General features: G+C 62.2%; 55 protein-coding genes and 1 tRNA gene (1 of these 56 running past the window's edge). 16 read left to right on the plus strand and 40 right to left on the minus strand.

Features of this window, described 5'->3' with window-relative positions:
- Positions 1-216 precede the first annotated feature (216 nt).
- The gene (locus GWP04_01070; protein ID NIA24139.1) at positions 217-792 is read right to left on the minus strand and encodes a dephospho-CoA kinase; all 576 of its coding nucleotides are present in this window, start codon (positions 790-792) and stop codon (positions 217-219) included.
- A gap of 24 nt (positions 793-816) precedes the next feature.
- Between GWP04_01070 and GWP04_01075 the strand changes: the two genes are divergently transcribed.
- From GWP04_01075 to GWP04_01090, 4 genes are all read left to right on the plus strand, one after another.
- Positions 817-2,319, plus strand: coding sequence for a hypothetical protein (locus GWP04_01075; GenBank protein NIA24140.1), 1,503 nt, complete (start codon positions 817-819; stop codon positions 2,317-2,319).
- Positions 2,316-2,948 carry a response regulator gene (locus GWP04_01080; GenBank protein NIA24141.1) on the plus strand — a complete coding sequence of 211 codons (633 nt, stop codon included), beginning with the start codon at positions 2,316-2,318 and terminating at the stop codon, positions 2,946-2,948. The genes GWP04_01075 and GWP04_01080 overlap by 4 nt, the downstream gene beginning before the upstream one ends.
- 85 nt (positions 2,949-3,033) lie before the next feature.
- Entirely contained in the window at positions 3,034-3,222 is a 189-nt protein-coding gene (locus GWP04_01085) for a Flp family type IVb pilin (GenBank protein ID NIA24142.1), read from the plus strand.
- A gap of 154 nt (positions 3,223-3,376) precedes the next feature.
- Complete coding sequence (locus GWP04_01090) at positions 3,377-3,529, plus strand: hypothetical protein (GenBank protein NIA24143.1); 153 nt, start codon at positions 3,377-3,379, stop codon at positions 3,527-3,529.
- Between the two features lie 50 nt (positions 3,530-3,579).
- On the opposite strand, the gene GWP04_01095 is transcribed toward GWP04_01090, so the two are convergent.
- The 9 genes from GWP04_01095 to GWP04_01135 all read right to left on the minus strand — a co-directional run bounded on the left by GWP04_01095 (position 3,580) and on the right by GWP04_01135 (position 16,089).
- The gene (locus tag GWP04_01095; GenBank protein NIA24144.1) at positions 3,580-4,941 is read right to left on the minus strand and encodes a hypothetical protein; all 1,362 of its coding nucleotides are present in this window, start codon (positions 4,939-4,941) and stop codon (positions 3,580-3,582) included.
- Positions 4,942-4,949: 8 nt separating this feature from the next.
- Entirely contained in the window at positions 4,950-5,867 is a 918-nt protein-coding gene (locus tag GWP04_01100; GenBank protein ID NIA24145.1) for a type II secretion system F family protein, read from the minus strand.
- Entirely contained in the window at positions 5,868-7,808 is a 1,941-nt protein-coding gene (locus GWP04_01105; protein NIA24146.1) for a VWA domain-containing protein, read from the minus strand.
- Complete coding sequence (locus GWP04_01110; GenBank protein ID NIA24147.1) at positions 7,805-9,175, minus strand: CpaF family protein; 1,371 nt, start codon at positions 9,173-9,175, stop codon at positions 7,805-7,807. The genes GWP04_01105 and GWP04_01110 overlap by 4 nt, the downstream gene beginning before the upstream one ends.
- Positions 9,176-9,234: 59 nt before the next feature.
- Positions 9,235-10,440, minus strand: coding sequence for an AAA family ATPase (locus GWP04_01115; protein NIA24148.1), 1,206 nt, complete (start codon positions 10,438-10,440; stop codon positions 9,235-9,237).
- Positions 10,427-11,296: a Flp pilus assembly protein CpaB gene (gene cpaB, locus GWP04_01120; GenBank protein ID NIA24149.1), complete on the minus strand. Its 870-nt coding sequence runs from the start codon at positions 11,294-11,296 to the stop codon at positions 10,427-10,429. Before cpaB ends, GWP04_01115 begins: the two co-directional genes overlap by 14 nt.
- Before the next feature lie 198 nt (positions 11,297-11,494).
- A complete protein-coding gene (rpsA, locus tag GWP04_01125) occupies positions 11,495-13,105 on the minus strand; it encodes a 30S ribosomal protein S1 (protein NIA24150.1) in 1,611 nt (536 codons plus the stop codon).
- A 96-nt stretch (positions 13,106-13,201) separates the two neighbouring features.
- A complete protein-coding gene (gene polA, locus GWP04_01130) occupies positions 13,202-15,808 on the minus strand; it encodes a DNA polymerase I (GenBank protein ID NIA24151.1) in 2,607 nt (868 codons plus the stop codon).
- On the minus strand, positions 15,808-16,089 hold the full coding sequence (locus GWP04_01135; GenBank protein ID NIA24152.1) for a hypothetical protein: 282 nt from the start codon (positions 16,087-16,089) through the stop codon (positions 15,808-15,810). Before GWP04_01135 ends, polA begins: the two co-directional genes overlap by 1 nt.
- 29 nt (positions 16,090-16,118) lie before the next feature.
- On the opposite strand from GWP04_01135, the gene GWP04_01140 reads away from it, so the two are divergent.
- Positions 16,119-16,202: transfer RNA gene (locus GWP04_01140), tRNA-Leu, on the plus strand.
- Positions 16,203-16,371: 169 nt separating this feature from the next.
- On the opposite strand, the gene GWP04_01145 is transcribed toward GWP04_01140, so the two are convergent.
- From GWP04_01145 to GWP04_01165, 5 genes are all read right to left on the minus strand, one after another.
- A complete protein-coding gene (locus tag GWP04_01145) occupies positions 16,372-17,511 on the minus strand; it encodes a DUF2029 domain-containing protein (GenBank protein ID NIA24153.1) in 1,140 nt (379 codons plus the stop codon).
- A 70-nt stretch (positions 17,512-17,581) separates the two neighbouring features.
- Positions 17,582-19,015 (minus strand): HAMP domain-containing protein, encoded by a 1,434-nt coding sequence (locus GWP04_01150; protein NIA24154.1) that lies wholly within the window; start codon positions 19,013-19,015, stop codon positions 17,582-17,584.
- A gap of 43 nt (positions 19,016-19,058) precedes the next feature.
- Positions 19,059-19,733 (minus strand): response regulator, encoded by a 675-nt coding sequence (locus GWP04_01155; GenBank protein NIA24155.1) that lies wholly within the window; start codon positions 19,731-19,733, stop codon positions 19,059-19,061.
- Between the two features lie 288 nt (positions 19,734-20,021).
- On the minus strand, positions 20,022-20,219 hold the full coding sequence (locus tag GWP04_01160; GenBank protein ID NIA24156.1) for a hypothetical protein: 198 nt from the start codon (positions 20,217-20,219) through the stop codon (positions 20,022-20,024).
- Between the two features lie 47 nt (positions 20,220-20,266).
- Complete coding sequence (locus GWP04_01165) at positions 20,267-21,019, minus strand: cytochrome c biogenesis protein CcdA (GenBank protein ID NIA24157.1); 753 nt, start codon at positions 21,017-21,019, stop codon at positions 20,267-20,269.
- Positions 21,020-21,473: 454 nt separating this feature from the next.
- On the opposite strand from GWP04_01165, the gene GWP04_01170 reads away from it, so the two are divergent.
- Complete coding sequence (locus GWP04_01170; protein ID NIA24158.1) at positions 21,474-21,800, plus strand: tRNA-binding protein; 327 nt, start codon at positions 21,474-21,476, stop codon at positions 21,798-21,800.
- Entirely contained in the window at positions 21,797-23,011 is a 1,215-nt protein-coding gene (locus GWP04_01175; GenBank protein ID NIA24159.1) for an MFS transporter, read from the plus strand. Before GWP04_01170 ends, GWP04_01175 begins: the two co-directional genes overlap by 4 nt.
- 102 nt (positions 23,012-23,113) lie before the next feature.
- Here GWP04_01175 and nth read toward each other — a convergent pair whose 3' ends face one another.
- Positions 23,114-23,761, minus strand: coding sequence for an endonuclease III (gene nth / locus GWP04_01180; GenBank protein ID NIA24160.1), 648 nt, complete (start codon positions 23,759-23,761; stop codon positions 23,114-23,116).
- A gap of 444 nt (positions 23,762-24,205) precedes the next feature.
- Between nth and GWP04_01185 the strand changes: the two genes are divergently transcribed.
- Both GWP04_01185 and GWP04_01190 read left to right on the plus strand, forming a co-directional pair.
- Entirely contained in the window at positions 24,206-24,553 is a 348-nt protein-coding gene (locus GWP04_01185; GenBank protein NIA24161.1) for a hypothetical protein, read from the plus strand.
- Positions 24,554-24,560: 7 nt separating this feature from the next.
- Entirely contained in the window at positions 24,561-25,442 is an 882-nt protein-coding gene (locus GWP04_01190; protein ID NIA24162.1) for an EamA family transporter, read from the plus strand.
- Here GWP04_01190 and GWP04_01195 read toward each other — a convergent pair.
- On the minus strand, positions 25,426-25,662 hold the full coding sequence (locus tag GWP04_01195; protein ID NIA24163.1) for a hypothetical protein: 237 nt from the start codon (positions 25,660-25,662) through the stop codon (positions 25,426-25,428). The genes GWP04_01190 and GWP04_01195 overlap by 17 nt on opposite strands.
- On the opposite strand from GWP04_01195, the gene GWP04_01200 reads away from it, so the two are divergent.
- On the plus strand, positions 25,656-27,380 hold the full coding sequence (locus GWP04_01200) for a thymidylate synthase (GenBank protein NIA24164.1): 1,725 nt from the start codon (positions 25,656-25,658) through the stop codon (positions 27,378-27,380). The genes GWP04_01195 and GWP04_01200 overlap by 7 nt on opposite strands.
- Before the next feature lie 106 nt (positions 27,381-27,486).
- Here the strand turns inward: GWP04_01200 and GWP04_01205 are convergent, their stop codons facing one another.
- A complete protein-coding gene (locus GWP04_01205) occupies positions 27,487-27,702 on the minus strand; it encodes a hypothetical protein (GenBank protein NIA24165.1) in 216 nt (71 codons plus the stop codon).
- A gap of 245 nt (positions 27,703-27,947) precedes the next feature.
- Here GWP04_01205 and GWP04_01210 point away from each other — a divergent pair, with 245 nt between their 5' ends.
- Positions 27,948-28,805 (plus strand): hypothetical protein, encoded by an 858-nt coding sequence (locus GWP04_01210; protein NIA24166.1) that lies wholly within the window; start codon positions 27,948-27,950, stop codon positions 28,803-28,805.
- Positions 28,802-29,824 (plus strand): AAA family ATPase, encoded by a 1,023-nt coding sequence (locus tag GWP04_01215; protein ID NIA24167.1) that lies wholly within the window; start codon positions 28,802-28,804, stop codon positions 29,822-29,824. Before GWP04_01210 ends, GWP04_01215 begins: the two co-directional genes overlap by 4 nt.
- A 35-nt stretch (positions 29,825-29,859) precedes the next feature.
- Here the strand turns inward: GWP04_01215 and dnaE are convergent, their stop codons facing one another.
- Positions 29,860-33,363, minus strand: a complete 3,504-nt coding sequence (gene dnaE, locus GWP04_01220; protein NIA24168.1) for a DNA polymerase III subunit alpha — start codon at positions 33,361-33,363, stop codon at positions 29,860-29,862.
- A 111-nt stretch (positions 33,364-33,474) separates the two neighbouring features.
- On the opposite strand from dnaE, the gene GWP04_01225 reads away from it, so the two are divergent.
- From GWP04_01225 to GWP04_01235, 3 genes are read left to right on the plus strand one after another with little or no spacing between them, the layout of a single operon-like run.
- Positions 33,475-34,377, plus strand: coding sequence for a DUF2090 domain-containing protein (locus tag GWP04_01225; protein ID NIA24169.1), 903 nt, complete (start codon positions 33,475-33,477; stop codon positions 34,375-34,377).
- Positions 34,374-35,522, plus strand: a complete 1,149-nt coding sequence (locus GWP04_01230) for a phosphofructokinase (GenBank protein NIA24170.1) — start codon at positions 34,374-34,376, stop codon at positions 35,520-35,522. Before GWP04_01225 ends, GWP04_01230 begins: the two co-directional genes overlap by 4 nt.
- A complete protein-coding gene (locus tag GWP04_01235) occupies positions 35,522-36,547 on the plus strand; it encodes an ATP-dependent 6-phosphofructokinase (protein ID NIA24171.1) in 1,026 nt (341 codons plus the stop codon). The genes GWP04_01230 and GWP04_01235 overlap by 1 nt, the downstream gene beginning before the upstream one ends.
- On the opposite strand, the gene GWP04_01240 is transcribed toward GWP04_01235, so the two are convergent.
- The 4 genes from GWP04_01240 to GWP04_01255 form a co-directional block, all read right to left on the minus strand.
- Positions 36,529-37,458 carry an RluA family pseudouridine synthase gene (locus tag GWP04_01240; GenBank protein NIA24172.1) on the minus strand — a complete coding sequence of 310 codons (930 nt, stop codon included), beginning with the start codon at positions 37,456-37,458 and terminating at the stop codon, positions 36,529-36,531. The genes GWP04_01235 and GWP04_01240 overlap by 19 nt on opposite strands.
- Before the next feature lie 45 nt (positions 37,459-37,503).
- Entirely contained in the window at positions 37,504-37,986 is a 483-nt protein-coding gene (lspA, locus tag GWP04_01245) for a signal peptidase II (GenBank protein ID NIA24173.1), read from the minus strand.
- The gene (locus GWP04_01250; protein ID NIA24174.1) at positions 37,959-38,330 is read right to left on the minus strand and encodes a hypothetical protein; all 372 of its coding nucleotides are present in this window, start codon (positions 38,328-38,330) and stop codon (positions 37,959-37,961) included. Before GWP04_01250 ends, lspA begins: the two co-directional genes overlap by 28 nt.
- Positions 38,331-38,581: 251 nt before the next feature.
- On the minus strand, positions 38,582-38,872 hold the full coding sequence (locus GWP04_01255) for a hypothetical protein (protein NIA24175.1): 291 nt from the start codon (positions 38,870-38,872) through the stop codon (positions 38,582-38,584).
- Positions 38,873-38,984: 112 nt separating this feature from the next.
- Between GWP04_01255 and GWP04_01260 the strand changes: the two genes are divergently transcribed.
- Positions 38,985-42,158 carry an isoleucine--tRNA ligase gene (locus GWP04_01260; protein NIA24176.1) on the plus strand — a complete coding sequence of 1,058 codons (3,174 nt, stop codon included), beginning with the start codon at positions 38,985-38,987 and terminating at the stop codon, positions 42,156-42,158.
- Between the two features lie 41 nt (positions 42,159-42,199).
- On the opposite strand, the gene GWP04_01265 is transcribed toward GWP04_01260, so the two are convergent.
- The 17 genes from GWP04_01265 to rsmH form a co-directional block, all read right to left on the minus strand.
- Positions 42,200-42,871: a DivIVA domain-containing protein gene (locus tag GWP04_01265; protein NIA24177.1), complete on the minus strand. Its 672-nt coding sequence runs from the start codon at positions 42,869-42,871 to the stop codon at positions 42,200-42,202.
- A gap of 39 nt (positions 42,872-42,910) precedes the next feature.
- Positions 42,911-43,162 carry a YggT family protein gene (locus tag GWP04_01270; GenBank protein NIA24178.1) on the minus strand — a complete coding sequence of 84 codons (252 nt, stop codon included), beginning with the start codon at positions 43,160-43,162 and terminating at the stop codon, positions 42,911-42,913.
- Positions 43,163-43,663 carry a cell division protein SepF gene (sepF, locus tag GWP04_01275; protein ID NIA24179.1) on the minus strand — a complete coding sequence of 167 codons (501 nt, stop codon included), beginning with the start codon at positions 43,661-43,663 and terminating at the stop codon, positions 43,163-43,165.
- Positions 43,660-44,337 (minus strand): YggS family pyridoxal phosphate-dependent enzyme, encoded by a 678-nt coding sequence (locus GWP04_01280; protein NIA24180.1) that lies wholly within the window; start codon positions 44,335-44,337, stop codon positions 43,660-43,662. Before GWP04_01280 ends, sepF begins: the two co-directional genes overlap by 4 nt.
- Entirely contained in the window at positions 44,325-44,936 is a 612-nt protein-coding gene (locus tag GWP04_01285; GenBank protein NIA24181.1) for a laccase domain-containing protein, read from the minus strand. Before GWP04_01285 ends, GWP04_01280 begins: the two co-directional genes overlap by 13 nt.
- Entirely contained in the window at positions 44,933-45,973 is a 1,041-nt protein-coding gene (gene ftsZ, locus GWP04_01290) for a cell division protein FtsZ (GenBank protein ID NIA24182.1), read from the minus strand. The genes GWP04_01285 and ftsZ overlap by 4 nt, the downstream gene beginning before the upstream one ends.
- A 75-nt stretch (positions 45,974-46,048) precedes the next feature.
- Positions 46,049-46,798, minus strand: a complete 750-nt coding sequence (locus GWP04_01295; protein NIA24183.1) for an FtsQ-type POTRA domain-containing protein — start codon at positions 46,796-46,798, stop codon at positions 46,049-46,051.
- On the minus strand, positions 46,795-47,697 hold the full coding sequence (gene murB / locus GWP04_01300) for a UDP-N-acetylmuramate dehydrogenase (protein ID NIA24184.1): 903 nt from the start codon (positions 47,695-47,697) through the stop codon (positions 46,795-46,797). The genes GWP04_01295 and murB overlap by 4 nt, the downstream gene beginning before the upstream one ends.
- Positions 47,694-49,040: a UDP-N-acetylmuramate--L-alanine ligase gene (murC, locus tag GWP04_01305; protein ID NIA24185.1), complete on the minus strand. Its 1,347-nt coding sequence runs from the start codon at positions 49,038-49,040 to the stop codon at positions 47,694-47,696. Before murC ends, murB begins: the two co-directional genes overlap by 4 nt.
- Positions 49,033-50,103, minus strand: coding sequence for a hypothetical protein (locus GWP04_01310; GenBank protein NIA24186.1), 1,071 nt, complete (start codon positions 50,101-50,103; stop codon positions 49,033-49,035). The genes murC and GWP04_01310 overlap by 8 nt, the downstream gene beginning before the upstream one ends.
- Positions 50,100-51,263, minus strand: coding sequence for a putative lipid II flippase FtsW (gene ftsW, locus GWP04_01315; protein NIA24187.1), 1,164 nt, complete (start codon positions 51,261-51,263; stop codon positions 50,100-50,102). Before ftsW ends, GWP04_01310 begins: the two co-directional genes overlap by 4 nt.
- Positions 51,260-52,522: a UDP-N-acetylmuramoyl-L-alanine--D-glutamate ligase gene (gene murD, locus GWP04_01320; protein NIA24188.1), complete on the minus strand. Its 1,263-nt coding sequence runs from the start codon at positions 52,520-52,522 to the stop codon at positions 51,260-51,262. Before murD ends, ftsW begins: the two co-directional genes overlap by 4 nt.
- Positions 52,522-53,586, minus strand: coding sequence for a phospho-N-acetylmuramoyl-pentapeptide-transferase (locus tag GWP04_01325; GenBank protein NIA24189.1), 1,065 nt, complete (start codon positions 53,584-53,586; stop codon positions 52,522-52,524). Before GWP04_01325 ends, murD begins: the two co-directional genes overlap by 1 nt.
- Complete coding sequence (locus GWP04_01330; protein NIA24190.1) at positions 53,583-55,031, minus strand: UDP-N-acetylmuramoyl-L-alanyl-D-glutamate--2,6-diaminopimelate ligase; 1,449 nt, start codon at positions 55,029-55,031, stop codon at positions 53,583-53,585. Before GWP04_01330 ends, GWP04_01325 begins: the two co-directional genes overlap by 4 nt.
- Complete coding sequence (locus GWP04_01335; protein ID NIA24191.1) at positions 55,021-56,763, minus strand: stage V sporulation protein D; 1,743 nt, start codon at positions 56,761-56,763, stop codon at positions 55,021-55,023. Before GWP04_01335 ends, GWP04_01330 begins: the two co-directional genes overlap by 11 nt.
- A gap of 91 nt (positions 56,764-56,854) precedes the next feature.
- On the minus strand, positions 56,855-57,259 hold the full coding sequence (locus GWP04_01340) for a hypothetical protein (GenBank protein NIA24192.1): 405 nt from the start codon (positions 57,257-57,259) through the stop codon (positions 56,855-56,857).
- On the minus strand, positions 57,256-57,671 hold the 3' portion of the coding sequence (gene rsmH, locus GWP04_01345) for a 16S rRNA (cytosine(1402)-N(4))-methyltransferase RsmH (protein ID NIA24193.1). It continues 499 nt past the right edge of the window; 416 of the gene's 915 nt are visible here — the last part of the coding sequence; its start codon lies off the right edge, out of view; its stop codon occupies positions 57,256-57,258. Before rsmH ends, GWP04_01340 begins: the two co-directional genes overlap by 4 nt.

Here is a 57,671-nt window from a genome sequence, read left to right on the forward strand (position 1 = left end):
TCGACCGGCAACCTTTGCGGTGTTCTGCCGGCCAGGAACGCCGCTCGCTGCGTTCTCCGCCTCAACGCACCTGCAGGTGCGCCTTCGTTGTGCGGGTCTTGCGATCGATATCGGATCGACCCGACAACTCGACTCGAACGAAAAGGACGGGTCGATCCGTGTCGACGCGACGCCCCTGCCTCGGTATCGACACCCCGAACGTTACTGGCCAAGGTACTAGTCGCTGAGCCAGGCCCACAGGCGTTCGACCTCACGTTCGAGGTCTTCGAGATCACCACTGTTGTCGACGAGGAAATCGGCAGCCTCCCTCCACTGTCGACGCGATGGCTGTGCGTCCATTCTCCGGCGCGCATCCTCTGCGTCCATGCCCCGTACTTGGAGTCGATGCAGCCTGCGTTCCGTCGGTGCATCGACCACCACCCGTATCCAGCCATCGCCCAGGAAATCGGAGATCAACGGCACTTCAACGACGACGACACGACTACCGCATTCCTCGACGCTCCGGCGAATCCGGGCACGAATGGCGGGGTGAGTCAACGACTCGAGCTGCAGCAGTTTGATCGGATCGGCGAACACTTCGCCGGCGAGCAGACTTCGATCGATCGTACCGTCGACGAGTGTGTCCGGGAAGGCCGCAGCCACATGATCGAACACTTCACCTCCAGGTTCGAGCACCTCGTGTCCAACCTGATCTGCGTCGATGATGCAGCAACCACGTGCTTGAAGCAGCCTTCCGACCTCGCTCTTGCCGGATCCGATCCCTCCAGCCAGTAACACTTGCTTCCGATCCATCGAAGTCGACTGTAGCCTGAAGGCGTGCTCAGTCCGGATCGACGTGAACTCAGGCTTCGACGGGTATTCACCCTTCTCTCATGGCTGACCCTTGCGCTCGGTGTATTCCTCTCATTCTTCGACCAGGGAGCAACCACACCGGTGCTCGTGGCCGCAGTGCTCGGGGGTGCGTACGTCGTCGGCCTACAGACGATCCCGATATCGTTTCTGTCACGGCAGTGGCTACAAGACCTCGTGACGACCGTCGGCATCCTGTTGACCATGACTGCTTCGGCTCTCACCGGAGGTGGCACGAGCCCGTATCTCCTCCTCTCATTGATTCCCGTCCTCGTCGCCGCGACCCTTGGCGGACTGAGGCCGGGACTTGCAGCCTCCACACTCGGCATCGCCGCACTGACGATCGTCACCTTCGCTACCGACTCCTTCGACATCTCGACTGTCCTCGAATGGGTCGCCCTCATCCTCCTCGTCGCAATTACTTCCGCTCAGGCGAGACGCGTCCTCATGGAATCGAGAACACGGGAACTGCAGCTCACCAAAGCCTCGGCCGAAGCGACAGCTCGCGTCGAGAGGCTGACCCGTGCGAACTCCCTCCTCGCACGTTTCGTAGAGGAAGCCGATAGCAGGGAGCTCAACCCCGTCACGGTTGGAAACTCTGCCCTCGAGGAACTCGCGGACTCCATTTCCATGGAGGGAGGGCTCATTGCCCTCGCCGGGAACGACGGACCTGTCGTCGTAGCCCGTGCAGGCAACGAACCACCCGGGTCGACTCGCACAGTAATCCCTCTCTCGGTCGGTGAACATAGCGTCGGGTTCGCAGCGATCACATCGCAAGACGAACTGACAGAAGACGAGCGGACAGTCGTCCACGATCTCCTGCAACCCGTCGCACTCGCCTTCGGGAACGTCCTGCTCCTCCAAGACATCGCTCAGCGGGCGGTTCGCGAGGAACGCCAGCGCCTGGCCAGAGACTTGCATGACGAGATCGGACCGTCCCTCGCTTCGCTCGGACTCGCCGTGGATCTCGCCCTCCTTCGACACCCGGCAGATCCCGACCTTGCCCAGCACTTGCAGGCACTGCGTTCGTCGGTGACCGGCCTTGTCGAGGATGTCCGGTCAACGGTGGCGGACCTCCGCATGAGCCCCCAGCCAAGCATCGGTGAGGTCGTCCGGCGTATCGCCGGAGATCTACCCGAGAACTCTCCGGCGATCGACATACGGCTCGAAGAACGCAGGCCGCCACGACCATCACTCGCACCGGACATCGCCGCCATCGTCGTCGAAGCGCTTCGAAACGCCATCGCTCATTCAGGCGCCACTGCGATCATCGTCCATGGCATCTCCGATTTCGACGAAGGCCGCATTACCGTGTTCGACGATGGAACCGGATTCGATCGCGACGAGGTGCCGAATGAGAGATTCGGTCTCGTCGGAATGGAAGAACGAGCAGAGCGGATAGGAGCCTCCCTGAGCATCTTGACCAACAATCGGGGCACGACTGTCACGATCGCGTGGGGCCCTGAATGATCAACGTCGCCATTGCAGATGACCATCGACTCTTTGCAGATGGACTCGCCGAAGCTCTTGGAGGCCTCCCTGACATCAACGCGGTCGGAGTCGCATACGACGGCGCCCAGCTGATGGCCGTGCTCGACCAACAACCCGCCGATGTCGCCATCGTCGACCTGGAAATGCCGATCCTCGATGGAATCCAGGTTCTGGCCGCCCTCGGTTCGCGAGTACCCGCGATCGTCGTCACCATGCACGCCGACGCCCAACATCGCGCACGCGCCGTTGCGGCGGGAGCGGCAGCTTTCCTGTCGAAGTCCACACCCTTGCCGCAACTCGCCGCGGCGATCAGAGCCGTGGCGGCAGGTCACCGCTTCGCCCATGTCACCACTCTGCGTGACATTTTGGAGCCATTCGACAAACCAGTGCTCGATCCGGGAGCCATGCTGCTGACCAGCCGCGAGCGTGAGGTTCTTGCCCTTCTCGGCCGAGGCGTCACAGCAACCGAAGAGCTTGCAGATCGCCTGTTTATCTCGAAGAAAACAGTGAAGAACCACCTCGCTTCGATCTTCGAAAAGCTCGATGTCAGCGATCGTGCCCAGGCCGCGGTCGAAGCCATCCGCCTCGGTATCGCTCCTCGACGCTAACTCGAATAGGTCCACCGACCCATGGAGCTTTCACCACCCTGTGTGCTATCGTTCCTCTGCCAGCAGCCTCTAGGAGGGAATACCTATGTTGACACTGTGGATCGCATCCCAACACCACTGGACCACATTCAAGAACGATCGGGGAGCGAGCATGGTCGAATACGCGCTCCTGGTAGTGCTGATCGCTATCGTCGCCCTGGTCGCCGTCAAGTTTGCAGGGTCGCAGGTCTCCAAGACCTTCAGCGACATCGGAAGCGGACTCGGAAACGCCTAGACAGACTCCCAGGCTTACGGGCGGGTCCCTTGCGACCCGCCCTTTTGCATCTCGGACCCACACGGGTCGGGCGCTTTTGGGCCTCCCGACCCATGGAGCGGCATCACTCTCCGTGATACCGTCGCAGTACGTCAATTCGACGATGGAGCGAACCATGCGCTGGAACCCCCAAGAAGACCTAGGTGCCGGGCTCGTAGAGTGGGGACTCCTCGTCCTCCTCGTCGCCATAGTCGCACTGATCGCCGTGAAATACACGGGGGCACAGAACTCACAGATGTGGAGCGATATCGCCAGTTCGCTCTCCTAGACCCGCTCCTCGTCCCCCACCCGGTTTTGACCGACCAGCTTGCGCGCCCTTCAGGACCTCACCCAGAGTGCCCATGTGGAATCTTCATAACGGACGTTCCACCGGGCATCGTCAAGTGCACGGGCAATCCCTGAGTCGCGACGCACCAATGCCTGGTCAATTCCATGCCGTTCGAACACGTTCCTCCACACGGGATCTCCGTTGTTGGCATGCACGAACTCTCTCATGAATTCGGCTCCGTACAACTCGGCCCGGTCATCGATGAAGACTTCCCGCTCCGGCCAGTACGCATAGATCAGGAATCCGCCGGTTGTGTCGTCGCTCCACACTCGACCCTCGGTGAGATAGCGCGCCGCATGGATCGGGAATGCGGCCGAATCGATCCTCCACCGCACGCCGGCACATACTGCCAACGGTGCCATCAGAATGACGACCGCGATCAGAGCGTTCACGACAGCCTCCGGCCGACGAGGCAGAGGACGGGCAAGATCCGTTCGTGCCGATGGCATCCACACTATCCACGGTGCGAGAACGATTGCCGCAGGAAACAAGCTCCTCCCTGATGTCAGGCCGAAGAGAAGGAACGGCACAATGAGCCAGAGTCTCCTGGTCTCGACCGCTCCTTTCGCCGTGGCCACCAACAAGGCAGCGATCGCCAGGGCATAGGGAAGATACGGTACGGAAAGAATGTCCGGTACCGCCCATTCCGTAATGAGCCGAAGCGCGTCGCGATTTCGAACGAACGCCAACAGAATCTCCCACACCCCCACCCCATGGGCCGTAACGCTCACCGTGATCAATGAGGCGATCAACGTTCTCATGACTGGTTTTAGTGATCGGCGCGACGCAAACGCCTCCAGCCCCAGGTACCCGATGCCAAGTACCCAGGAACCATGCACGGAAGCCCACACCCAGAGAACCAGCGGCACCGCCCACGTGATGCCATGATCCACCATCACCACCAGCAAGGCCAGAAACAGAAACGACATGAGGACCGGCCTTGGAACCTGGAACGCCAGCCCCAGCCACGTGAACAACACCATCACGATGCCCGTAACGAGGAGATTCCCTGCGCGGCGATGCACTGACAATCCGATCAAGAGGAACGTCAGCGTGCCCACGACAACCAGCATCACCGGGACCCAGCCCAGCCCGTTCGTCCAGCGTTCCAGCAACCCGTAGCCGAGTTCGAGCAGCCATGACTGTGTCCTCCAGGGAGCACCCTGCAAGGTGAACGAAAACGGGTCGGTCCGCAGCACATGTCCCAGATCGAGTTGCAGGGTCCCGGCGCGAACATGCCACAGGAAGGAATTGTCTCGAATCGGCGAGGTCGCTCCAATGACGAGACCGACCCAAGGGATGAGCAGGATGAGGTGTCCGGGAGTCAGTCGTCTCCACCAGGGGACCGGCACCGAGGCCATTACAGTCCGGTGAACGTCTCGTAGATCGAGATCGCCGCAGGCCCGAGCAGCACGATGAATAGCGCCGGGAAGATACAGAACACGAGTGGAAATACCAGCTTCACGGGAGCGGCGAATGCCTTCTCTTGCGCACGCTGACGACGCTTGACCCGCATCTCGTCGGCCTGCACGCGGAGTACTTGGGCGATAGAGACACCGAACGCTTCGGCCTGCATCATGGCCAGAAGGAACGACCGCAGTTCATCGACGTCGGTACGGTCCGACAGGTGTCGCATCGCGTCCCTGCGACTCACACCGACACGCGTCTCCTGCAACATGCGGAAGAACTCTTCGGAAAGAGGACCGGGGACTGTCCCGACAACCCTTGCAAGAGCCGAATCGAAACCAAGACCGGCTTCGACACTGATCACCAGCAGGTCAAGCACGTCGGGGAGGGTCTTCTGCATGGCCTTGCGTCGCTCGTCGATCCTGCGGGTAAGCCGGACATCCGGACCGAAAAAGCCGAGGATTCCGAGGAGGATGAACGCAACCAGCGCCGTTTGGGCATCCATCCCCGGTCTCACCAGGAAGAACACCATGGCAGCGACTGTCACGGAGATGACCTTGACAACCGCCCACGCGTTGGCATCCAGATTGCCCGGGCTACCTGCGAGCACGATACGATGCTGTGTCTTCTCCATCCAGCCTACGGGAGTGAACCGAGCAAACCACTTGCCGAGCTTCATGAAGATGGGGGCTGCCACACGCTCTGCGAGTGACTTCTTGAGTGTCTCCTCTCGCATGAATTCCGCGGACCCATACGCGGCAAGCCGCTCGGTCGCTGCCTTGCGGGCCTTGATGATCCCGAAGCCGACCCAAGTGATCAGGCCGGAGATGGCCACGAACACCGAAACAACCGAGAAGAGTTTCCAGTCCATCTATACCTCGATGTCCACGATCTTCTTCAGCCAGTACACACCGATCCCCATGAGGACCATGCCTACCACGATCGCAATGATGCCCGGGACTCTCGTCAGAAGTGGATTCAGGTAGTCCCGGTTCGTGGCAAACAGAAATGCAAACAGGACGAATGGCAGAGCTCCCAACACAATTGCAGAGATCCTTCCTTCAGCGGTCAGTGCCTTGATCTCTCCTCGAAGCCGGTTGCGCTGTCGCATCGTATCCGCCACCGTCTGAAGCACCTCAGCGAGATTGCCACCTACTTCGCGCTGGATTTCGATCGCCATGACTGCCCAGCCGAAGTCCTCCGACTGCATCCGTTCCGCGATCCCCCGCATGCTGTCCACCACTCCAAGACCGAGTCTCGACTCGGCCATTGCTCTGCCGAATTCACGCGAAGTCGGTTCCTGAGCTTCACTCGCCACGGCCTCGACGGCTTGCAGCAGCGAATACCCGGCTCGAAGCGATGTTGAGAGCAGGATCAGTGTGTCGGGCAGTTGATTCTCGAAGATCCGCTTCTCGCGCCCGCCACCAAACTGGATCAGCGCCATGACGATCACGATCGCGAAGAGGAAGGCACCGCCACCCCAGGTCACACTCCGGCTATAGGCGCCGACAATTGCGCCAACCAGCAGACTCAAACCCAACGCTGCTGCGATTGCCTCACCTCCGCGCAGCGGGACATTCGCCTGTTCCAGAGCGGCGTTCACGCCGCTGAGAAGACCCCGTCGGCGTACTGCCTCTTCCGCGCTTCGTGAGAACACACCGAAGATCCGTCCGAGGACTCCCTTCTTGCGTTCCTCACCTCCCTCGGACGCGCCGTAGGAGCGCAGCCGGTTACGCAACGCCGAGGCGCTGTCCTCCTCTCGAGGTCCGGCAAGGATGAAGATGAAGAGGACAAGTCCGAGTCCGACCGCGCCCGGACCGATCCACGCGAGCGTTGAGAGGGGAAGAGGCGACTCGCCTGAAGGTGAGTACGGTGGCGGCTGGGTGAAAGCGACCGAGACCGTCGTCGTGGTTGTCGGAATGTGCTTGATGAAGCCCGGCACATCCACACTGGTCGACGCGGTGATCCCCTGATAGGCGACACCGATGGCCAGCGGACCCGCCTGATCCTGCGTTGCCGTGAATCGGACGACGACTTTGTTGTCGAGTTCGCGCTTGATCTGATCGTAGAGGCTCGTCAGTGCGGCTGGATCTGGCGTCGAGAGAAACAAGCCGCCTGAGGAATCGGCGATGGCCTGGATGTCCGTCGGATTGAACTCAGGTGACTCGAGAGCAACACCGAACACACGAACCGATTCGGTCGCGGCGATCGCGTCGTCGAGAGTGGCAACGCTGACAGTGTCGGCGCCGTCGGTCAACACGATCATGTTCGGCTCCAGCCGAGCGGCATCACCGGTGAACAGCGACGCCCCACGCACCACGGCGTCGTAAAAGGCGGTTTCTCCCCCGGCCTGGATCGACTGCACCCTGCCGGTCAGCGCCGTCTTGGAACTGGTAAACCCTGAGAGCACCTGCACGTCGTCTGCAAACACGAGCAGCGCGATGAAGTCCTGGTCCCGCTTCTGCTCGATGAACGACAACGCCGCCTGCTTGGCGGCGTCGATCGGCTCGCCTTGCATCGACCCGGATCCGTCGATCGCGAGGACGATCCCCACGGGGACTACGGACTCGCCGATCATTTCGACCTCGAGGTCTTGGACCGGTACTCCGTTCTCGGTGACCGACAGTTGGGCCGGGTTCAGTTGTGTCTGAAGATTCCGAAGCTCGACAACGGCCTGGACTCGCGGGTACCTGGTGATCGTGACGTCCGAAATCTCGATTGTCGAGCCGCCGGTCTGAGCGACCGCGGCCATCCCTCCCCCGAACAACAGAACGAAGGCAAGGAGACTTGGGAGCGCAACTCGTAGTCTCACCTGCCGTGCTGGCCTTCTCGCCGGGAGAACGGTTCGGGATCGAACAAGTCGCTCGGCAGTTTGATACCCATGTCCTGCAGGTGCCCGGAGAACGACGGTCGAATGCCTGTCGCTTTGAGACGTCCCAGGTAGCGTCCTTTCTCGTCGACGCCCATCCCGAAGTCGAACAGAAACAGATCCTGGAGGGTGATGATGTCACCCTCCATGCCTTCCACCTCGGTGATGTGGGTGATGCGCCGGGTTCCGTCTCTGAGACGTGCCTGGTGCACGATCAAGTTGACCGCCGAAGCAACCTGTTCCCGGATGGCTCGCACGGGAAGGTCGAAGCCGGCCATCAGCACCATGGTTTCGATACGGGACAGGGTGTCTCTCGGAGAGTTGGAGTGGATGGTCGTCAGCGACCCGTCATGGCCCGTGTTCATGGCCTGGAGCATGTCAAGGGCCTCTCCTCCGCGGGCCTCACCGACAACGATACGATCCGGACGCATACGCAGACAGTTGCGCACCAGGTCGCGAATCACGATCTGGCCCTTGCCTTCGAGGTTTGCCGGACGGGACTCGAGACTGAGCACGTGTTCCTGACGGAGTTGAAGTTCTGCTGCATCTTCGATGGTGACGATGCGTTCGTTCATCGGCAGGTACCCGGACAATACGTTGAGCGTTGTCGTCTTCCCGGAACCGGTACCGCCACTGATGATGATGTTGAGACGCCCCTTGACGCACGCCTCGATGAAACGAGCGACACGTTCGGTCATCGTTCCAAAGTTGATGAGGTCCGCTTCCGTGTACGGGTCGACGGCGAACTTCCGGATCGTCAGAAAAGGCCCACCGATCGCCAGAGGGTGGATAACTGCGTTGACGCGGGAACCATCGGGCAGCCTTGCGTCGACCAGCGGAGTAGCCTCGTCGATCCGGCGCCCGACGTCACCGACGATCTTGTCGATGATCCGCCGCAGGTGAACCTCGTCGACGAAGCGAACGTCGGTCTTTTCGAGCTTGCCGTGACGTTCGGTGAACACCTGGAATGGGCCGTTCACCATGATCTCGGTGACCTCCGGGTCGTTCAACAACGGGTCGATCGGACCGTACCCAAGGACATCGTTCGTGATCTCGTTGAGTAGCTGGGTCTTCTCGGCGCGGGAAAGCCCGACGCTGTCTTCCTGACCGAAGGCCCATTCGAGCATCTCGGTGACACGGAGCCTCAGTTCGGCGTCGCTCATCTGCCGGTCGTAGAGCGTGGGCCCCAATTCCTCGACGACCTTGAAGTGCAAGCGGCCTCGCAGTTCGCGGAACATCGACTCGCGCTTGGCGTCGTATCCCACATCTGAGATCTTCGCCGCTGCGACTCGTTCGGACAGTGATGCCATGATGCTCGCTTTCCCCTTTACCGGCGTCTCCGGGGTCCGCCGCCAAATCTATCAGTTCTCTAGGACATCCATCGGCGCTTTCCGGAACGACCTGAACCAGTCTTTTCAGGTCCTGTCACCAGCCTAAGTACCGTTTCGAAACCCTTGGCAACCTTCGAACGGGGAGCGGACTCCACTACGGGCCTACCTTCGTTGACCGAAGCTGGAACCATCCCATCCGAAGGGATCGCCGCAGAGATCTTCAGCTTCAGCGATTTCTCGATCTCCTTCTCATCCAGTCGCGCCCGAGCGTTGCTCCTGTTGAGCACGAGTTGGATCTTCGCGGACGGGAACTTGAGGAGACGGAGCGTCTCGAGGGCGAGTTTGGCATTCTTGACACTAGGGAGATCCATGTCAACGACGAAAAGCACCTGATCGGAACGTTCGAGCAGCGACAGCAGCAACTCGTCGAGCAGCGATGCCGTGTCGATGACGATGTAGTCGAACATCGGACGGAGACGGGCGATGATCTCGGTCATCGCGGCGGTCGAGACCTCGTCGGCGAACGCCGGTTCGAGCGGCGCTGCCAGCACCCTCAGGCCAGACGGGTGCACGGTGAGAATCGATTCGAGCAGCGACTCGTCCAAATGTTCCAATTCGTGCGAGGCATTCACGATGGTCAGTTTCGGTTCGAGTTGTAGAACAAGGCAGACGTCGCCGAACTGGAGATCCGCGTCAACGATGCAGACTCGCGAAGGGTCATGGGTCTTTGCCAGGAGCATGGTCAGGTTGGTCGCCGTGACGGTCTTGCCGCTCCCACCTTTCGCCGACATCACCGTGATAACGTGGGCTTCTCTGCGCGGCCCGCCGAAGGGTTCGGCCGCCAGGACCCCGGATTGACGGCGCCGCCCGAGGCGCTCGGCCTCTCCCATCGCTTCGGCCATCTTCACTGCGTCGAGAGGAGCTTCGATCACGTCCACAAAGCCGGCGCGCATTGCCGCCCTCAACACTGTCGCGGTTACCGTACCGGCCACCACGACCACGGCCAGGCCTGCGTCCTCCTCGACGAGGAAGCTCGCATCCCTAATGCCAACTTCGGTCGCGAAGGTCGGTCCGAGCACAACGAGATCGATGTTGCTGTCGGCGACCGCCCGCTGAGCATCCGCTATCGAGCCAACAGTCCCCACACCACCCTCGAACAGGCGCTTGGCATCGGTGAGGAAACCCTCATCGCCGTCGACAACGAGGATTCCCGTTCCGTCAAACGACCGCTTACCGTCCGACACTTGGCTCCTCGAACAACGTTTCCCTGGTGACACCTTCGGTCGGGACCGGTACGAAGTCCGCGGGGACCAACGTCAGCCAGACACTGCCATTCTCAAACGTGAACACGAGTCGCTCGGCCTCTTCGGGCGTGACTTCCAGCGTCAGCAAACCCCGGGCTTGGTCAGCCGCTTGCTCGCCCTCGCCGGCGACGGTCGTGACCGTCACGTTCTTGTCGATATCCTTCTCGGGTCGGATTTCATTCCCGACGGCGAGCACTGGCACTCCCTGCATGACGAAGCGCGTTATCAAACCGGCGTTCACCTGCTCCTCGATGGCTGCCAGTTCTTCAGAAGTGAGGGGGATACCAGAGTCGGCGCTCTGCTGCACGAAGTCTGAAATGGCCGACTGGAGTGTCACGATCACATTGATACGGTCACCCGGTTCGATGAAGCCGTTGAGGCCACGAACCGAGTCCACGGATATCGTGATGGCCTGTCTGCCTTCCGGAATCCGCTCGGCGAGCGGCTTGATCTCCGCCGTCAAAGCAACCCACTGGTCGGTGGTGAGGATCTGGTGACCGGAGATGGGGCCGGCCGCGACCCGCCCTGTCAACACCTGCCTCAGCTCCTCGTCGGAACCGATGGCGTTGTCGGGCATGAACTGCGTCTCTTCTCGATCCTGGACGGCACGCTCTTGCGACAGCACCAACGAACCCTCGGTTCCTTCGGCGATCAGATCGATCGAACGGTAGACCGTCCGGTACTCGAGCTTCGCCTCGGCTTCCTTCTGGACGTTGCTCATGAATTGCCACAGCGCAAACGCGGCAACAGCAGCGAGCAGCAAGGCCACGATCAACACCAAGGTACGTCTACCCATCGACTCTCCTTCGGTCCTTCCCCGGCTCGACGGAAGCGCCGGACACCACGATGCGATTCCCATTCCGGCGCGCACCGTCTAGGAGGCTACCGCCTTGCCCATGGTTTGCACGGCTTTGCCGTGCCCTCCCAACCAGCGCCACAAGATTGGCACAGTCTGGCCTGGTGTCAAGAGTTGGTTGTCCAGTCATCTGGCCAGTCAGCGCCTGCCGATCCCCCGCTCCTTGAGCTCCTGGAGGATCGCCTCGAGCGACGCGTCGACATCGAACGTGCGCTCACGCTCCCGTTGCTCGGGTCGCTCACGCTCGAACTCGCGGACCCTCGGTGTCGGCCTACTGCGTTCCGGTCGCGGTTCTTCCTTGCGTTCCTTCCACTCAGGCAGAGCCTGTTTGATCGACAGGCTGACCCGACGTCGTTCGGTGTCCATCTCGGTGACCTTTACCGACACCGCCTTGCCGATCGACAGTTCGAGTTCAGGCGACTCAACACGATGCATGGCGATCTCAGAGACGTGCACGAGACCTTCGACACCCTCGCCGACGGAGACAAAGGCACCGAAGGGGACGGTCTTGGTAACGACGCCATCTACGACGTCGCCCACCTCGTGCTCTCCGGAGAACTTCTCCCAGGGGTCATCTTGTGTCTGCTTCATCGAGAGCGAGATGCGCTCTCGACCGAGGTCTACCTCCAGCACCTTGACCGTCACCTCGTCACCGACCTTGACTACTTCGGAAGGATGATTGACGTGCTGATAGGACAGCTCCGAGACGTGAACGAGGCCGTCCATACCGCCCAAGTCGACGAACGCTCCGAAGTTGACAACCGACGAGACGACGCCGGTGCATGTCTCCCCGACCGCGAGATCGTCGAGGAACGCCTGGCGCTCTTCGGCCTGCTGCTCTTCGAGGAAGGCACGGCGGGACAAGACCACATTGTTCCGGTTGCGGTCCAGTTCGATCACCTTGGCCTCGATCTCCTGGCCGATGTACGGCTGGAGATCGCGCACCCGGCGCAGTTCGACCAGCGAGGCGGGCAGGAATCCACGAAGCCCGATGTCGACGATGAGTCCCCCCTTGACGACTTCGATGACCGGCCCGGCGACGATCCCACCTTCGGCGAAGATCCGCTGGATCTTGCCCCATGCGCGCTCATACTGTGCACGCTTCTTCGACAGGATCAGGCGTCCTTCGTCGTCCTCCTTGTCGAGGACGAGCGATTCGATCCGATCACCGATAGACACGATCTCGTTGGGATCGATGCCTCGGCGAATCGAGAGCTCGCGCAGCGGGATCAGTCCTTCGGACTTGTATCCCACATCCACGAGCACGCCGTCTTGATCGATACTCGCGACGGTGCCTTCCACGATGTCACCCTCGTCGAACTCGAGCACCGTCGCTTCGATGGCTGCCCCGAAGTCCAGATCGTCGGGGAGATCGCTGACGTCCTTGGCGACGATGGCAGGGCGCTCCGCAGGAATCACAAGTCTCTCCGGCTCTGCCTTGACCGGCACCTCAACCGGAGTCTCAACGGGCTCGGCTGCCGAGCTTTCCGTATCCGCTGGAGCCTCGACGGGCTCAGATGCCTCGGCTCCCCCCTCCGCCGGTGTTTCCGTCGTCTCGACGGTCGCAGGTTCGGCATCCGCCTCGGTTGCCGGTTCTTCGACGGCTGCCTCTTCAGGATCGGAGGGCGTCTCGACGATCTCGGTGGGGGGGTCGATCGGTTCGGATACGGTCTCCTCCGCCACTGGTGTGGCGGCGGCCTCGGTGATGGTCGGGTCCTGCGCGAACGCGGACTCGTGCTCGTTGGTCATGTGTGCTGTGTACTCCTCATGGAAAGGCTCCCCGGGGACTCCCGGAGGCGGCAGTAGGTTAGCACGGAATTCGGTCTCGTATCAGGTCCCGACGGGTCACATCTTGCATTCCGCCAGGTTGAACCCGGACGCGAGTTCGACTTTCAACGGAATCCGCAGCTGCGCGACGTCCTCCATGGTGCGCCGAAGGACGGTCGAAGCGCGTTCCCATTCGTCTGGCGGGGCTTCGACCACGAGTTCGTCATGGATCTGCAGCAAGAGGCGAGTCTGCGTTGGTCCGAGTGCCGCGTCGAGATCGATCATCGCTTTCTTGATGATGTCGGCCGCCGAACCCTGCACCGGTGCGTTCAACGCCATCCTCTCCCCCATCTGCCGAATGCGATAGTTATCGCTCGAAAGTTCGGGAAGATACCGGCGGCGCCCGAACATGGTCTCCGTGTAGCCCCGGTTCCTCGCTTCCGATACGACCGAAGCGAGGTAGGCCTTCACCTGCGGGAACTGCGCGAAGTAGGTGTCGATGTGCTCTGCCGCCTCTTCACGGGTGATCTCGAGACGCTCGGCAAGCCCGTAGGCCTCCATACCGTAGAGCAGACCGAAGTTGATGGCCTTGGCACGCCGTCGCATCTCACTTGTGACGCTGGAAGGGTCAACGCCGAACACACGGGCTGCCGTAGCAGTGTGAATGTCGGCGCTCTCACCTTCGAACGCCTCGACGAGCCCGGGATCCCCGCTGAGATGGGCCAGGACACGAAGTTCGATCTGTGAATAGTCCGCAACGATGAACTTCCAGCCCTGTTCGGGAACGAATGCACGCCGGATCATGCGGCCGGTCTCCGAACGCACCGGGATGTTCTGGAGGTTGGGCCGATCAGACGACAGGCGGCCGGTCGCTGCGCCCATCTGATTGAACCGGGTGTGAATGCGTCCATCCTCTTCGATCAACGGCAGATACCCGTCCACATAGGTGGACCGCAGCTTCTCCAGTTCCCGATAGCGGAGCAGAAACGCGACAACCGGATGCGCGTCCGCGAGCTTCTTGAGGACCGACTGGTCGGTCGACGGTGCACCTTTCGGTGTCTTCTTCAACACCGGGAGACCCAACTTGTCGAACAGCACTTCGCGAAGCTGTCCGGCCGAGTTGATATTGAACACAGTGCCGGCGGCGTCGTAGATATCGCTCTCGAGGCGTGCCAGGTCCGTCCTCAGGTCGGCACCGAGCTGCTCCAGGTACGTCCGATCCACCCCGATACCGGCCGCTTCCATCCGAGCGAGTACACCAACGAGCGGAAGCTCAAACACCTCGAGGAGTTCTCGCTCTCGTCGGGCCTCGAGCTGCGGGCCGAGTGCCTCAGCCACCCTCGCAACGGCGATGACCCGCCGGCCTGCGGCTTCGATGTCGGGCCCCCCACCGAAATCCAGGGTGCCTTGCTTCGCTGCATCAGGCGATTCGAGTTCAACTCCGAGAACCGTTTCGGCGATGTGTGCAAGCGAGTAGCTTCTCGACGCAGGGCTGATCAGGTATGCGGCAAGCGCACAGTCGAATGAAAGGCCTTCGAAGACGACTCCGCGTTCGAGTAGGGCCCTGATGAACGGTTTGGCGTTGTGCAGAATCTTCGGATGGTCCGGATCATGCAGCGCGGCGGCCATCGCTTCCAAGCGCTCAACGGGAATAAACACGGCCCCATCTGCGCCTTCTGCCACTGCCACCCCGGCGAGCGCATCTGCCTCCCACACCGGTTCGAGCACCAGGGGGGACGCGGCAATCACCTGGGATATCTCTTCGGGGTCGATCGTGGACCGAGTGTCGACATCCAGGATCTCGGGCGCAGGCTTGTCTTCATGCAACCCGGCAAGGCGTTCCCAGAGCACCTTGAACTCGAGACTTTCGAACAGCCGCTGCGCCCGGTCCTTGTCCCACACACGATCGGCGAGATCCTCAAGGTCGAAACTGATCGGTACTTCGCGCCGCAAACGCATCAGGCGCCGATTGAGGAATACCTGGTCCCGGTGTGCTGCGAGATTCTCCCGGAGCTTTGGCGTCAGCTCTGCAAGATGCTCATAGACGGTCTCGAGATTCCCGTGAGCTCTGATCAACCGAGCGGCCGTCTTCTCCCCCACTCCGGGCACGCCCGGCAGGTTGTCCGAAGGGTCCCCGCGAAGCGCCGCATAGTCGACGTAGGAGGAAGGGGGAATCCCGTAGCGAGCTTCCACCCATGCAGCATCTGCCATCACGATCTCGCTGATGCCGCGGCGTGTGTAGAGAACGGTCACGCGATCATCGATCAGCTGGAACGCGTCGCGATCTCCCGTGACCACGAGGACGCGCCAATCCGCTTCCTCGGCCCGAGCGGCGATCGTCGCGATGACGTCGTCTGCCTCGAATCCATCGGCCTCGACCTGAGGAAACCCGAGGCTGTCGACTACCTCCCTGATGAGAGGTAGCTGGCGGCGAAACGTATCGGGGGCCTTGGCGCGTTGCGCCTTGTACGGCTCGTAGGCCTCCTTGCGAAAGGTCGGCACCGGTGTGTCCCAGGCGACGGCGACCGCGTCCGGATGGTGATCGGAAAGCAGCTTGAGGAGCATCGAGGTGAACCCATACACCGAGTTGGTCGGCAGGCCGGACGACGTGGTCAGATCTTCTGGAAGCGCGTAGAAGGCCCGGTACGCCAGGCTGTGACCGTCGAGAAGCGCAAGTGTCCCCATCACAAGTCCTCGAGCCGGCTCAGGAGCTTCGTCCGCTCCTCCTCCAGGTCGCTGCGTTTGCGTTGCAGCTCGTAAAGTGCACGTTCGAATCGCGGCACGTCCCCTTCAGTCTCTCTTACGAACGCGCGATCATCCGCGTCGCCGACTGCGGCATCCCGCCGAGCGTCGTCTGCGATGTGCCTGTGATATTCGAGTTCGTCGAAGACGAGTCTCTCATCTCGGAGAAGGCGTTCGATCTCGTCGTTGATGCGAAAGATCTTGCGCTCGATACGTCGTGTCATGCCCGCACGTACCATACTGTGCGCGGCAAGCCGGGATGGCGGAACGGTAGACGCGGCGGACTCAAAATCCGTTGTCCGATAAGGACGTGTGGGTTCGAATCCCACTCCCGGTACGAGGTTCGAGCCGTCCGCCAACGCCGGTTGGAAGTCGTGACGATCCGATAAAACCCGCAGCGCGGTACCTTGATCTCGACGGCGGGTGTCCGCACCCTGAACTGGTCCTCTTGCCGAATCCCCCCACTCCCCGGCCGGGACCGTTCTCTCACCGACGGGCGCCCGCCGTCAGGTTTCGGCCCGACGCATGCCCAGAACGAATAGGGCCAGCAGGCCGTACACCGGGACGAACGACAACAGGACGGATGGCACTCGTCCGCTCAGAACGATCGGCGCCCAGAATCCGAGCGCAACGGTGAGGCCCAGAAGTGTCCATCGTCCATGGACCGTTCGCACATCGAGATGCTGCGCGATCAAGACCACACACGGCAACACGAGGACCAGATAATTGAGCCAGGACAGCGGACTGATCAGCAATGCCGCAGCGACGCCGCCCACCCACACCTGATCGACGGTCTCCGCTCTGCGCCAATACCACCAGATGAGTCCAACGGCGCCCAGGGCCGCCAGGACCCATCCGAACGGTTCGGCGACCACAGCCGTTCCGAAGGACAGCAGCGAGTAGTTTCCGTGTGCCCCGTACCACTGCTTCGAAGCGGGGAGCACATCACTGATGAAGGCAACGGTGTCGTCCCAGCCCAGGATCGCCACACCAAGGCCGGAAGCAACAACAGCGGTGATCACTGCGGACATCGCAGCCTTCGTGCGGCGCATGGCAAGCAGCCCGACGATCAGAAGGGCAGGGAAGAGCTTCAGCGCCACTGCCAACCCCCACCAGACGCCACCTTCGATATCACGACCCCGCCGCACGCCCCGCCACCCGAGGAAGAGAAGCAACAAGAGGATCGCTTCCATATGATTCCGAAGGAGAAGGAACCTTCCGGCCGAGGTGATCAGCATCGCGGCCCCCACGGCAACCGCGATGGTCCGCGACCAGCCAGCTTCCTTGGCGGTCGCGTAGCCCACTCCAGCGAGCAGCACCACAGACAACGCGGCGAACAGCCACCACGCCGTCGTGTAGGGCAACAGGGAGAGCGGAGCGAGGAGCACGACCGTCAAGGGCGGGTCCGCCGGATACGCGTCGTAGCCGTCCACGTCAAAGAGCACCCGTACGTTCTCGCCGATCGGTCCGTACACCGGTTCGCCCGACAAGAAGCGTTCGCCTCCGAAGTAGTAGTTGGGAAAGTCGGGAGCGCCGTGGGCTGCGTCAGGGAGTTGGGTCGTCGCGAAAACGGCAAATCCCACGACTGCCAGCACTGTGATCACCAACGCCACGGCTGTGGCCCACTTGGAGGGCACGTCGCTCACAATGGGATCCTTCGATCGACCATCAACCGGCAGCGCGCCCTCTCATGACTCGCCGGCGACGACTGAAGTCTCACTTCGGTAGTTCCACTCGGAACGTCGTCCCGGTGTCGCTCGAAGAGACAGTGACCGTTCCATGCATCGCCTCCACCAGGCGCTGAACGATCGACAACCCGAGACCGGAGCCCTCCGGGCGGACTCTCCGATACCGATGCGCCACGAAGAAACGGTCGAACACGCGAGGGAGGTCCTCGGCCTCGATGCCAGGGCCGGAATCGATGACCTCCAGGATGACACTGTGCTCCCTATTGGTGACCCGGAACGTCACGGTTCCCGCCTCTGGTGTGTACCGCAGCGCATTCTCGATGAGATTCCCGGAAATCTGTGCGAGTCGATCGGGGTCGATCTCGAACGAACCGGTCTCCTCCACGTCGATCAAGAGGCGCAAACCGGCGTCTGCCGCACGTTGTTGGAACGTCTCGGCGATCCCTCGGAGGTGGGCAGCCACGTCCACAGACTCCGGGCGCAACGTGAACTCCTTCGCGTCGAGGCGTGCGAGCATCATCAGATCGTCGATGAGTCGGCGAAGCCGACCGGTCTCGCTGGAAAGAACCCCACCGATACGGCTGATGGATGCCTCATCCATGCCACCCTCTTCGAGTGCTTCCGCGTAGCCACCGATCGTGGTGAGCGGCGTACGCAGGTCGTGACCCACACTCATCAGAAACTCGCGCTCTCCCGATTGGGTTGCCTCGAGACGGTCGGCCATTTCGTTGAACGCTCGGGCGATATCGGCGACTTCATCATCACCCGGCAGATCGACCCTGGCCGAGAAATCCCCATCGGCGAGGTCCCGAGCAGCCTCTGCCAGTTTCGCACCGCGTTTGCTCAACCGCCTGGCGAGCAGACGGGCTGCAATCGCTGAAAGGAGCACGGCAAGACCGAACGCAATCAGCATCACACGAAAGAAGCTCTTTCCATTGATCAGCGCCGCGCGCTGGAACACGACAATGACAAGCCGTGTGGAGTCCATTGGGTGAGCGACCGCCAGCACCGCGTCCCCCTCACCGGGAATCCGCCTTCGAACGACACTGTCGCTTCCGTTCTCCAACGTCGCGGTGTTGAAGCGCAACGCTTCACCGATCGTCGGATTCAGGAGAAGATGCAGACGACCCTGAACGTCGATCCACCCGAGGTCGACCAGCCGCCCGCCGGTGATCTGCTCTGCCGTTGCCAGAAGCGTTCGCAGCCGCCTGCCAAGCGTCGAGCCCTCAGGGACTTCGCCATTGCGCAGGACTGCCGAAAGACGCTGGAGGGTAATCCGGTTACCGGTCTCCTCGAGGAGCTGATTGCCGATCAGACGCTCGATCGCTGCCGCTTCCCGCGACATCTGGCGAACGGTCTCCTGTGAGACGGCCACCTGACCGAGGATCGCCCCGAAGACTCCGACCAGCACGAGCGCCAGCGTGGCAATCCCGAGCATGCTCCAGAACAGTCTCCTTCTCATCTGTACGCCACCCGCTGCGTCGATGGCCGAAGGGAGGCGGCAGTCACGACGCCTCCAACCGGTAGCCGACGCCCCACACCGTTTCGATGGGGATCCCTTCGAGCTTCTTGCGCAGTTGACGGATGTGCACGTCGACCGTTCGCGTCTCTCCGAAGTACTCGTACCCCCAGACCGCTTCGAGTATCTGGCCCCGGGAAAGCACCAGGCCGGAGTGCTCGGCCAGATACCAGAGCAGGTCGAACTCTCTCGCTGTAGGTCGAATCACGTTCCCATCTGCATCCCGCACTTCCCTGCGTCCGGCATCGATCTCGAACCCGGCGACCGACAGCATCTTGGTGGCTACCGGCGGTTCTTCTGATCGCCGAAGAACTGCTTTGACCCGTGCCAGCAGCTCGCGAGGCGAGAACGGCTTGGTGACGTAGTCGTCTGCTCCAATCTCGAGACCGACGACCTTGTCGATCTCCGTGTCCCTGGCGGTGAGCATGATCACCGGGATGTCCGAGGTTGCTCGGATGCGGCGGCACACCTCGACGCCGTCGATTCCGGGGAGATTGAGGTCCAGGAGCACGGCGCGCGCCGGCCGCTCCTCCAGACGCTGTAATCCGATCTCGCCGGTGGCCGCATGGACGAGGTGGTACCCCTCACGCTCGAAGAACACGCGCAGCATGTCGGCGATCGTTTCTTCATCTTCGATCAGCAGGATACGGCCGCGGTCCATTCAACCCTCCATGATTGTCGGCGGGCGCCTCATCGGAAAGGATCATCGGCAAATGCGAGCAAACCGTTGAGGAAATGTCAGCGTTGTGTAAAGGCGACCGTCGTCAGTTCACGCGCGACAGCACCGGCGCCATCGCGTTCCCATCTCACCTCGACGGCCGTCCCCGGCTCCACTTCGACGCACACCCGCATGCAGCAGATCGGCGCCGGGCGCTCCAGCGACTCCCCCACCAATGTGAACACGCAACCTGTTTGCCGCCTGGGACCCGTCGAGCACCTTCGGGTGGAATCACATTTTCGATCGACGGTCGTACAGCAGCCGCTTCACACGTCCGGCATTCTCGATTCGGACCGCGTCCTCCAGCGAGGTGGCGGCCTCGTGCATGGTCTGCGCCAGCAGGGCTTCTTCGACCTCTTGGGTCATGAAGCCTTGCAGAAACGATATGGCAACAGGACCGTGCGTCTTCCTGCGGATCGGTGATGACACCTACGCGTTCTCACAACGCCAGGTGCACGCCGCAACACCTCCGAACCTCAAATCGTTGCGAGCCACTCCAGACCAAGCTTGGAGAAGATCACCTGCACCCATCCGGAGAGGATGGCCAACTTCCCTGTGACCATGACCGCGCCGAAGGCGGCAAGGAGGACCCCGGACACCACGTTGATCGGACGCATATACCGCTTCAGGAACCCCGCCGTCCTGAAGGCCTTCGACAAACCCACTCCTGACAAGATGAATGGGACGCCCAAGCCGAGTCCGTACGCGAGTAGCAGGATCATCCCCTGACCAACCGTCTCCTGAACGGCAGCGGCTGTCAAGATTGCTGCAAGCACCGGACCGATACATGGTGTCCACGCGAATCCGAACGCAAGGCCCATGACGAACGGCGCCCATCCACCGAGCTTCGACGGCTTGACCTCGATGCGCCGTTCTCTCGTCAGAAAAGCAAGGTAGCGCGACTTCGAATACGCCGACACGACGATGAGCAGACCGAACGCGATCACGACCCACCCCGCGGCCTGCAGCGCGACGCGCTGGTGCTGAAGGAAGAAACGCCCTACCGAGGTTGCCGCCGCGCCGAGCATCACAAAGATGATCGTGAAACCGATCACGAACGTGAGCGTGACCCGGAACATCCTTGCCGACGAAGCAGTCCCTTCCTGCAAGTCTCCCACCGAATATCCGGACATCAGACTGAGATATCCGGGCAGCAGCGGCAGCACGCAGGGGGAAAGGAACGAGACGATGCCGAACACGAATGCGGTGATGATGCCAACGTCGGCCATGGACGGGCAGGTTAGTTGAGATCTCCCGGCATGAGGCATCGTGAATCGGTCGGATTCGTGGGGCAACACCGGACGCCGGCAGGTCGAAGGCTGGCGACCAATGCACGGTACGTGTCCGGACGGTGCCGAGAAGTTGGCAGAGGAAGCCGGCCACCGGCTCTCAGCAGGAGGCTCTACGACTGCCCCACGATCTCGGGTCGATCTGAGGTTGCGATGCGAAATACAAAGTACATTCCTGGGTCGAGTGATGCATGGCACGCATCTCGACGAACATCGCCATTCGCGGTGTCCTTGTTCTCGACGTGGCACGGGAAGGAGTCATGCCCGCCCCGCGGTCTTGTATCGACGTGAGGTCGCGATACGAAATACGAAGTGCGAAATACGTTCCTGAAACGAGCCTGAACGATTCACACGGCGGTACCACTCAACTGGCTCCTCGCTACGCTGTTCGGCCATGGCCACCTACCAACACTGGGAAGCGCTCCAGGTCCGCATCGGGACCGTTGTGCGGGCAGAGCCCAACAGAACGGCACGCAATCCTTCCTACCGTATGTGGATCGAGTTCGGTCAGCTCGGCATCTTGCAGTCCTCCGCGAAGCTGACAGATCGCTACACGCCCGACGACCTGGTTGGCCGCCAGATCATCGCCGTCACCGGACTCGAACCGATGCATGTCGGTGGGTTCCGCTCCGACGTACTCGTCCTCGGAGCCATGAGCCCGGAAGGAGTGGTTCTTCTGAGGCCCGATCAGGACGTCGCTGACGGTACCGGCGTGGCATGAAACTGCCCCGCTTCGTACAACCTCCCGTCGCGCCAACCCGCTCCGACATCCGAATTGTCGTCCTGACCTCGATCCTCGGGTTCTTTCAGGGTCACGCCCTCGCTCAGGCCGCGAACACCCTGCCATTCGTTCGACGCTCACTCGAGATCACGGCTGCCGAGATGAGCCAGCTGCTCGGGATCGTCCGGCTGGGTGCCGTCATAGCGGTCCTGCTTTCGTTGCTTGGAGATCGAAGAGGGAGACGCGGCGTCCTGCTCGGCGCTTTTGCCGTCATGCTGGCGGCCAACGTCGCGACGGCGCTCGCACCGAATGCCGCCACCTTCACGATCTTGCAGACCGTGGTGCGTATGACCGGATCGGCGGTGGGTGCCGTTGCCCTCGTGATGCTGGCTGAATCGCTCGCCCCCGCCATTCGAGCGTACGGCATCTCGATCTTTGGGGGCGCGGTCAGCTTCGGCGCGGGCGTTGCACTCGTTCTTGTCCCGATCAGTGATCTCGGTCCCGAATCATGGAGGTTTCTGTACGGTGCGAGCGCGCTCGGTTTTGCGTTCTATCCTTTTGTCGCTCTCCGCCTCCGCGAAAGCCCCCTTTTCGTGGCGCCGAGGGAGCCGACAGCCCTTTGGGCTCCGCTGCTGGACACGGCGAAACGACCGTTCTGGATCGTTGCCGCGCTGTCATTCCTCTCGGCGACTTTCTCCGCTCCGGCCGCGACCTTTGCCATGGAGCGTTTCATCAACGACATCGGCCTCAGCACACCGATCGCCGTTGGTGTGCTCCTCGCCGGAGGAACCTTGGGCGGTCTCGGATTCCTCGTCGGAGGAAGATTCTCGGATCTCTGGGGTCGCAAACCCGTGCTGTTGGGAGCGCTCTTGCTGGCGGGCGCCGGCGGCGTCGGCATGTTCCGCCTCACCGAACCGGCAGCTCTGGCGGCCGCGGCCGCGATCTCCGGTTTCGGAGCGTTTGCGACGGTGCCGTCGCTCGGAGCGTTGCGCAATGAGCTGTTTCCGACCCGGATGCGGGCAACGGCAGTCATGTGGCTAAACGTCGCGGGTGTGCTGGGTGCCGTCTCGGGACTGACCGTCGGCAAGTACCTCATCGGCTGGTTCGGGCTCTCGACGACGATCACCGCCCTCGGAGCATGCATGCTCGTCGCAGCCGGCCTGGTACTCGCAGTCCCCGAGACGCGAGGCCGAATCCTGGAAGTGGGATAGCAGGCTCGGACTCCCGACCAGCAACCCCTTTCCTGTCAATGGCAGCGTCGAATAGCGACGCCAGCATTGACGAGAAAACTTCGGGCTCGAGTTGGGAGCCGGCTACTCGGAGCTTTTCTCCGGGAACGGACACAGATCGGCCAGTTCACATTCGTCGCAGTGAGGCTTCCTCGCCGTACACACGTCGCGTCCGAACTGAATCAGTCGCAACGAGAGCCCTCGCCAAGCCGATTCTGGAAACAGTTTCTTGAGATCCTGCTCGATCTTGTTCGGATCCTTGTGCGTCGTGAAGCCGAGCCGGTTGGACACGCGTCTGACGTGCGTGTCCACGGCGATCGCAGGACGACCGAACGCCTCGGCCAGAACGACACTGGCGGTCTTGCGACCGACGCCGGGCAGTTCGACGAGTCTGTCGAGATCGTCGGGCACCTTGCCACCGAAGCGCTCGGCGAGCGCCTGGGACAGCCCGATGATCGCCTTGGTCTTCTGCCTGTAGAAACCCGTCCTGAACACGATCCGTTCGACTTCCTCCGGGTCTGCGGCAGCCAGATCCTCGGGAGTGGGAAAGGCGCGGAAGAGCTCCGGAACCACCTGGTTCACATTTGCGTCGGTGGTTTGTGCCGACAGGACCGTCGCCACGAGTAGCTGCCAGGGATCCTGATACGCGAGGGCGATTCGTATCTTCGGATATCTCCGTTCGAGTCGATCGAGAATCTCGAGGGGACGTTCGCTGTCGATCACGTCCGGCATCGTAGCCGGGAGCGGGACAGCCAAGCTCGACGGTTGATGCCGGTTCGTAGATCGGCGGCTGCGAGTGTCACTAGCGTGTTCACGTATTTCGTATCTCGTACTTCGTACTTCCTCTCGCGACCTACCCGGCCTCAAGACCATAGGGCGAGCATGGCGGCTCCTGCCGAACACCGAAGAAGAGGAAGCCGGCCGCCGGCTTCCTGACCGAGTTCCTCGGCACCGTCGAGGTGTGTGCCATGCATTACTCGGCGGGCTCCAGGAGTCTGCCGAGTGATGCCGGTGCCTAGATCGGCGGCTGTGAGCGTCGCTCGCAAGGCCGCACAACGAAGGCGCACCCTCCGGGGTGCGTCGAGGCGGAGACCGCCACGAGCGGCGATGCACAGTCGTCGAGGTGTGTGCCATGCATTACTCGGCGGGCTCCAAGGCCTCGCTACCATCGCCGCCATGCAGCTTCGAGACACCATGCGAGACCAGGGACGCGTGCCCGCCGATTCGTCGATCGTGGGCACGTTTCTCAATCATCGAGTCGACACCGAGATCATCCGCGGCATCGGCGAGACGATCGCCGAGCAACCATTCCCCTGCGCGCCCGAGATGAACTTCACGGCACAAGCCAATGGGATTCCACGTGCGATGGACACCGCCTGGCAAATGCGGCTGCCGCTCAACTGCGCCAGGAAACTCGTCGTCGAGCACTGCTCTTCCGACGGACGCGCCCTGCTCTTCCGCAAGCACGTCATCCTCTCTCTCGTTGGAACCGCATCCTTCCCGGGCGCTGTAGTCGCGGACTGACTGCCCAATGCGCCGCCTCCTCATCGCCTACCTCGCACTCGCGCTCGCCGCGATGCTCTTCGGTGTGACGTTCGTCGTGATCAAACAGGCGGTGGTCATCCTCCCGCCGATGGCGTTCGTCGGATGGCGTTTCCTGATCGGCGCCCTGGCGTTGCTCGTTTTGGCGTTCCCTCGACGGCTCAGCATCTGGCGCGACGGTTTGCTGACTGGGGTCCTCCTGTTCGCGGGTTTCGCTCTCCAGACCGAAGGACTCGCTCGAACGAGTGCTTCGAACTCCGGGCTGATCACCGGCTTGTACGTCGTCTTCACCCCGATCCTCGCCACCATCGTTGGACGTGCAAAGCTGTCGGGCTGGGCGCTGAGTGGAACCGGTGTCGCCTTCACCGGCCTTGCATTGCTGACCCTGCAGCAGGGGGTGTTGCTCTCAGCCGGAGATCTGCTGACCGTCGGGTGTGCCGTCGCTTTCGCAGCTCACATCGTTGTGCTGTCGCGCGTCGTGACCCGCCACCCTGTAGTTCCTTTCACAGCCGTCCAGTTGCTGGTCACGGCCGGATTGGCGCTCGGCGTCTCGTACGTTCGCGAAGGGCTCCCATTGCCGAGCATGGATGTCCTGCCGGCGCTCATCATGACCGGCCTCGCCGTCAGCGCGGGGGCATTCCTCCTCCAGGTCTGGTCACAGACGGTCGTCGGCCCGACCCGAACGGCCGTGATGCTGTCCCTCGAACCCGCCGTTGCAGCATTCTTCGCTGCGTGGATCCTCCACGAACGCCTCAGCGTACGAGGATGGACGGGCGCCGGGTTGATCGTCGCCGGCATCTACCTGGTCCTGGCACGCTCCGACGAGACGGACGCGCTCCCGGCCGCCGAAGCGATCACACCTGCTCATTGAGGCGCCGCATCGCCTCCTCCATGTCGCGCCGCCGTTGAACGTGCCGAATGCCGCGCGCGACAACGCGGATCGCACCGAGGAGGCCAAAGAGTGCAATCGTGAGCAGAAGCAACAGTTCGAGGCCGTCCGTGTAGGCGACGCGACATGACACCAGCCCGTGCGGACAAAGTCCGTAGCCGGTCCCTCCGCCCGCGAGATTGAGCAGCACGAACAATGGCACGACCGCCACGCCGAGGGCGGCAGCCAGAAGCACACCGAGGAGGACACGAAGCCACGTCACAGGCAGCAAGAGTACCCGCCTCCCGGTGTCCTCTCGGTACAATCCGCTTGGTGGACTTCTATCAGGAACCGTTTACGGCTGAGGAAATCAGCGTCCTCTCCCCGTTCTTCAGCAATGTGGACCGCCCCGTCTTTGCCCTGATCAACCTCCCCGAAGTGGTCAAAGGCGCCCTGTTCGCCCGCTACAGCCGCAGCTCCAAGTCGCTGCGGCGTCTCTTCCTCGACGAGTTCCTTGCGGACGCCGAAACCGGCATCGCGATGATCGCGCGACGCATCGGCACGAACGATCCCCTCTACAGCCTTCGCAAGGCGGAACGGCTCTACGACCGGGTCTTCTTCGAGTTCGGCGATGACTCCGTCGCCCAGCTGGGAGGAGCACATATCGCCTGTGAGCAGGCATCGAACCTGCTCACCAAGGTTCTCGAACGCGGCCGGCTCGCCGCATACCTCGAGCAGAGCACCCGCTATATCTACTACGACACGAAACTCGGCGACCGCTACCGGTACATGATCCCGCCCGAAATCGCCGCTTCGGATCACGCCGCGGCCTACCGCCGAATCTTGGACCTCCTCTTCGACGCCTACTCGCAGGTCGTGCGCAGAATGACCGACATCTACGCGCAACGCTTTCCCCGACGGGACGACCCGCTAGGCGTATGGAAAGCCACGATCAGGGCGAAGGCATGCGACGCGGCGAGAGGGCTGCTCCCGGCATCCACACTGTCCAACGTCGGGATCTACGCGTCGGGTCAGGCATACGAGATGGCACTCATGCGGATGCAGGCGCATCCCCTTGTCGAGGTGCGCGAGTACGGGGACATGATGCTCAACGAGTTGCGCACCGTCATCCCATCGTTCCTGCGACGCGTCGATGTGGAGGACCGCGGCGTCGTGTGGAGCGAATATCTGGCCGAGACCGAGGCTGCGATTCGTTCCATCGTGGCTGACCTTGGCGAAACACCCGATCCACAGCCGCTGGTGACGCTTACCGACTGGGATCCCGAGGCCGAAGTAAAGCTGGTAGCCGCCGCCCTCTACTCCGCATCGAACCTACCCGATGCCCAGTTGCTCCGGATCGCCAACGCCATGCCGATGGATGAGCGCGCCAAGGTGATTACCGCCATGGTCGGTAACCGGAGTAACAGACGGCATCGGCCGGGGCGGGCGATGGAGCGCCCCATGTACCGTTTCGACGTCCTGTGTGATTACGGGGCATTCCGTGACCTCCAGCGGCACCGCATGTTGACCATCGACTGGCAGGAGTTGACGACCGACCACGGCCAGGATGCACCTCACGATCTGGCCGATGCCGGTCTCACAGATTCATGGAACCGGGCGATGGCCGAAGCTGCAGCATTTCACAACACCCTGAAACGCTCCGTGGGTTCGACGGTCGCCCAGTATGTCGTGCCCTTCGGCTTCAATATCCGTTTCGTCATGGAGATGAACGCTCGCGAGGCGTTCCACCTGCTCGAGTTGCGAAGTCAGCCCGCTGGTCACCCGGGATACCGCAAAGTGGTCCAGGAGATGCACCGGCAGATCGGTCAGGTCGCAGGACACCATCTGATCGCCGACGCGATGCGCTACGTCGACTACTCCGAACCCGACCTCGAACGCCTCGACAGTGAGCGTCGTGCCGCACGGAGGCGCAAGAGCTAGAAGTCCCGTCACTTGGGAGAGACCTGCGACCCGGCGTCGAAGCGATGGGGAGGCACCTTCCGAGAGAGAGAGGCCGCCCCGGCACAGCCCGGGGTCCCTTACCGGCTCAGGAACGGCGCAGCGGGATCCTCAGCACGAGTGACCCCTCCTCCAGCGACCAGCTCGCGGCTGCCACCAGAGAAAAGTCCGTATAGTCGCGTTCCGCCTGCTCGATGAGGGCTCTGCGCTCCGGCCCGGCTACGGGCGGAAGGCCTCGCTCTTTCACCGTCTTTGCCCGTTCCTTGAAACGCTGCAAGAACTCGTCCACGTCGAACTCGGCCATGCTTCCTCCTTCATCGGGAGCCCACTGAGCAATGAATGACACATGTCTTGACGACTGTGCATCGTCACTCGCTGCGCTCTTCGCCTCGACCCACCCAGAAGGGTGCGCCTTCGTCGCGCGGCCTAGGCGGTGTCGTGCTCAGCAACCGATCCTCGCACAGGCATCACTCGCCAGACTCATGGAAGGCTACCGCTTTCCGATGGTTTCGAAACGGCGGTGCCGTTGTGGCGCACTACGCTGATCGCGTGCTCGATAAGCGATTGCTCATCATCACCGGCAAGGGTGGTGTCGGCAGATCTGCCGTCAGTGCCGCTCTCGCACTTCGTGCCGCGCACGAGGGCAAGAAAGTGCTCGCAATCGCGATGACCGACGACACCGGTCTGGCGGCCCACTTGGGAGTCGACAGGCTCGACTACGCACAGACCCGCATCCAACCAGGCCTCCAAGCCATGGCGATCCAACGGCCCGCCGCACTCAACGAATACCTCCGAGTTCAACTCGGCGTCCCGAGAGTCGCCCAGCTTGGCCCGGTTGCGAGAGCATTCGATGCCGTTGCGTCGACGGCACCTGGCATCCGGGAGGTCATCACGATCGGGAAAGTCCTCTACGAGGCCAGAAGCGGCCCCTGGGACCTCGTCGTCGCGGATGGCCCTCCAACCGGCCAGATCGGCTCGCACCTGCGGGCCCCGACGACCGTCGCCAGACTCGTCGGGACCGGTCGGGTTCTCGATCAAACGGAGTGGATGTCTCACCTGCTCGCGGACGACAGCGCGACCGGTATGGTCATCGTGACGATCCCAGAGGAACTCCCCGTCACCGAAACCCTCCAAAGCCTCGAAGATGTGCGCGAGGAGGGACTGGTCACCACAACCGCCGTCGTGGTGAATCGGGCTCTGCCCGCCCTCGGCATCGAGACGGACGACATCGACCGTCTCGAGGATGGGTCTGCCAAAGAAGCGGCCCTGCTCCATGTGGCCTTGTACGAGGAGCAGCAGCGCTGGCTCCGAGATCTGCCCGATGGGCCACAGATCCCGTACTTGTTCGGCCTGCACACACCGCCCGAAGTCGCAGAACGAATAGCGGACCTGTGGAGGCTCCTGTGAGCACTCGTATCGTGCTGATCACCGGCGGGGGTGGCGTCGGCAAGACAACCCTGTCCGCAGGGTTGGCGCTGGCGGCGGCCCGGCGCGGCCATCGCACGCTCGTGCTCACCATCGATCCGGCCAAGCGGCTCGCGACGGCCCTTGGACTCGACGATCTGGGCTCGGACCCGACTCCTTTGACCGAAGAGCCTCTGCTCTGGGGGGCGATGGTCGACGCCGCCCGGTCCTGGAACGAGATCGCCCAGCACTACGCGCCGCCGGAGGTTGCACCGAGGCTGACCTCAAACCCCTTCTTCGAGGCTGCAACGCAGCATTTCCCGGCGTCCCAGGCATTCGCCGCTGCAGAAGAGATGACTCTGCAGGCCCAGAGCAACCGATGGGATGTGATCGTCGTGGACACCCCGCCCGCAGCCGGCGGCATCGAGTTCTTCACTTCTCCGGCCAGGATGCGCGACCTCATCGGTGGCCGCCTTCTCAAGTGGCTCACCGGCGGCTCGCTGCCAGGTCGCAAACTGTTCTACCGGTTCACCGCTCGCCCTGCCCTGCGGATCGCAGATGTCGCGCTCGGTTCCGAGCTTCTCGAAGCGGTTGCCGACTTCCTGCTCGATCTTCGTGCCGCATACGACGGTATCGCCCGAAGAAGCAAGGAAATCGAACGCCGGCTTCACAGCGCTCACACGGTGGTGGTGACCACCGCCGATCCGGCGCCCATCGCCGAAGCTGCCCGCTTCTTCGAACTCGAACCGGGACCACCGGAATTCGTCGTCTTCAATCGCACATTGCCCGCAGCATGGTACGAAGCCGAGTCTCCCGTCTCCGGACCCATTGCCGAGAATCTTCACCGGTGGGGAACCGAGGCTCACCGCCAAGCCGCAGTCCGCCATCGGTTCTCTGCGCGATGGCACATTCGTCCGGCAACGATCCCGTGGCAGTCGAGCGCCCCCACGGACCTGGAGCGCCTCGCCGCGATGATCGACTCGGCAGAAGGTTTGGATCTGAAGCGCCTACTCGGGAACTAGAAGCTGACTGCTGACTGCTGGAAACGGGCTGCTTCTTACGTAACCGCCCGGGAACCCAACAGCTCCCTGAGTTCAGCGTACAGCGCGCTCCTCGGCTCCACCCGATATTCATCCGACAGCTTCCACACTTTCGAGTCATCATCCGACGTCATCTCGATGTAGACGGGAGCCGGACCCGGGTGGTTCGCGATGATCTCCCGGAGTCTCGACACGAGATCGGGCGAGAGCTGCACGGCCGGTACCTTCAGACGCACGGACTCATCAGAACGCAGCTCGGGTTCGATGACCTCGCGTACGATCACCTTGATGTCATCACCGCGATGATCGAGGTGGCCGCTGACCACGAGAACGGCGTCCTCCCTGATCATCGGGCCTGCCGCCATGACGGCTTTCGGAAACGCGATGGCTTCGACGGATCCTTCGAGGTCTTCGAGTTCGAAGAACACCATCGGCTCGCCCTTCCGGGTGAAGCGACGATTGATCGACCCGACCAACCCCCCGACCGTGACCGACGTCATGTCGTCCATCTCCCACAGCTCGGAAATCGTGCAGGTCACGAAACGGCTGAGGAGATGCTCCACGCCAAGGAGCGGATGGTCGGAGATAAACAAACCGAGCATCTCCTTCTCGAAGCCCAGACGGACGCGCTTGTCCCACTCGACCGAGGGGATCGAGACCGGTTCCATGTCTCCAGGACCGGACTCGCTCCCAAACAGGCTGAACTGTCCCATCTCCTCGTTACGCCGGCGAGTCAGAGTGGCATCGAGAATCTGCTCAAAACTCAGCATGAGACCCCGCCGTGTGACGTTGAAGCTGTCGAACGCACCCGCCTTGATCAGCGACTCGACCGTACGCTTGTTGAGCGCGGAGACATCCACACGGTTGACGAAATCCTGGAAGTCCTTGAACGGACCGGCCTCCCGCCTTGCCGCAAGGATGCGTTCGACAACTCCCTCACCGACGTTTCGGATGGCAGACATCCCGAACACGATCCGGCCATCGCGCACCACGAAATCCAACTCCGAGCGGTTGACATCAGGGACCAGTACCTCGATGCCGCGGCTGCGGCACTCACTCAGATACAAGGCCGTGCGATCCTTGTCCTTCTTCGTGGAGGTGAGCAGCGCCGCAAGGTACTCGGCTGGGTAATGGGCTTTCAGCCACGCCGTCTGGTACGCCACATATCCGTACGCCGCGCTGTGCGACTTGTTGAAGCCATAGCCTGCAAACGGCTCGATCGCATCCCAGAGTTCCTTGCCCAACTCCTCGGAATTGCCGGCAGCCACGCACCCCGCCACGAACTTGTCACGCTCGTGAGCCATCATCGACTTGACCTTCTTGCCCATGGCTTGGCGCAACATGTCGGCTTCTGTCATCGAGTAGCCGGCAACCGCCTGTGCGACCTGCATGACCTGTTCTTGATAGACGATGATCCCGTAGGTGGACCGCAAGAACGGCTCAATCGCAGGGTGGGGATATTCGACCGGTTTGCGGCCGTTCTTGCGGTCGGCGTACTCGTAGTGCATGTTCATGCCCATGGGTCCGGGTCGGAACAGGGCGTTCACGGCGATGATGTGGTCGAACGTCTCCGGCTGAAGAGCCCGAATCAGGGAACGCATCGCCGAGCCCTCGAGCTGGAAGACACCGATCGTGTCGGCAGCGCGAATCATCTCGAACGTTTCGGGATCGTCGAGTGGGATCGCGTCGATGTCGACGTTCTCACCTGTCGCCTGTTGGATCAGTTCAAGAGCACGGTCGATCGTCGCGAGGTTCCGTAAGCCGAGGAAGTCCATCTTGAGAAGTCCGAGGTCTTCCACACCGTGCATCTCGTACTGAGTGACGATCTCGGCCCCTTCGCCCTTTTGCTGCAACGGAACCAGGTTGGTGAGCGGCTCAGGAGAGATCACGACTGCTGCGGCGTGAATACTGTCCTGTCTGCGGAGCCCCTCGAGGCCGCGAGCCGTGTCGATCACTCTCCGGGCGTCCTCTTCCGCCTCATACACCGCTCGGAGTTGAGCTGCGTTGGCATAGAAGTCGCGCAGGGCAGGATCGACACCCTTGCCGGGATCAGAGAGGCACTGGGTCAACGAGGCCTCTGCACCGAGGATCGCCGGTGGCATCATCTTGGCGATGCGGTCACCGAATCCGTAGGAAAAGCCAAGCACGCGCGCCGAGTCGCGCAGCGCTTGACGACCCTTGATGGTGGAGAACGTCACGATCTGTGCAACGTGGTCGCTGCCGTAACGCTCGGCGGCATATCGAATGACGTCGGACCGGTAGCGCTCGTCGAAGTCCATGTCGATGTCCGGCATCTGACGCCGTCCAGGGTTCAGGAAGCGTTCGAAGATCAGCGCGTAGCGAAGCGGATCCAGGTCGGTGATCCGCAAGCAGTAGGAAACGATCGATCCTGCAGCGCTTCCTCGGCCCGGGCCGACACGAATGCCGTGCTCACGCGCGTATCGGATGAGATCCCACACGATCAAGAAGTAGGCGGGGAAACCCATCTCTTCGATGATCCTCAGCTCGTGCTCGACCCGTTCGATCACCTCGGCGCGAAGTGGTTCGCCATACCGGGTTCGCGCTCCCGCAAAGACGAGATCTCTCAGGTAGGACATCTCCGTTTCGCCTGCCGGGACCGGGAACTGGGGAAGGAGGATCTCTCCGAATCTCAGCTCGACGTTGGCTCGCTCTGCGATTGCGAGCGTGTTGTCCGTCGCTCCCGGATAGAGGTCGTCAGGGAACAGAGATCGCATCTCGCGGGCGGTTTTGAGATAGAACTCCTGACCCTGAAACTTGAAACGGTTCGGGTCGTTGATCGTCGCACCGGTCTGGATACACAGGAGGACGTCATGGGCATCCGCCTCTTCCTGTCGTGTGTAGTGCGAGTCGTTGGTTGCCAGCAGAGGGGCACCGATCCGCCGTGCGATCTCGACCAGGTCGGGCAGCACTCTCTGCTGCGCATCGATCCCGTGGTCCTGCAACTCGATGTAGAAGTTCTCCTTGCCGAAGATGTCCTGATAGCGAGCGGCCGCAGTGAGCGCAGCATCGAAATCGCGGACCTGGCCCTGGTTCCCTTCTTCCCGTGAGGCGTCCGGCGCGAGGAGCTGTGGGACTTCTCCGCCGAGACAACCCGATGCAGCGATGATCCCCTCGCTGTGCTCCGCGAGCAGATCGAGATCCATCCGGGGCTTGTAGTAGTACCCCTCGAGGTACGCCTTGCTCACCAGTTTCATGAGGTTCTGGTAGCCGGTGTTGTTCTCCGCGAGGAGCGTCAGGTGGTAGCGAACGTTGCGGTTTCTCGGGGGCCGGTCGAACCGTGAGCCGGGGGTGACGTAGGCCTCGACACCGATGATCGGCTTGACGCCCTCGTTGTGGGCCGCCTGATAGAAATCGATGACTCCGTACATGACGCCGTGGTCCGTGATCGCGACCGCGGGCTGGCCATCTTCGCGCGCTGCGCGGACCACGTCGTGGACGCGGGCTGCTCCATCGAGCATGGAGAACTCTGTGTGAAGATGGAGATGTGCGAAGCCGTCCATGAATTACACCGCTGAGATTCCCACCCTACCAGCGTTCGTCGGCCCGCTCTGAAGTGGTCTGGGCAGCTCCGACGGGTAGCATGACAGCTCGCCACTCGGTAAGGAGACCCTATGAGCGCGAACCTCTACATCCTGGCGTTCGATCATCGCGGAAGCTTCAAGAAGAAGATGTTCGGGATCATCGGCAGGGAGCCCAACGCGGACGAGCAGGCGCGCCTTGCCGACGCGAAGCGCCTCATCTTTGAAGGCGTCCAACGCGCCATCTCCGACGGTGCTCCTCTCGATTCCGTCGGCATTCTCGTCGACGAAGAGATGGGAGCCGACGTTGCTCGCGAAGCCAAGGCGAGTGGGATCAGGCTGGCGATGCCCGTCGAGAAATCCGGGCAGCCCACCTTCGACTTCGAGTACGGCGAGGCGTTCGGAAGTCACATCGAAGCATTCGATCCTGAGTTCTCGAAGGTGCTCGTGCGCTGGAATCCGGACGACTCGGACGAGATCAAGCAGCAGCAGGGTGAGAAGCTCGCCCGCCTCGGCAACTGGCTCCATGATCGAGGCAGAACGTTTCTCTTCGAACTCCTCGTGCCGGCCAGCGAGGCGCAACTGTCGCTCGTGGGCGGGAACTCCGACGCATACGATACCGAGGTCCGCCCGTACCTGATGCTGCAAACCATCGATGAGATCCAGGCCGCCGGTGTCGAGCCGGATATCTGGAAGATCGAAGGTCTCGATCGTTCCATCGACTGCGACCTCGTCTCCAAACTGATTCGTCGTGATGGACGAGATCACGTTTCTGCCGTTGTGCTCGGGCGCGGGGCCGACGGCTCCCGAGTCGACCACTGGCTCACTGTCGGCGCACGTACCCCGGGTTATGTGGGATTCGCCATTGGTCGAACGATCTGGTGGGCCGGTGTGGAAGGGCTCAAGGACGGTACGATGAGTCGCTCAGAGGCCGTTGCCGATATCGCAACGAAGTTCCGTCACTTCATCGACGTCTACGAGAAGGCCTCATCATGAGAATCGGTATCCTCACCGGCGGCGGAGATGTCCCCGGACTGAACCCGTGCATCAAGGCGGTCGTCGACAGGGTGAGCGACGAAGGGCACGAGGTTCTCGGTATTCGCCGAGGCTGGGGTGGTCTCCTCGAAGCCAATCCGAGCGATCCGGACAGTCTCGACCACCACTTCATCCCTCTCGACAGAGCCAGAGTGCGCACAGTGGACCGCACCGGCGGCACCTTCCTGCATACGTCTCGCACGAATCCGGGCAAGGTACCGGCCGGAAACGTGCCCGCGTTCCTTCAGGATCAAGCATCAGGCGACGCGCCGTACGACTTCACGCGGCATGTCCTCGACGTCATCGAAACTCAGAAGATCGACGTCCTGATTCCGATCGGTGGCGATGACACCCTCTCGTACGGTCTGCGCATGCACCATGAAGGGGTACCGGTCATTGCCATCCCCAAAACGATGGACAACGACGTGCACGGTACGGACTATTGCATCGGTTTCTCGACTGCGGTGACCCGAGGCGTTCAGTTCATCCACGATCTGCGCACATCGACCGGCTCACATGAGCGACTCGCGGTGGTCGAGCTCTTCGGCCGCTACAGCGGAGAGACATCTCTGATTACCGCCTATCTCGCTGGAGTCGACCGGGCGATCATCTCCGAAATCCCGTTTGACATCGACAAGCTGGCCACCCTCCTCATGGAAGACAGGGATCGGAATCCGAGCAACTACGCGATGATGACCATCTCGGAGGGAGCAACCATCAAGGGCGGGGAGATGGTCCTCAGCGGAGATGCCGACGCGTACGGCCATCGCAAGCTCGGCGGCATCGGTGCGCTCACCGGACAACTCCTGAAGGAGAAGACGGGTCAGGGCATCGTCTACCAGCAAATCGGCTACTTGATGCGGTCGGGAAGCCCGGATTCGCTCGACCTGATGGTCGCCATGAACTTCGCAGTCATGGCCGCCGACCTCGCCATCGAAGGCGCCTCAGGACGTATGGTCGCACTCCGAGGCGGAACCTACACCAGCGTCCCGATCAGCGTCACCCGAGAGGGTGTCAAGCGGGTCGATGTCGAAGAGTTGTACAACGCGGAGACCTATCGACCCAAGGTCCGTCATGTGTCCGGCAAGCCGATGTTCTTGTACTGATGAAGGTCCTCGGGATACTGACCGCCGGAGGTGACTGCCCTGGGCTGAACGCAGTCATCAGGGCGGTCGTGGCACGAGCGACCATCACGCACGGAGCGGAGGTCGTTGGCATCCTCAATGGATGGGAAGGCCTGATGGACGGCGACGTCGTACCCCTCGATCGCGACGCCGTCCGGGGCATCCTGCAACGAGGCGGCACGATCCTGGGTTCATCCAGGAAGGATCCGTACGTGCACGGTGACGGGTACGCGAGTATCTCGAAGACCGTGCGCAACAACGGGCTGGACGGCGTCATCGTGGTAGGCGGCGACGGAACGCTCGCAACGGCGCTCCGACTCACCGATGATGGGTTGAAGGTCGTGGGCGTTCCCAAGACGATCGACAACGACATCAACGCCACCGATACGACGTTCGGCTTCAACACCGCTGTCGAGATCGCGACCGAAGCCATCGATCGGATCACGACCACCGCCGAGGCGCACCATCGCATCATGCTGGTTGAGGTGATGGGCCGCACACGAGGATGGATCGCCACCTACGCGGGGATTGCAGCCGGCGCGGACGCGATCCTCATCCCCGAGATCCCCTGGGATCTCGAGCACTGTGCCGATATCATCCGGGCGCGCCACCGCCGAGGTCACAAGTACTCGGTGGTCGTCGTCGCCGAGGGGGTGCAACCGCCGGCCGGGCGTGCCATGCCCCAGCAGGTGGATGCCTTCGGATTCGAGCGTCTCGGGGGTGTCAGCTACCAGATCGCCCCGATTCTCGAAGAGATGACCGGCTTCGAGTCGCGCGTCACCGTCCTCGGACACATCCAACGAGGTGGTACTCCGTCCGCCTACGATCGCGTCCTGGGAACCAGACTCGGCGTCGGCGCGGCAGACCTCGCTGCCGAGGAACGCTGGGGAACGATGGTTGCACTCAAAGGAAGAGATGTCACTGCCGTATCGCTCAAAGAGGCTTGCGAGAGCACGCGCGGTGTCGACGAAGCCCTCTATGACACGGCTCAGGTGTTCTTCGGGTAGCCCCCGACGTCAGCAGTTCCCAGTTCCTCGAGCGTACCCTGCAAGTCACTCGGTAGTGGCGCCGTGACGTCGATGGTCACTCCGGTGATCGGATGCACAAACGACAACGACACCGCGTGAAGCCAGATCCGTTCGACAGAAGGCATCCTGGGACTGGTCGCCCCGTAAACACGATCACCGATGACGGGATGTCCGATCGATTCGAGATGAACTCTGATCTGATGGGTCCGACCCGTCTCAAGTCGCACTTCGAGAAGGCTGACACCTGGATCGCTCCAGCCGGCCAGCTGCCGGTAGTGCGTCCTGGCCTGTCGGCCCTCGCGTCGTACGACGCGTCGCGTCGGACGGCGCGGGTCCCGTCCGATCGGCGCATCGATCGTGCCGGCAGGAAGCACAAATCCCCCCTGAACGAGCGCGAGGTAGGTTCGTGAGACCTCGCGGGCCGCGATGGCCTCCGTCAGGCCTTCGTAGGCGGCTTCGCTGAGTGCTACGACAAGAAGCCCCGACGTATCTCGGTCCAATCGATGAACGATCCCCCACCGATTGTCCTGGCCGACCCCGCGAATCCGTGGCCACCGGAACAACAGACCGCCGGCAAGCGTCCCTCCGATCACCCCGGTGCCCGGATGGACCACGACTCCCGCCGGTTTGTCGATCACAGCAATATCGGCATCCTCGTAGCGCACCTCGAATGCAACCTCTTCGGGCTCCAATATCTCGGCTGCCGGGAGCTCGATCGACACCAGCGCACCGGCATCGAGACGGTCTTTGGGCGCCACCGGAGATCCGTCGACCTGCACCGCTCCCGACTCGATCAGCCGGCGAGCCATGCTACGACTGACATCCGCGAGCATCGCCACGATCTTATCTGACCGTTCACCGGCAAGTTCCGCATCGACACGACTGATCATATTCGCTCTCGAAGGCTCTTCTGGACCCCCTGATCGTGCCACACGCTATTCACGTGACAGAAGGCTGAGAAGCAACAACAGCCCGACACCGATGGTGATCGATGCGTCGGCGAGATTGAATGTCGGGAAGAACGACGGGTCGATCCAGTCCACAACTCTGCCGTCGGAAAAGCCGGGGCCTCTGGTGAGCCGGTCGACCAGATTGCCCATGGCACCGCCGAGGACCAGACCCAGACTGAGCGTCTCCCACCATGCCTCCGATGATCGGATCGCCAGAAGTATCACGATGACGGCAACGACGATTACCGGCACGAGAAGTGATCCGGCACCCCGGAGCATGCTGAATGCCACACCAGAGTTCTCCGTAACGTGGAGTCGAAGCCACCCTGGGATCAGGATGATGCTTTCGTGCTCGGGAATCGCCCGGAGGGCCCACGCCTTCGTGATCTGATCGAGCCCCACCACAAACGCGGCGAGACCGACAGCAGCTGCTTTGCGCCTCAGCGTCTTGCCGCGCACTCGACGCACAACGTCGTATAAGGGAGCGCGGTGAGACGGGCAGTCGGAATGCGCTTCCCACAATCGGCACAAATCCCATAGGTCCCGGCATCGAACCTCCGAAGAGCCTCCTCGACTTGCGCGAGCAGCTCTCTCGTGTTGCGGACCATCGAGAGCTCGGCTTCGAACACCGTTGCAGCGGAACCGGTCTCCGTGCTCGCCGGATCGGCGCTGCGTTCTCCGGCCGCCTGGGCCAACCGAGCTTCCTCGAGATCCTGCAAATGGTCCTCGATCGTCTCTCGAAGCTCCCGGCGATCCTTTTCGAGGCGACGCCGGTATTTCTCCAGAGTGGACGAGGAAAGCTGACGGGTCATAATCCACGGGAAGATAGCACCTCGCCGGCCTGCGCACAGATCATAAGATCGGAAGTGCCCAAAACTCAGTCTCCGGTAACTGGAACCACACACTCTTGCCGGGAACCGACAGCGCGAAACCGGCGACTGGTTTGCCCACCGATCCACACGGGGCCGTTGCACTCGAGCCGTCACACCGCCCCGCGGTCCTGCATCACTGCTACGTCGCGGTACGAAATACGAAATACCAAGTACGGAATACGAAGCACGAACTACGAACCGGCGCTGCTCAGCAGACTCTTGGCCGCTTCTCGCGGCGTCAAACCCTCGATGAGCAGGCGTTTTCGACGCGAAGCAGTGCCGGACATCAGGCGAACTCTGACACCGGTCTTCTCCGCAATCATGCGGACCACGGCCTTGTTCGCCTTTCCGCCTTCTGGCGGTGCAGCCACTCGCACTCTCAGTGCGCCGTCGTGCAGACCGGCCACTTCGGTCCGTGACGCGCCGGGAACGACCCAGACTGTGACCTCGGTTCCTTCCGGATGGGCACGAAACGGCGGCATGCCGCAAGGGTAACCAGTGCTCGACCAACGGCATTCGGCCGTCGCTGGACAAGCGGCCCGGTCGTCTGGAAACCGGATCCTGGACACTGGCCGCTACGATGCTCGGACCGACATGAACGACAAGTACTTCACCCGAGTCGAACCAGGCGTCTCCTTCCCAGATCTCGAAGAACGCATCCTGGAGTTGTGGGACGACATCGACGCTTTCCACACATCGGTCGAGATGCGTCCACAAGAGACCGAGTACACCTTCTATGACGGTCCTCCTTTCGCCACCGGCAGCCCCCACTACGGGAATCTCCTCGCCGGAGTGATCAAGGACATCGTGCCGCGCTACTGGACGATGCGCGGTCACAGAGTCGTGCGGCGATTCGGATGGGACACCCACGGTCTTCCCATCGAAATGGAGGTGCAGGAAGCTCTCGGTCTCAACGGTCCCAAAGATGTCGAAGCCTACGGCGTTCGGCGTTTCAACGAGGCCTGCCGGGCCCGCGTTCAGACGAACACCGAAGCGTGGGAACGAATCACTCGCCGTGTAGGGCGTTGGGTGGATTTCGAGGACGACTACAAGACCATGGACCTCGACTTCATGGAGAGTGTCTGGTGGGTCTTCCAGCAGCTCTGGGTCAAAGGCCTCGTTTATCGCGCCTTCAAGGTACTCCCGTATTCATGGGGAGCGTCGACGCCCCTCTCGAACTTCGAGGCCAACCTCGAGTATCGCGATGTGGACGATCCGGCGATCACCGTGCGCCTCCCCGTTTTGCGGTCGCATGGCCCTGTTCGCGAAGGCGACTACTTCGTCATCTGGACGACAACCCCGTGGACGCTGCCCGGAAACCTCGCTGTCGCAGTCGGTAAAGACATCTCCTACGTGGCCGTGCTACGCGACCACGAGAGACACTGGGTCGCCGAAGCCCGCAAGGACGACTTCTGGCCCGATGGTGAGGTTGTGGCAACGGCGTCGGGACGAGAACTCGTCGGTGCCCCATACAAACCTCCGTTCGACTACTTCGAAACCGAGCGGGATCGCGGCGCCTTCCGGGTGATCTCCAGCGTCGAGGTGACGACCGATGAAGGGACCGGCCTCGTCCACATGGCACCGGCATATGGAGAGGCCGACTTCTACGCCCTGCAGAACGCCGGGCTCGACGTGCTCGTAGACCCGGTGGACGCGGAAGCACGCTTCACCGAAGCTGCGCCAGACGTTGCCGGCATGTACGTCAAAGATGCCGACGCGGTGCTGATCGACCTGCTCAGGCAACGCGGTCTGCTGGTGAAACGTGAGCAGATCCGCCACTCGTATCCCTTCTGCTACCGCACCCACACTCCACTGATCTACAAAGCGATCCCGACATGGTTCGTCAACGTCGAAGCCTTCAAGGACCGGATGGTCGAACTCAACGATCAAATCCACTGGGTACCCGACTACGTCGGCAAGAAACGATTCGGCAACTGGCTGGAAAACGCCAGGGACTGGGCGATCAGCAGGAATCGCTACTGGGGAAGCTGCATCCCGGTATGGGAATGCGGGTCCTGCAGGCATCAGACGTGTATCGGATCCGTTGACGAACTGGAAGCACAGTCGGGCGTTCGCCTCACCGATCTGCACAAGCACATCGTCGACGAGGTCACGATCCCGTGCCCTGAATGTGGTGCACTCATGCACCGTGTTCCCGAAGTCCTCGACGTCTGGTTCGAATCTGGATCGATGCCCTACGCGCAGCACCATTATCCGTTCGAGAACGCCGACACGTTCCATCTCAAGTTCCCGGCGGATTTCATCGCCGAGGGACTCGACCAGACCAGAGGATGGTTCTATACGCTGCTCGTTCTTGCCAGCGCGATCTTCGATGAGATGCCGTTCCGCAACTGTGTCGTGAACGGCCTGATCCTCGCGGAAGATGGCCACAAGATGTCCAAGAGCCTGAAGAACTATCCGGACCCGATGGATGTGCTCTCCTCCTACGGTGCAGATCCACTGCGTGCCTATCTCATCAACTCGCCGCTGCTGAGGGCCGAGCCGCTGCGTTTCACCGAAGCCGGCGTCAAGGAGGTGACCCGAACCGTCATCCTCCCCCTTTGGAATGCGTACTCGTTCTTCACGACGTACGCGGAAGCCGACGGCATCACGCGCCGCGACCTTGCCCACGCACCACCGCCCGAGGAACGACCGGAGCTCGACCGATGGATCCTGTCCATGCTCCAGAGCCTGATCTCCAAGGTGAACGAGATGATGGAGGGCTACTACCTGTACGCGGTCGTGCCGCCGATGATCGAGTTCATCGATCATCTCACCAACTGGTATATCAGACGCTCGCGGCGGCGTTTCTGGCGCGCCCGCGAAGCAAGCGACGATGACAAGCTCAGCGCCTTCGCAACCCTCTATGACGTGCTGGTGACCTTCTCGAAGGTGATTGCGCCGGTCCTTCCCTTCGTCACCGAGGAGATCTACCAGGGGCTGGTCGTCACCCAGCGGGAACCGAACGAACAGGGACCGGCCGGAGTGCACCTTTCGGACTATCCGACGGCGAGAAGAGATCTCATCGACGAGACGCTCGAACAGCAGATGGCGATCGTGCGATCGGCCGTCACGCTCGGTCGGTCACTCAGGGTCTCGAACGGTCTCAGAGTCAGACAGCCGCTGCGCTCAATCACCGTCTTCGGCAAAGACCGGCAGATCCTCGAAGCGATCAACGCCCACACATCGATCATCGCCGACGAACTGAACGTCAAACAGGTCATCACCGGTGTCGACGAGAGCGCTGCAGTCGACATCCGTGCGAAGGCCAACTTCAAGAGACTCGGACCGCGACTCGGAGCGGCAATTCGTCAGGTTGCCTCCGCGATCACCGAATTGTCCAGAGATTCGATCGAGTCGATCCTCGGCGGAGCGGCGGTAGAGATCCACGGTCACCGGATCACTTCCGACGACATCGTCGTGCAACGCACTCCGAGACCCGGGATGGTTGTCGCAGCCGAGGGACCTCTGTCGGTTGCCCTCGACGTGAGTCTTTCTGACAAACTCCAGGCCGAAGGGTTGGCTCGCGAACTCGTCAACCGGATTCAGCAGCTCCGTCGTGACAGCGGACTCGCCGTGAGCGACCGCATCATGGCGACATGGTCGACTGATGACACGAGTCTGGCAGAAGCGCTCGAGCGGCATCGTGACATGATCATGACCGAGGTACTCGCGCACAGCTTTGAACGCGTTGGCTCCGTGGAGGACGGTCAGACACTGAACATCGACGGCACGACCGTCCGGGTGCGGATCGAGCGAGCCGGCTAGGTGAAGCGAGCTTCGCTCGGGTACGTGGTACCAGGCCCGGCTCAGTCGCCGTAGCGCTCCCAGGGACGCCGATCGGAGCCCAAATAGACCTCTCCGCTCTCTGCCTCGTCAAAGCCCTCTTCGTCCTCAGGCTCGTCGGCCTCGCTTGTGTGCTCTTCGCCCTCGTAGGACTCGTCCGATTCGTGAACGGCCTCGGATTCCTCTTCGAGGGGCTCAGAAACCGGTTCTACTTCCTTGAGCAGCTCAGCCGGAATAACGCTCGACATGGCGGACTCCACGTCCTCGACCTGTGTCAGAAGACGCTCCGTCAAATCGCGGACATGAGCCCGCAACTCTGCGACGACTCCCTGGAGCATGCCGACCTCGGATCCCAGGCGTTCACGCCGTCTGGCCTGTTCCGTCTCGATCTCCGACGCGTCCAGTCGAGCCTCGGAGAGGATCTGTTGCGCCTCGAAACGCGCCTCTCGAACTACTTCGTCTGCAGTCTTCTGCGCGATGACGAGCGTCTTCTTGATTCGGTCTTCGGCCTCCTGCGTCTCCGCGAGGCGCTGTTCGAGATCTCTGACGCGCTCCTGCGCCTCCTGGAGCCCCTTTTCATAGGATCTCATCGACGCGACGATCTCGTCGAGGAACGCGTCAACTTCTTCTTCGGCGTAGCCCCGGAGGGCAACACGAAACGTCTTCTGTTCGATGTCAATCGGATTCAACGACATGTAACCACCTCTGAGCGTCCGCGGGCAGCATAGCCCGGTTCAACAAACGATTCCTTGGAGCAGCGACAAACCGATCAATAACACCAACGGCGACAAGTCCAGCGCCATCCCTCCCATACGAAGCGGCGGGATCACACGTCGCAAAGGTCGCAGTACCGGATCCACGACAAGGGCGAGCGCGTCGCGAAGCTTCGCCACCGGATGATCGAACGGCACCTGGAACCAGTCGATGAGGATGCGAGCGAACACGACCAGTTCGTAGAGAAAGATCAGATTGCAGAGAAGCGCCATCTACTCGTCGTCCACGGCGTAGAGGTCGAGATCCGCGAGACGTCGTCGTTCCGCGCGGCCGAGACTGAGGCCGTGCGGAAGGATGAGGATCACGCCCTCGGCGATCTTGCCCATCGTGCCGTCGAGTCCGTAGGTGAGGCCGCTGGCGAAGTCGATCAGACGCCGCACCATGTCCGGATCCGTCTCCCGCATGTTCAGCACTACCGGCTGACGCCCTCGAATCCGGTCGGCGACTGTCTTCGCATCATCGAATGTGACCGCCGTCACGATGTCCACGCGTGTCTCGGATCGAGGAGTGGCCCGCACGGCAGAGCCACCCGGATGACCGATATCTTCGGGCGGTTCCACTCTCCGGCCGCGCACATGTGCGTCATTGCCGGACACGGTGCGGATGTTCGACTGGAACGGCGCAACGGCTGCCGCCTCCGGCTGCTCTTCGTCCAGGCCCTCTTCATCCACAAGCCCCAGATAGAGCAACGCCTTCTGGAACAACGAACTCATACGACCCCTTTTGTCATGCGGGAACCAAAGATAGCCCGTCCCAGACGTATCATCGTCGATCCTTCCTCTATCGCCACTTCGAAGTCGTCTGTCATGCCCATCGAGAGTTCGGTGATCGACGGCCAGCGTTCCGCGAGCCGTGTTCGCAGTGTCGCCAGTTCTCGAAAGTACGGCCGGACCTGCTCGGCATCCTGGGCAATCGGAGGAACCGCCATCAGACCGCGAACGTCGACGCCGAGCGCCATCAAGTGGTCCGTGACCTCGTCCACCATCTCGATCGGAACGCCCGGTTTCTGGGGCTCTCCGCCGATGTTGACCTCGATCAGTACCGGAGGTGCCAAGCCCGGGCCCTTGAGCCACGCTGCCCCCAACGTCACACTGTCCATCGAGTGAAGCAGCGAAACGATGGGGCGCACCAACCGGACCTTGTTGCGCTGAAGGTGCCCGACGAAGTGCCACTCGATGTCGCCGGGAAGTTGCCCCACCTTGCCGACCAGTTCCTGTGCCCGGTTCTCACCGAACACCCGCTGCCCTGCATCGTACGCCGCCTGGAGCACGGCCGCCGGATGCGTCTTTCCTATCGCTACGAGCGTGATGTCGGCACGATTGCGTCCTGAGCGCGCCGCTGCGCGCCGAATACGAGTCTCGATCTCGGCCAGTCTCACGGCAACCATGCCACGCCTGCCATCCTCTTCGTGGTTCCATCACGCCTGTGCGAAAAGAATCCTCTTCCGCATCGCGTGCATCCTCTATCTTCCCACCAGTCGAGGCCGTCCAGTTCGTCTCGCACGACCCCGGCGAGGTCGACGCTCGGCGTCCCTGACGTCGTGACCGCCTCGTGCCCATCAAATACGGCGGACACCTCCTCCCCAACCTCGAAACAACATGGGCCGATTCCCGGTCCAATCACCGCGCGCGTCGGTGCCACCCCGGCGTCGATCATCGCCTCCCTCAGATTGTGGACCACCCGCTCTGCGAGACCACGCCAACCCGCGTGTGCAATGCCGACACCGCGATCGCAAAGGAGGGCAACGGCGTAGCAATCGGCGGTAAAGATGGCTACGGGAAGTCCGGGTACGGTCGTGAACAAGGCGTCGGCGGCGCCCGCATCCCCCGGCCGATCCACGTGTACAACTGCTCCGCCGTGCACTTGGCGAACCGTTGCCCATTCCGAACTGATCCCGAGTGCTGCGGCGAATGCGTCACGCGCCTCCGCGTCGGATCGCAGGTCGCCGTCCGCGGCGATGCTGAACGCCGTACGGCCTCGAGTCATCCCTGAACGAAGCTGGGAATCAGGTCATCATCTCCCTGAAGTCTCCCGGATGCGAATCCCGACGGCCTACGGGAGCGGTCGAAACCTGCGGCGATCACCGTAACGCGAACCTCGTCCCCCAGTGTGCCGTCAACGACCGCTCCGAAGATGATGTCGGCTTGATCGTCACTCTTGTCGGCAACGAGAGTCGCTGCCTCGTTCACTTCGTGCAGTGTCATGTCCTCCGGACCAGCCACCATCAGCAACACACCCCGAGCACCTTCCATCGATGTCTCCAGCAGACCGCTGGAGATCGCCCGCTGTGCCGCCTGAGCGGCTCGCCCTTCTCCGGACGACCGACCTATTCCCATCACCGCCGTTCCCGCGTCGGTCAGAATTGTGCGGACGTCCGCGAAGTCGACGTTGATGAGGCCCGGAGTAGTGATCAGACCTGTGATCCCCGCCACGCCACCGGTCAGCACCTCGTCCGCCATCTTGAACGCTTCCAGCATCGGCGTCTTCGGGTCGGTCAGTTCGAGGAGGCGATCATTCGGAATCACGATGAGGGTGTCCACCGCTTCACGAAGATTCTGGATTCCTTGCTCGGCTTGCACCGATCTGCGCCGGCCTTCGAATCCAAAGGGTCTCGTGACCACGCCGACGGTCAACGCTCCGACCTCCTTGGCGATCTCGGCCACGATGGGAGCCGCTCCCGTTCCGGTCCCGCCGCCTTCTCCGGCCGTCACGAAGACCATGTCGGCCCCTTTGAGGACTTCCTCGATCTCTTCTCGATGGCTCTCCGCGGCAGACCTGCCGACGTCGGGATCCGCTCCCGCTCCGAGCCCGCGCGTAATGTCCCGCCCGAGATCGAGCTTGACGTCTGCGTCCGACATGAGCAGTGTCTGGGCGTCAGTGTTCACTGCCACGAATTCCACACCGCGAACGCCCGCATCGACCATACGGTTCACCGCGTTGACACCGCCACCTCCAACGCCAACGACCTTGATCACGGCCAGGTAACTTTGCGGCGATGTACTCCTCTTTGCAGACCCACTCATGGCAACTTCCTCACTTGAATCTCGACTAGAACTTTAGGTCACTGTATCTGCTTGTAAAGCGAAAAGCCTTCACCCTCAACTAGAGCCTTCTACTGCCGGACGGGAGGGCGCGATCAAGTTGACAACGGATCCTTCCGGCACTCCGTCGGCCAGCACGGCTTCGAGCGCAGCGGCCTTCTCCGCCATGTCGACTGGCGCTCCCAACCGAACGTACACCGATGCCGTACGCGACCACAGTTCGCCATTACGGACTTCCACCACGGTCCCCGAACGCATCGGCACCGGGAGGGCTGCCACGTACTCGACCGCACCTCCGACCAGCCCTGGTCCGACGATCTCGCCAGGTGCTCCAGGATCGACGTCGCCAAGTAGCAGCAACGCGGCATCGTCAGGAACATGATCGGCCGGACCAAGGAGCATGCCGTCGGCCGCGATCAGCAGCCACCGGGTTCCCCACTGGAAACCTGCTATCGGCGTTCGTTCATGTATCTGAATTTCCACGGTGTGGGGAAACGTTCGACTGACCTTTGCCCGGGAAATCCAAGGGTCTTGCTCGAGCAGCTCCTCGACGGCGCGGGGTCGCACCCTCAACATCGGCACGTCCACCCGTACGCCGGCTTCCTCGACGACGGCGGCGGCATCGGAACGATCCACTCCGTACAGACCGATCTGTTGCACGGCCAGCCAAGGGGATTGGACGAACCATGCCCCGATGCCGAGCACGGCCGCCAGCGCCATGGCCGACAGGACCGTCTTCAACCGCCCGCGAGCCGCCGTCTCCCTCACTTCGCGGCGCCGATGCTCCAGCCGTGGCTCCATGCTCATACATCGTCCTCGAACCGGCCCACGAACCGCACTTCGGGCTCAAGAGCGACACCCATCTCCTGCAACCGGTGCTGAACATCACGAATGAGCGCATGCACATCGGCGGCGGTCGCCTCCGGTCCGGCCTCGATGAAGTTGGCGTGCAACATCGACACCCGTGCTCCCCCGATGGCAAGTCCCTTCAGGCCTGCTTCGTCGATCAGCCTTCCTGCACTGTCCCCTGGCGGGTTCTTGAATACGCTTCCCGCGCTGAGGACTCCTCCGGGCTGGTGCTCTTTCCTCCATCGGGTGATGTCACGAATCAGTTTCTCGCCCGCCGCCCGCTCCCCCGGCTCGGTCGAGAACTCGGCCCTCGTCACGATTTCGAGCGGTCCGAGACGCGAGTGCCGGTAGGACAGATCCAGATCCGAAGGGCCGAATCGACTCGACGTGCCGGTCGCGAGGTCGATGACCGTCGCCGACACGAGCCGGTCACGAGTCTCGGACCCGTGACATCCGGCGTTCATCCTGATTGCTCCCCCTACCGATCCCGGGATGCCCACAAAGAATTCGAGGCCACGTCGACCGGCCTTCGCCGCCTCCCTCGCCAGGAGCGGCAGCGGGGTCGCGGAACCCGCCGAGACCGACTCTCCGATACGCACCCAGGAGAATCCGGCTCCGAGACGCACGACGAGGCCGTCGAAGCCTTCGTCCGAGACGAGGATGTTGCTCCCGCGGCCAAACACCACCACATCGACAGGTTCCATGGCGAGATGGCGGGCGATCCGCTCGAGTGCACCCTCGTCCTCGACCGTGGCCAGATAGCGGGCCGTTCCACCGAGCTTGTAGGTGGTCAGCGGTCCGAGTGAAACATCGTGGTCGAGGAATCCCTCGGCGACCATCGAGTCCCACACACTCATCCTTCCTCCAACAGTTTCACCAACTCGGAGCCCAGCAGCGTGATGTCACCTGCACCGAGGGTGAGCACGAGGTCGCCAGGCTCTACGTGACGGGCAAGGAAGTCGGCGAGGTCCACCCTGTGCGGCACGTATGTGACATGGCTGCTGGTCCGTGCTCGCACCGCGTCGGCAACCAGCTCCCCGGTCACACCGGGGACCGGCGTCTCTCCTGCAGCGTAGATGTCGGTGACAACGACTTCGTCGGCAGCTGAGAACGCAGCTCCGAACTCGCGGTGGAGTTCTTTGGTTCTGCTGTAGCGATGCGGCTGAAACACGGCCCAGACGTGATGCCACTGCCCACGAGTCACCGCTTCGATGGTCGCCGCGATTTCAGTTGGATGATGCGCGTAGTCATCGATAACGGTCACTCCGGCCACACGACCACGGAGCTCGAATCGGCGCCGCACTCCACGAAACTGCTCCATGCCGGCTGCGGCCGCCTGGACGTCGAGTCCGAGTTCGGCGGCCAAAGCGAGAACACCTGCGGCATTGCGAGCGATGTGTAGACCTGGTCTGGGAACCTTCACGGCGGTGCGCATGAACGTGAAGCGCACCGCGTCGCTGGAGAGGCTGAGATCGCGAATCCTCCACCGAGCATCGTCGCTGAGCCCGTAGGTCGGTTGATCGGTGCGTTGCGCGACCCTCCGGGCTCCGGGATCGTCTGCACAGATCACGACCGGGCCGTCCACGTTGCGGACCACCTCCACGAATGCGTCCTCGAGTGCGTCCATCGACCCGTAGTGGTCGAGGTGATCAGCTTCGACGTTGGTGACCATCAGTGCGCGTAGATGCAGGGAAAGAAAGGTGCCAAAGGCCTCGTCGGCTTCGAGAATGAACAGATCGTCGGTCCCGACGGCGGCATTCGTTCCCAGCCCCATGAGCTCACCACCGACCACGAAGGAAGGTTCGAGACCCGTACCTCTCGCAGCAGCAACCAGCAGAGCGCTCGACGTCGTCTTTCCGTGGGTTCCGGTGGCGCCCACGGCAGGCATTCGGGACGTCAGCGCCTCGAGAAGCCGCGGACGGTCCCATACCGCAATCCCCGCCGCGATCGCGGCGCGAAGCTCCGGATCCGAGTCCGGGACCGCGGAGGAGGCGACTACGAGCCCCACGTCTGCCATCGCGTCCGGGTCACTGCCTGCCCATGTCTTGATACCGAGATCGGATAGACGCTCGAGAGCGAGGCTTGGACGGATATCGGAGCCGCTCACCCGATGGCCAAGTCCCGACAACAACTTCGCCAGTGCGCTCATCCCGGAGCCTCCAACTCCGACGATATGGACGCGGTCGGCGATCTCAGCCATGGGCAGACACGAGTGTGGTTGCGATGCGCTCGGCGGCATCGACGCGAGCAATCGAAATGGCCGCTTCGGCCATCGCCCTGCGCCGCGCTGGGTCTTCTACGAGCATTTTCACGACAGATGGCAGACTGGAGATCTGCTCCTCGGGAAGATGCACTGCAGCTCCGGCACGTTCCATGGCGGCAGCATTCGACGCTTGGTGACCGCCGCCGAAGCCTCCGGGTACGAGGATGGAAGGGGTATGCGTCGCAGCAATTTCGGCGACGGCAACCCCTCCGGCACGAGATACGACGAGATCGCTCGCTGCGTAGAAGTACTCCATAGCCTGTTCGAAACCCACGACGGTCCAGGGCACGCGCCCTTCCTCCGTGTCGATGCCATCCACATTCCGTGTGCCGACCAGGTGAAGCAATGAGATCGCGGGACCTTCCCAACGGCGCGCGAGTTCACCGATCGCAGTGTTGAGCACGCCTGCCCCAAGGCTGCCTCCGAATACCCCGACAACGACAGTACCCGGATTGAGAGCGTAGCGAGCCAGGGCCACGTGGCGAAGGTCGGCGCGACTCATCAAGAAGTTTCGCCGTATCGGCGTTCCGACCGTTTCGGGGCGGCGGACACCTTTTGTCCCTTCGAACGACACGAACGTCGTATGTGCCCATCGGGACATGATCCTGTTGGCGAGTCCGGCTGCCGCGTTCTGCTCGTGCAGGTATAGGGGTATCTCCGTGCGGTGAGCGGCCCATCCGACCGGTACGGTGACGTAGCTGCCCATACCGAGGACCACCTTCACCCCTCGTAGCTGGAACTCATTTCGTGCTCGCTGAGCAGCCTTGCGCACGACGAAGGGCAGCTTGAGATTGTCGAGAGAGAGACTTCGGCTGAGGCTCTGCAGGCTGAGGGCAAGAAACGGGAAACCCGCTCCGGGATAGACCTGCGCCTCCAGTCGATCTCCACCGATGAAGAGAATGTCCTCTTTGGCCACTCCGCGGCGTCCGAGTTCTTCGGCGATTGCGAGACCCGGGTAAACGTGCCCACCTGTACCTGCGGCGGCGATGGCATAGCTCATGTGGTCGGATTCGCCCCGTTCCGAGCGATGTTGACGAGCACACCGACCGCGCCGAAAGCCGTGACGAGAGAACTCCCCCCGACGGACATGAACGGCAGTGGCATTCCGGTGATCGGAAGGAGTCCAACGACGCCCCCCAAGTTGACAAGAGCCTGGAGCGAAAGCCAGGAAACGATCCCGACTGCGAGCATACGGCCGAAACGGTCAGGTGCACGGATCGCAATGAGATAGCCGATGACGCCGATCAAGGCAAACATCGCGAGCACGGTCACCCCTCCCGCGAACCCGGTCTCCTCACCGATGATGGCAAAGATGAAGTCGGTATGGGCGTTGGGGAGAAACGACCATCGAGCGCGACTGGCACCGAGCCCGACACCGAACGCACCCCCGGTGCCGAGTGCAACGTAGCTCTGGACGACTTGCCATCCGCTACCGAGTGGATCCGCAAACGGATGCAGAAACGACGTGAGTCGTTCGCGTCGGTACGGGGATACGATTGCGAGGAGCAGCGCGGCCGCGGAGCCACCAAGTGCAGTCACCGCGAGGTGGCGAAATCGGGCCGCCGACACGGCAGCGACAGCGAAGGCTGCGCCGAAGATCACCAGCGCCGTGCCCAAATCCGGTTCCAGGAGAACCAGGAGCACGGCGATGCCTCCGGATACTCCCAGTGGTACGGCCAGGTGCCACATGTCGCCGAGGAGGCGCTCCTTTCGCTCCAGAGCAGCCGCGAGATAGACAACAACGCTGAACTTGGCGAACTCGGATGGCTGGAACGTCAACGAACCAATCTCGATCCACCGTCTCGAGCCTCCGGCCACCACACCGAACTGCAACACGGCAATGAGTCCGACAATCGACGCGATGAGAAGTGGGCCTGCCGCCTTCCGGTAGACGCGATAAGGAACTCTCGCAGCAATGATCGCGACGATCACCCCGATCCCTACCCAGAGCGCCTGCTTCTTGAAATAGACCCAACCGTCCCCATACAGTTCGATCCCCACCACCGACGATGCCGACCTGATCGCTCCGAGGCCGATCACAGTGAGTAACGCCACCGGAACCAGCAGGAGAACTGCGTACCGTGTGTTGGCGGAGCGTCGTTGGGCGACCTTGCGTTGGGCAGTCCTGGCACGGGTGATCGAGGTGACTCCTGCGCTCATGGTCCCTCCTTCAGCACACGAACCGCCTTGACGAATGCATCGCCACGTGCCCTGTACGACGAGAACATGTCAAAACTCGCACACGCCGGCGCGAGCAGCACCGTGTCGCCGGACTCGGACACGGCGTCCGCTATCGCAACCGCCTTCTCCATGGTGGACGCAGCCGTCCACGGCGTGTCACCTGCCGCCTGCGCCAACTCAGATGTCGCCTCGCCTATCAGCACCAAATGCCGGATCGACCCGACTGCAGCCACGGAAGCCAAGTCCAGCCCCTTGTTACGGCCGCCGGCGATCAGCACAACGGATGGGAATGCCCGTATCGAAGCGACAGCAGCATGGGGGTTTGTCGCCTTCGAGTCGTCGACCCACTGCACCCCTTGCCAGGTGCCCACGAGGGTGCGCCGATGGGTGGCAGGTCGGAAGGATCGGACAGTTGCCTCCACCGCTTCTTGCGAAGCCCCCATCTCCAAGGCGGCTACCGCCGCTGCCTTCAGATCAGTGACGAATGCTGCATCTCGAACCGGAATCTGTTCCAGTGGAATAGAAAGCGTTCCATACGTGAAGCCGTCACGGTATGAGAGCGCGATCTTGCGAGCCACAGCGGGCTCTACGAGCCCTGCTGCCCCCTCGTCTTCGCGGTCATAGATCAACACGTCTTCGTCTGTCTGATTCTCGAAGATCCGTGCTTTTGCCTGTCCGTATGCAGAAAGCGAACCGTGCCAGTCGAGATGATCTGGAGCGAGATTGAGCACCACGGCAACGTGCGGATGGAACTCCTCGATGAAACGCAGCTGGAAGCTCGATGCCTCGACGGCGACTGCGTCCCACTGCCCTCCCGCGACATCCGACAAGGCGGTGCCGATGTTGCCCGCCCCGATCGCCCGCATCCCGCTCGCCTGCAGCATGGCGGCGATCACAGACGTGACAGTCGTCTTGCCGTTCGTGCCGGTGACGGCAACCAACGGAGCATCCACGTGCCTTGCCGCGAATTCGAGTTCCGACCACAGGGGAATTCCCGCCTCGAACGTATCGATCACGGGAGCGGCGCGTTCGGGGATTCCTGGGCTGACGACGACCAATTCCATGCCGGTCAACAGATCTGTGCTCCACGGTCCGCCGACCGTGGCAAACCCTTCAGCGAGCACCGACTGACACACCGCCGGGTTGGCGTCGTACACCGTCACCCGATACCCGAGCCTCGCTGCAAGCCGTGCGGCCGCCGATCCAGACACAGCACCACCGATGATCAGCGTGCGCATCAGTTGGCCCTGAACGGGACGTCGAGGAGTCCGCTGTTGACGAAGTCGCCGTAGAAGATGCCGAGGGCAAGCGCCACACAGAGCCCCGCGATGATCCAGAAGCGCACGACGACCGTCGTCTCAGGCCAACCGCCGAGATCGAAGTGGTAGTGAAACGGAGCCATGCGGAAGATGCGCCGCCCCGTCAACTTGAAACTCGCAACCTGCAGGATGACCGATACCGTTTCCGCCACGTACAGACCTCCGAGCAGGATCAGGAGCAGCTGCGTGTTGGTGAGCAGCGCAAGAGCCGCCATCAGCCCACCGAGCGCCTGAGATCCAACATCACCCATGAAAATGCGCGCGGGGGCGGCATTCCACCAGAGAAAGCCGAGAAGCGCGCCGAGCATCGCCGCCGAGACAACGCCCAACTCGAGAGGATCCAATCCGTTGTAGAACTCCGGATGCCGGAACTGCCAAAACCCGATGATCACAAACGCCCCGAAGACGAGTGCAGCAGATCCTGCAGCAAGTCCGTCCATGCCGTCTGTGAGGTTCACGGCGTTGGCGGTTCCCGCCAGCATGACCAATACGAGGACGACGAAAAACACACCCAAGTCGATACCGAGAGGACGCGTGAACGACAACTCCGTCGAGATGCCGGCGTTGGTCGCTCCCCAGGCGAACAGCGCAGCCACGGTGAGCTGCCCGCCGAACTTCGCCGCCTTTCCGAGTCCCAGGCTTCGCTTCTTGGAGACCTTGAGGTAATCGTCGACGAGACCGATCGCACCCATCCCGGTCAGTGCCAGCAGTGCCAGCAGTCCGCCGCTTGAAAGGGGGATGACGGACAGGCGAAACCCTTCGAGCCCCCACACTCTGACGTGCGAGACGAGATAGCCGATGAGGACGGCACCGATCATCACGACGCCGCCCATCGTCGGGGTTCCCTGCTTGTGTAGATGCCCAGAGACTTCCTCTTGGATGAACTGCCCGATGTTGTGCTCCCGGAGCTTGCGAAGCGCCCACGGGGTCGCCAGGATCGAAACCACGAAAGCGACGGCGGCGGAGATCAGCAGGGCAATCACGCGCGGGCCTCCAACGCCTGGCGGGCTACCTCCCGATCGTCAAACGGTACCGTTCGATTTGCGAACTCCTGGCTCTGCTCGTGACCCTTGCCGAGGATCAGGACGATGTCTCCCGGCTCTGCCATCCGCACGGCTTCGAAGATCGCTCTCCGCCGGTCCAGGTTGATCAGCGCCTCCGATCCGACAACCCCCGAAGCGACCTGGTCCGCGATCTCGGCAGGATCTTCTGACCTTGGATTGTCATTGGTGATGATCACGACATCGGCCGACGATGCAGCGGACCCCATGAACGGGCGTTTTCGGCGATCGCGATCGCCGCCTGCCCCGAAGACAACGATCACCCTCCCAGGGACCGCCCTTCTGGCAGCATCGATGGCGGCTTCGATGCCGTCTGGCGTGTGCGCATAGTCCACGATCACAGCGACCGGGTGCCCACCACTGACGATTTCGAAGCGACCACTCACCGCTTCGACGTTCCCGAGGCCCGATGCGATCTCATCCATGCTGATCCCAACGCTATGGGCACAACCCGCGGCAACCAAGGCATTCGCAACGTTGAATACCCCTCCGATCGGGAAGTGTACGGCGAATCGTCCCTCTGCGCCGACCAAGAAAAAGCGGCTGAAGGCTGCACCGGAATGCACGGATACGGCGCGGATGTCTGCGTCTGGTCTAAAACCGACAGTGGTGGTTGGCAGTCTGGTCGACTCGGCCAACCGTGCACCGTACGGATCGTCCACGAAGACGACCGCCTCGTTTGCCTTCTCCGGCGAGAAGAGCTGAGTTTTCGCGTTGAAGTACGTGTCCATGTCCTGGTGGAAGTCGAGATGGTCCTGCGTGAGATTCGTGAATGCTGCGACCCGGAACACCGTGCCATCGACACGGTGCAAGACCAGCGAATGCGATGATACCTCCATGGCGACTACTTCAACACGCTCGTCGCGCATGCGCGCCAACAGACGCTGGAGTTCCGACGCTTCGGGCGTCGTACGCTGCAACGGAATGGTCTCCGTGCCGATGCGAGCTCCGATGGTACCGATCAGCGCCGAGTGGACTCCGGCGCTGCGCAGGATCGTGTCGAGGAAGTAGGTGACCGTCGTTTTTCCGTTGGTGCCCGTGACTCCGACGACGTCCATCTTCCGGGCGGGATGACCGTGGACGGCTGCGGCAAGGGGACCGAGTGCGGCGCGGGTCTCGCCGACAACCAGCTGTGGAACAGGAACCTGGACCGGATGTTCGACACACACCGCCGCAGCCCCGGCCGCAACGGCAGCCGCGACGAATCGGTGGCCGTCCGTCGTGAACCCGCGAATCGCGACGAACAGGGTGCCGGGACGCACATGCCTGCTGTCATGTTCGACATCTTCGATCTGCACATCGGGTCCGATCACGCGTCCGCCGACGTCGGCGGCCAGCGTCGAAAGCGTTGCCGTCTCAGGACGCATCGGGGGGCACCCCAAGCCGGTGCAACGTGTCTTCGGCGATCTTGGAAAAGGCCGGTGCGGCTACGCTCCCGCCACTCGAACCGATCTTGGGCGAATCGACAACAACCCCGATCACGATCCGAGGATTGCTCGCCGGGGCCATCCCGACGAAACTCACCACGTAGTCGTCCGTATAGCCCTCCCCCTCCACGAACTTGCGAGCGGTACCGGTCTTCCCCGCTGCCGTGTAGCCAGGGATCCGCGCGTTTTCGCCTGTTCCTTCGTCGCTCTCGATCACATTACGGAGAAGGGATCTCATGACCAGGGCCGTGTCGACCGAGATGACTCGCCGCTCCTCCGGTGATATCGGACGATGGACGCCGGACCCGTCGACGACTTCTCGGACGAGATGTGGCTGGACCCAGACCCCGTCGTTGGCTACCACTCCGTAGGCCGCCGCCATCTGAAGCGGCGTCACCGAAACCGAATAGCCGATGGCCGCGGAGGCGAAACAGGATGGGCAGGTGGGGTCGAGGTTCAACCTGCCCGGAGACTCTCCGGGTACGTCAGCGCCGGTTTTCCTTCCGAGGCCGAACGCATCGATGTAGCGAGCGAGATTCGAATCACCGAGTCGTTTACCGACGAGGATCGTCCCAACGTTCGACGATCTGGTCACGATGTCCTTCACACTGAGAATCTCGGTGGGATGCCGTTCTGCATCGTGGTAGCAGCCATTGATCTGATCCCCCGCAGTGCTCAAGCGGCCCTCACAGGCTCCGTCGACGACCTCGATCACATCGGGGACCTCGAACGTCGTACCCGCGTTGACGGCATTCTCCTCGATCGCCGCAGCAACCGTGATGAGCTTCTCGGTGCTTCCCGGCTCATACGTGCCGAGGACAGCCCAGTTCACCCATTCGTCTTGAGTGGAAGCGCTGCGGTCGTTGGGATCAAAGCCCGGAACCACTGCGATGGCCAGCACCTCACCGGTGAAGGGATCGAGCACGACGGCCGTGCACCGTTTGGCCTTGGTCCGTTCGAGCGTCGCCTTGCACTCACGCTCGGCAATGAACTCGATGTCCCGGTCGATCGTTGTCACCAGATCGCTGCCAGGAATAGCAGGGCGAACATCGTACTGACCCTGAGGGATCACGTTCCCGTCCAGATCCTGTTCGAACCGGACCTCCCCCGGTGTGCCACTGAGCTGCTCATCGTATCGGTACTCGAGACCTTCGAGGCCATTGCCGTCGGGGTCGACGAAACCCAGTACTTGTGCAGCCAGTGACCCTTCGGGGTACACGCGCATCGCTTCCGGATACGAGTAGATGCCGGGCAGTTCGAGTCTCTCCACCTGCGCCGCTGTTTCGGCGTCGATCTGACGTGCGATCGTCACCCATCTTCGACCGGACTGAAGGGTCGCCAGCACGTGTGCTTGATCGATTCCCAGGGTGACGGCCAGGAGTTCGGCGACCTGAGCCGGCTGCTGGAGATGGTCGGTGTCCGCACCGATCGTCTTTCCCTGGACGGTGATGGCGAGCTCACGGCCTTCTCTGTCATAGATCGTGCCGCGCTCGGCAGCCAGCACCTTGACCTTAGCCCTCTGCTCGAGACCCATCTCTTTGAGGTCTGCCGCTTGGACGATCTGTAGCTGGAACAAGCGCACACCCACGCCGAACCATGCGACAAGTACCGCCAGCGCGACGACGACCAGGCGTCCTCGACCCGAGCGGCGGCCTCGCGGCCGGCCGCCCACGGTTACCTCCGCGGCCGAAAGATCGCGGTAAGCGCATCCGGAGACGCTCTCTCCGCGAGGCTCCGGCCGCCAGCACTGGTTCCGGTCATCCTCATGGCGATGCGGTGAGGATCGACTTCAGATCGACGAAGCGGTCCTCCATTGGAGGCCGGCGGTCACCCACACCGTCGGCAATGACGACACGAACGTCATCCGGATACGTCAGTCCCAACTCCTCCGCGAATGGGACGATGCGCTCCGGAGCCTGCAGGCGAGCCACCTGCAGACGCAGCTGCTGATAGTGGATCTGCTCCGCCTCGATCTGCTTGGAGAGATCGTTCATCTCGAGTGCGGGCTTGTCCAACGCAACACGAGAGAGGATGAGAGCAAAGAAGAGCGCGATGGCGAGCCCAGTGAACAGCACCCACGCACCCAGTCTCGGCCGCACCGACCGTCTGCCCGTGATGACCCTCAGCCGGCCACCTGCCTCGGGAACGCGCGCTGGTCGAGCCGTCATGCCGCAACCTTCTCGGCAGCGCGAAGCTTCGCGCTGCGCGCCCTCGGGTTTTCTGCGATCTCTTCTTCTCGAGGTGCCATCGGTCGCCTCGTCAGAATCCGGAGCTCCGCGTTCTGGCCGCATCCGCATACGGGCAGGTCGGGAGGACACACACATCCCTGGCTGCCGCTGAGGAACCGTCGCTTGACGATGCGATCTTCGAGTGAGTGATAGGAGATCACTACACACCGACCTCCGAGCGTCAGCGAATCGATTGCAGCGTCGAGCCCCAACTCGAGTGCTTCGAGTTCCTCGTTGACGGCGATCCTGAGGGCTTGAAACGTGCGGCGGGCAGGATGCCCACCGGTCCGACGAGTCGCGGCAGGGACGGCATCGCGCACCACGTCTGCGAGTTGCACGGTGTCGAGGATCG

The organism is Gammaproteobacteria bacterium (genome assembly GCA_011682695.1).
In the GTDB taxonomy this organism is placed as follows: Bacteria; Actinomycetota; Acidimicrobiia; order Spongiisociales; family UBA4744; genus BMS3Bbin01.

Coding starts and splice junctions, on each gene's coding strand:
- GWP04_01070 (NIA24139.1), bottom strand. CDS start 792: ATGGATCGGAAGCAAGTGTTACTGGCTGGAGGGATCGGATCCGGCAAG.
- GWP04_01080 (NIA24141.1), top strand. CDS start 2,316: ATGATCAACGTCGCCATTGCAGATGACCATCGACTCTTTGCAGATGGA.
- GWP04_01085 (NIA24142.1), top strand. CDS start 3,034: ATGTTGACACTGTGGATCGCATCCCAACACCACTGGACCACATTCAAG.
- GWP04_01090 (NIA24143.1), top strand. CDS start 3,377: ATGCGCTGGAACCCCCAAGAAGACCTAGGTGCCGGGCTCGTAGAGTGG.
- GWP04_01100 (NIA24145.1), bottom strand. CDS start 5,867: ATGGACTGGAAACTCTTCTCGGTTGTTTCGGTGTTCGTGGCCATCTCC.
- GWP04_01110 (NIA24147.1), bottom strand. CDS start 9,175: ATGGCATCACTGTCCGAACGAGTCGCAGCGGCGAAGATCTCAGATGTG.
- cpaB (NIA24149.1), bottom strand. CDS start 11,296: ATGGGTAGACGTACCTTGGTGTTGATCGTGGCCTTGCTGCTCGCTGCT.
- rpsA (NIA24150.1), bottom strand. CDS start 13,105: ATGACCAACGAGCACGAGTCCGCGTTCGCGCAGGACCCGACCATCACC.
- polA (NIA24151.1), bottom strand. CDS start 15,808: ATGGGGACACTTGCGCTTCTCGACGGTCACAGCCTGGCGTACCGGGCC.
- GWP04_01135 (NIA24152.1), bottom strand. CDS start 16,089: ATGACACGACGTATCGAGCGCAAGATCTTTCGCATCAACGACGAGATC.
- GWP04_01150 (NIA24154.1), bottom strand. CDS start 19,015: ATGAGAAGGAGACTGTTCTGGAGCATGCTCGGGATTGCCACGCTGGCG.
- GWP04_01155 (NIA24155.1), bottom strand. CDS start 19,733: ATGGACCGCGGCCGTATCCTGCTGATCGAAGATGAAGAAACGATCGCC.
- GWP04_01165 (NIA24157.1), bottom strand. CDS start 21,019: ATGGCCGACGTTGGCATCATCACCGCATTCGTGTTCGGCATCGTCTCG.
- GWP04_01170 (NIA24158.1), top strand. CDS start 21,474: ATGGCCACCTACCAACACTGGGAAGCGCTCCAGGTCCGCATCGGGACC.
- GWP04_01175 (NIA24159.1), top strand. CDS start 21,797: ATGAAACTGCCCCGCTTCGTACAACCTCCCGTCGCGCCAACCCGCTCC.
- nth (NIA24160.1), bottom strand. CDS start 23,761: ATGCCGGACGTGATCGACAGCGAACGTCCCCTCGAGATTCTCGATCGA.
- GWP04_01185 (NIA24161.1), top strand. CDS start 24,206: ATGCAGCTTCGAGACACCATGCGAGACCAGGGACGCGTGCCCGCCGAT.
- GWP04_01190 (NIA24162.1), top strand. CDS start 24,561: ATGCGCCGCCTCCTCATCGCCTACCTCGCACTCGCGCTCGCCGCGATG.
- GWP04_01200 (NIA24164.1), top strand. CDS start 25,656: ATGGCACGACCGCCACGCCGAGGGCGGCAGCCAGAAGCACACCGAGGA.
- GWP04_01205 (NIA24165.1), bottom strand. CDS start 27,702: ATGGCCGAGTTCGACGTGGACGAGTTCTTGCAGCGTTTCAAGGAACGG.
- dnaE (NIA24168.1), bottom strand. CDS start 33,363: ATGGACGGCTTCGCACATCTCCATCTTCACACAGAGTTCTCCATGCTC.
- GWP04_01225 (NIA24169.1), top strand. CDS start 33,475: ATGAGCGCGAACCTCTACATCCTGGCGTTCGATCATCGCGGAAGCTTC.
- GWP04_01230 (NIA24170.1), top strand. CDS start 34,374: ATGAGAATCGGTATCCTCACCGGCGGCGGAGATGTCCCCGGACTGAAC.
- GWP04_01235 (NIA24171.1), top strand. CDS start 35,522: ATGAAGGTCCTCGGGATACTGACCGCCGGAGGTGACTGCCCTGGGCTG.
- GWP04_01240 (NIA24172.1), bottom strand. CDS start 37,458: ATGATCAGTCGTGTCGATGCGGAACTTGCCGGTGAACGGTCAGATAAG.
- GWP04_01250 (NIA24174.1), bottom strand. CDS start 38,330: ATGACCCGTCAGCTTTCCTCGTCCACTCTGGAGAAATACCGGCGTCGC.
- GWP04_01255 (NIA24175.1), bottom strand. CDS start 38,872: ATGCCGCCGTTTCGTGCCCATCCGGAAGGAACCGAGGTCACAGTCTGG.
- GWP04_01260 (NIA24176.1), top strand. CDS start 38,985: ATGAACGACAAGTACTTCACCCGAGTCGAACCAGGCGTCTCCTTCCCA.
- GWP04_01265 (NIA24177.1), bottom strand. CDS start 42,871: ATGTCGTTGAATCCGATTGACATCGAACAGAAGACGTTTCGTGTTGCC.
- GWP04_01270 (NIA24178.1), bottom strand. CDS start 43,162: ATGGCGCTTCTCTGCAATCTGATCTTTCTCTACGAACTGGTCGTGTTC.
- sepF (NIA24179.1), bottom strand. CDS start 43,663: ATGAGTTCGTTGTTCCAGAAGGCGTTGCTCTATCTGGGGCTTGTGGAT.
- GWP04_01280 (NIA24180.1), bottom strand. CDS start 44,337: ATGGTTGCCGTGAGACTGGCCGAGATCGAGACTCGTATTCGGCGCGCA.
- GWP04_01285 (NIA24181.1), bottom strand. CDS start 44,936: ATGACTCGAGGCCGTACGGCGTTCAGCATCGCCGCGGACGGCGACCTG.
- ftsZ (NIA24182.1), bottom strand. CDS start 45,973: ATGAGTGGGTCTGCAAAGAGGAGTACATCGCCGCAAAGTTACCTGGCC.
- GWP04_01295 (NIA24183.1), bottom strand. CDS start 46,798: ATGAGCATGGAGCCACGGCTGGAGCATCGGCGCCGCGAAGTGAGGGAG.
- murB (NIA24184.1), bottom strand. CDS start 47,697: ATGAGTGTGTGGGACTCGATGGTCGCCGAGGGATTCCTCGACCACGAT.
- murC (NIA24185.1), bottom strand. CDS start 49,040: ATGGCTGAGATCGCCGACCGCGTCCATATCGTCGGAGTTGGAGGCTCC.
- GWP04_01310 (NIA24186.1), bottom strand. CDS start 50,103: ATGAGCTATGCCATCGCCGCCGCAGGTACAGGTGGGCACGTTTACCCG.
- ftsW (NIA24187.1), bottom strand. CDS start 51,263: ATGAGCGCAGGAGTCACCTCGATCACCCGTGCCAGGACTGCCCAACGC.
- murD (NIA24188.1), bottom strand. CDS start 52,522: ATGCGCACGCTGATCATCGGTGGTGCTGTGTCTGGATCGGCGGCCGCA.
- GWP04_01330 (NIA24190.1), bottom strand. CDS start 55,031: ATGCGTCCTGAGACGGCAACGCTTTCGACGCTGGCCGCCGACGTCGGC.
- GWP04_01340 (NIA24192.1), bottom strand. CDS start 57,259: ATGACGGCTCGACCAGCGCGCGTTCCCGAGGCAGGTGGCCGGCTGAGG.